Origin of the sequence: Pseudoalteromonas sp. APC 3495 (assembly GCF_030407645.1) — a bacterium.
Lineage (GTDB): Bacteria > Pseudomonadota > Gammaproteobacteria > Enterobacterales > Alteromonadaceae > Pseudoalteromonas > Pseudoalteromonas tetraodonis.
The window spans coordinates 57,672-115,342 of record NZ_JASDDA010000004.1 but is presented as its reverse complement, the minus strand read 5'-3'; the positions used below and the strand labels follow the sequence as shown (position 1 = coordinate 115,342).

Genomic DNA, 57,671 nt, shown 5'->3' with positions numbered 1-57,671 from the left:
ATCAAGGTGGAATATCAGCTAAGAAGTAAAGTTGGCGAATGGTTAAGGTTAAAGAGTCAAGGCAAAAAACATCGCCATTGAAAGACGTACAATAGGCCATTTTATCACTTTTGATGAACGGGAATTGGATGTGCCCGGGATAGAACCGATTGTTGCAAAGTACTGCGCTTAAAGCTGAACAATTGGAAAAATGATCCATTACTCAATACCTAGTTATGAGCGTAGGGTTTTTATTTCTTTTAATGGTGCTCATGCTTGGCTTCAATCTCATGAGTATAAATTAGACACCCCTTTTATACTTGTGAAGTTAAAGCTGTTTAAAAAAGTAAAAAGTAAAAAGTAAAAAGTAAAAAGTAAAAAGTAAAAAGTTTAGGTTTTAGTTCAAAGGTTGATCAAGATCATAAAATTATTTTTATAAAGTGGCTAATATTGTAAGTGATAAATAAGGAATTAAAATGTTTGGACTTTTCAAGTGGTTTAAAATAGTGGTAATTACTCTGTTGCTTACGCAGCATGGCTTTGCTATTGCTAAACCAATGAATTGTGAAGAACATCAAAATGGATCTTCCGACACGCATATTATACAACCAAGCAAAAATATGCATCATCAATCAATGAATGACAATAGTCACTATCACACTGAAAATTCGCAAGATTCTAAAAACCGTCATGGTGATGAAGACTGTGAAAAATGTAAAGCTGGTGATTGTGTTTGTTGTGAAGGCGGTTTTTGTACAAGCTTTCATTTAAATGCCTATCTTGTGGAAGCGCAAGACGAAGGTATTTGCAATATTCATTCTGAGCTAATTCTACAGCGTATACCCCTACCAAAATCTGGTATCCATCTCTTACTTTATCGTCCACCAATTATTGGCTAATCACGGGATCAGTGCGCCTTTTTTTCGCCAGTCCCATCAAAAATAAAACGATTTACTGATTGGTTTAAATTACCAACCGTTTTGAACAATTAGCACAATATTTTTTGGAGGCATGATGAACATGCTCAAACTATTGCTATTTACAGTACTTAATGCTGTCGATTTTGACCGAGATTTCTCTTTTACCAAAAAATTAGTTTTTAGCTTATTCACTAGAATTAGTACTTGACCTGTGTCTTAGACACAGGTCTAAGCTGAAGATGAGAGTACAAACTTAGCTAAAAAACTGAGGAGTGAATATGAAAGTTGCGGAGCTGGCAAAAAGCCTTGGAACGACTGCTGATACGGTGCGCTATTACACCAGATTAGGATTGTTAAAACCTGCTAAGTCAGTGAACGGCTACAAGTCATACTCGAATAAAGAAGTATCGAGACTTAAATTCATTTTAAGTGCCAGAAACCTTGGTTTTTCCGTTGCAGATATCAAGGAAATTATTAATGAATCTGAAGATGGTAAAAGTGCGTGCCCATTAGTCAGAAGCCTGATCAAAGAGCGGCTTGAAGAAACAGAAAAGCAGTTTCAAGCAATGTTGGCACTTCGAGGAAAAATGTCTTCTGCGCTTTCTCGATGGGAAGAAATGGAAGACAAAGCACCGACTGCAAACATGGTTTGTCATCTCATCGAAAACTTTGAGCAAATTAAAAAAGCATAGGAGGAAAAAGGGTGGCTACTAACACAAATATAAAAACTGAATCAGGCTGTTGCTGTCAGGCAAAAGCTCAATCCTCTTCGTGTAAAAGTAAGGAGAATACGTTGGAGAAAGTATCACATAACCAACAGCTTATCATTGAAGGTGCTGGGTGTGCTAGCTGTGTAGGCAAAATTGAAGGGGCGTTGAAGGCAACTCTTGGAGTCGTCAGTGCGGAAATGAATTTTGCTGATAGGACAGTAACAGTTTATGGGACAGCTAAAACAAAAGAGTTGATCAAAGCTGTTGAGTCAGTGGGGTATAACGCGAAGCCAATTGATGATAGCTCAGCAACAGATGCGCTTGATGAGAAAGAGGCTGCGGATTTTGCATATTACAAAAAGCTAATGCGCGATACGTTTATTGCCCTTTCACTCGGCGTTCCTTTGATGATCTACAGCATTGTAGTTGGAGAAATGACGGTTGAAACAAACCTTGAACGAATTTCTTGGTTGGTTGTAGGCATTTTAACTTTTGGTGTTATGTATTTTTCAGGCAAGCATTTCTATGTAGGAGCATGGAAGAGCTTCAAAAATCATTCAGCCAATATGGACACCCTAATTGCTTTAGGAACAGGCACGGCTTGGTTGTATTCGATGGTTGTCGTGTTTGCACCTGACGCTGTTCCATTGATGGCACGGCATGTTTATTTTGAAGCTACCGCCATGATCATTGGCTTAATTGATTTAGGTTTAGCATTAGAAATCAAAGCCAGAGGTAAAACCTCTGAGGCCATTAAACGTCTTATCGGCTTGCAAGCCAAAACAGCAACCGTGGTTCGTGACAACAAAGAAGTTCAGATAGGTATTGAGCAGGTTTTATTTAACGATATTGTGAAGGTAAAACCGGGTGAAAAAATTCCCGTCGATGGCGTGGTATTGGAAGGACACACCTCTATTGATGAGTCCATGCTGACAGGCGAACCTATGCCTGCTGAAAAAGCTGAAGAAGATGAGGTTGTCGCAGGTACTTTGAACAAATCAGGCATGATTTTATTTAGAGCCACACGCGTTGGTAAAGACACGGCGCTTGCACAGATCATCAATATGGTGAAACGAGCACAAAATTCGAAACCGCCGATTGGCCGTTTGGCCGATGTTATTTCAGCTTTTTTCGTACCTGTCGTGATGATCACCTCTGTGTTAAGTGCGCTAGCATGGCTTAACTTTGGACCTGAGCCAGCCATTGCTTTTGCCATCGTTTCAGCAACTACTGTGCTTATTATTGCCTGCCCGTGTGCTTTAGGCTTGGCAACACCCATGTCTGTCATGGTGGGAGTAGGAAAAGCAGCAGAAGCCGGAGTGCTTATTCGCAACGGTGAGGCACTGCAAACCGCCTCTAAAATCACTGCCATGATTTTAGATAAAACGGGCACTATTACTGAAGGGGCACCTAAGGTAACCGATATTATTTTAGCAAAAGCTACTGACGAAAAAGACGTACTACAGCTTGCAGCAAGTTTAGAAAGCGGCTCAGAGCATCCTTTAGCGCAAGCGATTGTTGAAAGTGCGTTAGATCAGGATATTGAGTTACTAAAAATTGAAGCCTTTAACGCCATTACGGGTTTTGGTGTAGAAGCAAGCTGCAACAACAAAGCCCTGCTTTTCGGAAACGATAAACTAATGAAGTTAAAAGGCATAGACCTCACAGGCTTTGTTGAACAAGCACAGTCTTTAGCCAAAGAAGCCAAAACACCTATGTACTTTGCTGTAGATGGTGAACTTGCAGCAATCATTGCTGTTGCAGATCCTATCAAGTCAGACTCAATCTCTGCTATCAAACGGCTTCATGCTAATGGTATACGCGTCATCATGTTAACGGGTGATAACAAGGAAACCGCTGCCGCCGTAGCTAAAAAAGTGGGTATTAGTGAGTTTCTTGCTGAAGTGCTGCCAGAAGATAAAGCCAACAAGGTGAAAGAGCTACAAGAAGGCGGCGAAATTGTTGGTATGACAGGAGATGGCATCAACGATGCTCCTGCGCTAGCGTTAGCCGATGTTGGCTTCGCCATAGGCACAGGGACTGATGTAGCTATCGAAAGTGCTGACATTACCCTAATGCGTGGTTCACTTCATGGCCTTGCTGATGCCATAGCGGTAAGCAAAGCTACTTTACGAAATATCAAACAAAACTTGTTTGGCGCGTTTGTCTATAACGTAGCCGGGATTCCTTTTGCTGCGGGGGTTCTATATCCCTTCTTTGGCATTCTGCTTAGCCCTGTAATTGCAGGTGCTGCAATGGCGTTTTCGTCATTGACTGTAGTGTCAAATGCAAATCGACTTCGCTTTTTTAAAGCAAAAGAGCATTAAGGAGAATCACAATGATGGTTATTAACTTATTAGGCTTAATGTTAATCGCGCTGATTGTTTGGTGGTTTTGGCTATATAAACCCAATAAAACAATCGTTCAAGGTAATGAAGTACTCATTGAAGTGAGGGATGGTGTGTATTCCCCATCCTCAATTCAGGTGTCTGCTAGCCAACCTGTCACTCTGAAGTTTATGCGCAAAGATCAATCCCCCTGCGCTGAAACAATGCTTATTCCTTCATTGGATATAAGCGAACAGCTTAAATTAAATGAAATTACTCAAATTACCCTATTGAACTTATCACCGGGAGAGCATGAGTTTCACTGTCAGATGCAAATGTATCGCGGTGTCTTAAAAGTCGTTTAGGAGGGCAATATGAAAAATCAACACCCTAATTTTTGGTCAACACCTACAGGCTGGGCTGCACTGGCACTTATTGCCGCAGTGACCTACTTCTTAGTGCTTGAGCATGGTCAACATATGCTGCAATTTCTTCCCTACTTGATTTTATTGCTATGCCCCTTGATGCACGTATTTATGCATGGCAGTCATGGTAAACATGGTCACGATCATTCACATGCGCCTGATGAAAAAAAGGAAGAGAGCTTTCAAGAACTCACGGATAAAAATGCAGCCTATCGCGATGGCTACATACAAGGGTTAGAAAAGGCACGTAAGGAATCACATAAAAAGGAGAGCAGTGATGAATGAAACATATGATTATGACTTATGGTCAATGGTGATACTGAACTCAGCAATTTTTATCTTTTTTGCCTTTAGTTTTGTCAAACCAAAAACATCAACTGATTGGAGAAGTCTAAGCGCGTTCTCTGCCTTTATTGTTGCCCTATTTACTGAAATGTATGGCTTTCCTTTAACTATCTATTTTCTGTCGGGGTGGCTGACGGAGACCTATCCAGAAGTAAATTTCTTTGCGCATGAAAATGGGCATTTATTACATACTTTCTTTGGATTTCAAGGTGATGCCCATTGGGACCCATTTCATATAGTGAGTATGGTGTTAATTGTTGCAGGTTTCTTTATGTTGTCTTCAGCATGGAATGTATTGCATCACGCGCAAAAACATCATCAATTGGCTACAACTGGATGGTATGCAAGGTGTCGCCACCCACAGTATGTAGCTTTCATTCTAATCATGTTCGGCTTTTTATTGCAGTGGCCGACAATCCCAACACTTGCGATGTTTCCGATCTTAGTCGTTGTTTACGTCAAGCTAGCGAAACGCGAAGAAGCACAAGCGATTGCTGAGTTTGGTTCGGAGTACCACAGGTATATGGAATCGACACCAAGTTGGATCCCAAATTTTAATAAAAGTGTAGAAGGTAAAAATCATGAAAACGTTAACTAAATCAATTTTATTTATTAGTTCACTACTTATAACCACTAGCTCATTTGCCCAAAACAATGAGCATAAGCATGAAGGTGCGAACAAAGCTGATATGCATCAAGGCATGGCAATACCACATGAGAACATGGGAGAAATGCACAAAAAGATGATGGAAATGAAAAAGGAAGTCCATGCCATTAAAACTGAAAAAGATCCTGAAAAGCAACAGCAGATGATGGTTGAACATCACCGTTCAATGATGAAGATGATGCAATCCATGCACAAAAACATGGAAGAAATGCCAATGCATCAACAAATCAAGATGGCTGAACATCATTTAGAAATGATGGGGAACATGATGCCGCAGATGAACCGTAAAATGGAAGAAATGAAAGATAGCAATCAACAGCATTCACACAAACATTAGGAGAAAAATTATGAGCGATTTAAATCATAGAGTTGGCGTTAAAGAGCAAAATTTAGTTGTTCGAAACCTAAAGCTTAGCAATGTCACAGAAGAAAGCTGTGACGAGTTAGTAAAAGAAATAGATCAGCTTTTTGGTATAGATGAAGTTAGTTACAACATCAAAGAAGGTGAAATACACCTTGCCTATGATGCCGCAAACGTAAGCCTTGATGGGATTGAGGAGGTAATCCGTAAGTATGGCGCAGATGTTCATGATGATTGGTGGACACATACTAAAGAAAGTTACTATAAATTTGTTGATCAGAACATCAAAGATAACTCTGTTCATAAGCCTTGGAGTTGTCATCAAGCACCTTCGGGGGCTGGCCGGAAAAACAAATGAATTCATAAAAAAGTGTATAGATAATTAGTTAGTCAAATGAGGTAACAGTGATGAAAACACCCTATATAAAAGCTCTTTTATTGCTTACATTCGGTTTATATTTAGTGGGTTGTTCCAATACCACTTTTTATCATAAATACATGATGAGAGGTCAGGTAGTAGAAAGTTCTGATAATCGAACTCTAATCTGTATTGGTGCTAAGCATGGCGCAGAGGTTGGGCAAAAATACAGTGTTATTAGATTCCATGAAAGAATAGTATTGAGTGAAGGTGAAGATCCCTACACTATCGAAAAGGTAGGAACGGTACAAATTACTAAAATTGTGAATGATCATTTCGCAACTGTAAAGCTAGTGTCTGGTGACATTGCAGCGAAAGATATGGTGGAACTTGAAAACTAATAAAGTGGTGGCGAAAGCCACCACAAGAGCATAACAATAAAACTTAATGAAAAAACTTTAGTGTTATTTTGTACAACCTTTGAGATTGTTTGCTCAGTTCTGGTTATCTTGATGCCAGTACGACAGAAAAAATGTTACATATGAATTAGAAAGGTGTGGGCTGGCATCCTAGGTCTAATCTTAACAGTTAAGGGGCCGCCGAATAGAGCTATACCTTTACATCAGCAGCATAATCAATGCTCCCGCGATCATAAATAAGTTTTCAGATAGCGATACAAATCCAAGTGGCACACTGCTATCGCCGCCTACACAGGCACACTTTAACTGGCGTTTGTCGATGTAAACGGCTTTGAAAACTGAAATTGCTCCAACTGTGCCGATAAACAATGAAAATGGTGCCACTGCGAGAGGCTGTAGTTGGGCAACCATACCAATACCTGCATATGCTTCAATGAAGGGATAAATATAACCATATCTTATCCATCTCATCGCTAGTAAATCATAAGTAATAAACGAATTTGTGAAACTGTATAGGTCTTTCAGTTTTTGCACCGCTAAGAGCGTCATTGAAAAAGCTATAAATAGCATCAGTGTTCTGATGGAGATAAATGAGCCGGAAGCAAAATGTTGAGATGCGACAGCAAGAAGTGCAGCTATCGAGAAAATGGCTACAACGGGCGTGTAGGTTGTGCCAGTTTGACCTGCTTCATCTTTACCAAAATACTCTCTTAAGTCATCGTATCCTCCGACACGCTTTCCTTCAATAAAGGTTTGTGGCGTAGTTTTGACATCATGCTTAGCTTTGAAGTCATCAGCTTGTTGTCTTGACGTGAGCTTATGATCTTCTACATCATACCCTTGCCTCTCCAGCAAATCTTTCGACCTTAAACCATAGGGGCAGATATGTTCGTCAGTGACCATTCTGTACAGGGTAGCTGTCTTAGTCATCTTAGTCTCCTTTGTTCAGTGTGCCTTCAAACTTTGGGAGCGGTCGTTGCTCAGCCTGAGCTTGTGAGCTGACCTTTCCATTTTCAGAAATATCTTTAATCAGCCATTCCATTTCTTTTATTTCTTTTCGTTGGGCTTTAATAATACCATTTGCCAATTCACGCACGCGTACATCCTCCAAAGTTGAATGCTCACTAGTAAGAATAGCAATGGAGTGATGAGGAATCATCGCTTTCATGTAAGCAGTGTCAGAAATTGTGCTTTGAGAGCGAACAAGATAAAGACATATGGCAAACAGTATTGTCGCCAATAGAAAAATAGCCATGTTGAGCTTCTTGTTACTGTACATGCCAAGCATAAAGGCCAGCATGATCATTGCCATACCTGCTCCCATATACAACGCCATATAGATACGCGTTTCACTAAACCATATATGTGATACTGCGTAAGTGTTGAGATACATCATGACAAACATAGCAATGGTTGAGGTGATGATCATTGCAGCAAATCTTGAGTATTTCATAAGTAATCCTTACATTGATAGTGTAAATATTTCCCACTGTTAGCCTATTATTCTCTACATGTGGTCATGTTCTCGAAAAAGTGCAAGTAATGAGCCAGTATCAATAAGAGTATTTGTAATACGATTGACTCAATTTCAGCTTATATCTAAAGTTTAAGTTTTGAACTTATGATAGACACAGGCTAAATTGGCTTTAGTTAACAATCTAATGGGAGAACTCAAAGCACTACAAGCTGAGCTTCAACAAATGGCAAGCTCGTGTACAAGTGAAGCGTGTGAAATAATTAAGTCACTTTATAGTTAGAATTGTCATTCATTTTCTATCCGTAGTGTACGAATTTCTATTTTTTATTACGTTCATGTACGAAATTTATTTAATATACTTTCGTTCATTTAATTGTTAAGGTGTGCGAAAGTTACAGGTTTCGTATATATGAAAGTTGGTTTTGCAAGAGTTTCAACTAAAGAACAAGATTTAAATGTTCAACTGTCCAAGTTGGACGCTCAGGGCTGTGAAAAAATATTCCAAGGCAAACAGTCTGGTGCTTCGATTCGAAATGAAGAAAAGCTTTAGGAACTCATCGACTTTATCAGGGAAGGTGATGAAGTTATTGTTACTCGCCTCGACCGTTTGGGACGGTCGTTAAAATCTATTCTTGAGGCAATTGAAAGCATCCATAAGAAAGGTGCTTGTTTGAATATTATCGACGGCTCTCTCAATACCAAAAATGATAATCCGTTTGCCACTGCCATGATCAACCTATGTGGAGTATTTGTGACTGTGCATAATGATTGAGATTGATCTCATTTTAGACTGAAAGGTTTTAAAGGGATGCCGCCAATCTCTCTTTTTATGAAAGTATGATTTTTTAATCATAATATCTGAGACTCAATCAGTTATATTACGATAATTTGATGCTATTTGCTAACGGCAGCTCCTCCGACATTGCGGACATTAGCATCAATGAATACCTTATGACTTCACTTAGCCAAAAGCGGAAGTTAGCTTTTGAGTTATTAACGAAAATTCAGAGTGTAAAGCAGACGTTGAAGAGTCAATAATAAACTTCAATTTAAACACTCTAGTGCATTAACGGCTGCAACTAATTTTGTCGTTCTAGAATTGGCGGAATTTTGCTGTTCCATATGAGAAGTAAACACACCAGTCACCATTCAATAGTTTGGCAAAACCTTGTGTGACTCATACTTGTGATACCGCTGACATGAATTTGTCAGCATTTCTTCCGTTTTTATCTGTCCACATTTAGGACATGCAGTAGTCGATTAATGTTCTATATTCTGCCCGTATGCCTCTAACAGAGTTAACTATCTAGTGACTTAATGATCCCGCATGCTTCAATAGTATTGTTCGAACCACAAGCACTAGCCATCTGTTGTAATTCAGCTTTAAGCGCCCTTAATTCTTTCATGCGTTTATTCACTAGTGCAAGTTGCTGATCAATTAATGCATTAACGCTAGAGCAGCTTTCTTCTGGCTTATTTTTTAATTCGATAAGACGTTTAATATCATTGAGTGATATATCTAGGCTGCGACAATGTTTTACGAACTCCAATTGTTTAAGTGCTTTACTATCATACAGCCTGAAATTACCTTCTGAACGGTTTGGATTTAACAGTAATCCTTCTCTTTCATAATATCTAATTGTTTGTATAGAACAGCCCGATTTTTTAGACAATTCGCCTATTTTCATCAATTTCCCCCAGACATTTGATTCTATAGTTACTATAGAGTCTGTAGTATAAGTATGCAACGAAAAGGATATATAAAAAATGACCGAGAAATATTTAAACAATACGAATATCGTTAATTTTGAACACAAAGATATCCAATCCCTGATCGATCAGCGAGGATGGCAAAGCTTAGACGATTTCAACAAAATTGGAGCAGCATACCAATTTGTGAAAGATGAAATAATGTTTGGCTATAACAAGAGTGATGATATAGCAGCAAGCGATGTACTAGCAGATGGTTATGGGCAATGTAATACTAAGGGTAATCTGTTAATGGCGCTATTGCGTGGACTAGGTATCCAGTGTCGTTTCCATGGTTTTACCATTGATCAGCAATTACAAAAAGGGGCTATACCTAGCTATGTATTTTGGTTAGCACCTAAATACATCATTCATAGTTGGGTAGAAGTTTATTTCGATGGACGCTGGATAAACTTAGAGGGCTTTATATTGGATGAGCAATACTTAAGCTCACTACAGCAGAAATTTAGCCAAGCAAAAGATGACTTTTGTGTCTATGGTGTTGCAACAAAGTGTTTCTCTTCACCAAACACAAATTGGTGCGGCCAAGATACCTATATTCAAAAAGAAGGTATTCATGACGACTTTGGGCTTTATGATTCCCCTGATGAGTTTTATCTTGAAAAGGGTACTAATTTGTCGGGAGTAAAACGTTGGATGTATCAAGGTGTGATTCGCCATTTGATTAATATGAATGTATCAAAAATTAGAAATACAAAAGCACTGGAGGTACAAAATGCACAACCATAGTCACAGTCATCAGCATTCTAAAGATGATCGTATTGGTTGGGCATTTTTTCTGAATGTGACATTTACTATTATCGAATTTATAGGTGGTTGGCTCACTAACAGTACTGCGATAATGGCAGATGCAGTTCACGATCTTGGTGATAGTCTTTCAATAGGTTTTGCGTGGATTTTAAGTCGTTTTTCAGATAAAGAAGCATCAGATAGGTTTAGTTATGGTTATCGTAGACTTACTCTCTTTGGCGCATTGATAAACAGTATTGTTTTAATCATTGGCTCAATTTGGATTTTATTTGAAGCAATTCCAAGGCTGTCCAATCCTGAAATGCCTGTAGTCGAGGGGATGTTAGGGCTAGCGATACTCGGCGTTGCCGTTAACGGATATGCTGTATTAAAATTAAAAGCGGGTGAAACATTAAATGAGAAAGTGCTGACATGGCACCTTCTTGAAGATGTACTTGGATGGGTTGCCGTTCTTATAGTCTCTATCGTACTGTTGTTCGCTGAACTGCCGATATTAGATCCCCTTTTATCAATAGGGTTCACGCTGTTCATCTTGTTTAATGTTTTCAAAAACCTGAAATCAACACTCGTTTTATTTCTTCAAGCTGCACCCGATAAAGAGACTCAAAAGCGTATTAAACTATCACTAATGGAATTTCCTGAAGTTAATGGTATCCACCACATGCACTTTTGGTCACTAGATGGTGAAAGTCACGTTTTAACAGCGCACCTTGAGCTGAGTGACAACTTTGACGTTAAAGAATTAATTAGGCTTAAACAAGAAGTTGCAGCTAAATTATCTTCCTATCATTTATCGCATACAACGATAGAGTTTGAGTTTTTAAATGAAAATTGTCGGGATGAAGCGCAGTAAGCTTTATCAATAAAATGTTGGGCATACAATATAAAAAGCAGCTTAATTAGGCATAACCTAGTAATTAAGCTGCTTTTTTGTTTTTAAATTTCGTCAGATTGCTGTTTACTACTCTCAGCGCCATGCGCCCATTGATATAAAATAGGCAATACAAACAAAGTTAAAATTGTAGAAGATACAATACCGCCGATAACAACTGTTGCTAGTGGTCGTTGCACTTCTGCACCAATTCCAGTGTTTAACGCCATTGGAATAAAACCTAAACTTGCGACCAGTGCCGTCATTAAAATAGGTCTTAAACGAATGATGGCACCTTCAATGATCGCTACGTAAAGGTCGCCTTTTTCATGCCAAAGATCTCGAATAAAAGCCAACATAACCAAGCCATTTAATACGGCAACACCTGACAATGCTATGAAGCCGACACCTGCCGAAATAGATAAAGGCATGTCTCTTAAATAAAGAGAAATTACGCCCCCAGTTAATGCTAACGGTACACCACTGAAAATGATCAATGCATCTTTTAATGAACCAAATGCAATAACCAAAATACCTAAGATAACAATTAGTGTGATCGGCACAACTAAGCTTAATCTTTTACTCGCTGACTCTAGCTGTTCAAAGGTTCCGCCATAATCAAGCCAGTATCCTGCTGGAATTTCTCCTTCCTGATTAATTTTAGCTTTCACTTCTTTGACAAAACCGCCTAAATCTCTACCACGAACATTGACGGTAACCACAACTCTTCTTTTACCTCTCTCACGGCTAATTTGAGCAGGTAAAGACTCAGATTTAAGCTCTGCAACTTCTTCAAGTGGCACATAGTTACCATTCTCAAGTGGAAGCGGCAGATGCTTCAAGCTATCGATATCCGTTCTTATTTGCTCCGGTAGACGAACAACTAACTCAAATCGTCTGTCTCCTTCATAAATGATCCCCGCAGATTCACCGCCAATTGCAGTAGCAACCCAGTCTTGCAGTTCGGTAACGCTCAAACCATACCTACCAAGCGCTTCTCGTTTAGGAATTACTGATAAAGATGGAACACCTGTGACCTGTTCCATTCGGGCATCAGCAGCACCGTCCACGGTTTTCACTATATTTAGAATATCTTTTGCGGTGAGTAATAACCGATCCAAATCATCACCAAATATTTTGATGCCGACATCAGCTCTAACGCCAGAAATCAATTCATTGAAACGCATTTGAATAGGCTGAGTGAATTCATAGTTGTTGCCCGGAATGTTTTTCAGTACCTCTTCCATTTCTTCAACTAATTCACTCTTTGGCTTTGAAGGTTCGGCCCAATCTTTACGTGGTTTTAAAATAACAAAGATATCAGCAATACTCGGTGGCATTGGGTCAGTTGCTACTTCTGGTGTGCCGATGCGCGAGAATACTTTATCAACTTCAGGAAACGCTTTAATACGTTGCTCAAGTACTTCTTGCATTTCTACTGATTGCTCTAGGCCAGTCGATGGAATTCTTAATGCCTGTAGTGCAATATCACCTTCATTTAATTGAGGAACAAATTCTGTCCCAAGCGTAGTTGCTAACCAAAGGCTATACCCCATTAACAGCGTTGAGAATGAAACAATAATCCAACGAAATTTCATCGCCATTTTTAACAATGGTTCATAAATAGACTTGGTTGAACGAATAACTACACTTTCTTTTTCGCTGATTTTACCTTTCATAAACACAGCTACAGCAGCAGGAACCAGTGTAACTGAAAGGATCATTGCGGAAATTAACGCCATAACGACAGTTGCCGCCATAGGGTGGAACATTTTCCCTTCAACGCCAGTTAGCGTGAAAATGGGGATGTAAACAACAGTGATAATTGCCACACCAAACAAGCTTGGACGTATCACTTCTGAAGTGGCTTCAAAAACGGTATTTAGGCGTTCTCTTAAGTCTTGCCTATGACCGTTGTGTTGGGCCTGTGCTAACCTACGGACAGAGTTTTCAACGATGATTACAGCCCCGTCCACTATCAAGCCAAAGTCCAATGCGCCGAGACTCATTAAATTGGCAGATACTCCTGCTTGCACCATACCTGTGATTGTCATTAACATGGAAATAGGGATAACAGCAGCGGTAATGAGAGCTGCACGTAAATTTCCAAGTAGAATAAATAACACAACAATAACTAAAAGCGCACCTTCAACGAGGTTTTTGGTAACGGTTGCAATCGCTTTATCTACTAACGTTGTTCTGTCGTAAACAGGCTCTGCGGTAATGCCCTTTGGCAGAGATTTTTGTATTTCGCTGAGCTTATGTTCCACTTCTAAAGCAACGGTGCGAGAATTCTCACCAATCAGCATCATGGTTGTACCAAGCACTGTCTCAATGCCATTACGAGTAGCAGCCCCTGTTCTAAGTTCTTTGCCTATAGCAACATTGGCAACATCACTTATTTTTACAGGAATACCATCGTTCTTTTTGATGATGACATTGAGGATCTCATCTATTGTCGCTAGTTGCCCAATGGAGCGTACTAAAACTTGCTGTCCGTTTTGTTCGATATAACCTGCGCCACGGTTGTCATTGTTTTTACGTAATGCATCAGATATTTCTTCAAAGGTTACCTGATGAAAAAGTAATTTTTCGGGTTTAGGCGTTATGTGATATTGCTTGTTGTAGCCGCCGATACTGTTGACCTCAATGACGCCTTTAACTTGAGCCAATTGCGGTTTAATGATCCAGTCTTGTATTTCTCTTAAGGCAATAGCGGTATAAGGCTCTCCATTAGGCATTTTAGCGTCAGGAGAAGCTTGTACGGTATACATAAATATTTCGCCAAGCCCTGTCGAAATAGGACCCATTTCTGGCTCTAAGCCAGAGGGAATAACGCCTTTTATCGCAGCTAATCTTGCATTGATTAAGTTGCGAGCAAAATAAATATCGGTTCCCTCTTCAAAGATAACGGTTACTTGAGATAATCCATATCTTGACAGGGAGCGGGTGTGAGACAGCTTTGGCAATCCGGCTAAGGCGGTTTCTACAGGAAAGGTCACCCTTTGTTCCGCTTCCAAAGGTGAATAACCGGGGGCAGAAGTGTTTATTTGTACCTGCACGTTTGTTATATCTGGAACAGCATCAATGGGAAGTTTTTGATAACTCCACATGCCAACGCCGATGATTACCATCAGCAGACTTAATACTAAATAGCGTCTATTTATTGCAAGACGCAAAATTGATTCAATCATATTGCGTCTCCTAATCGTCGTCTTCTACTTCAGATTTCAAAATATCCGCTTTTATCAGATAACTGTTTTTGTTTACATATTCAGCGTCTTTACTGAGGCCATCAATGACCTCGATATAGTTTTTGTCTGAACGACCAAGGACAAGTGGTGCAAACTCGTACTCTTCATTTTCTTTTACAAAGACACCTAATTGTCCACCTAGCTCTTGTATGGCAACTTTCTCGACCGCTAAATCCACCTCAAATTGGTTTATCTTTACGTTGCCTTTTAATAATTGACCTGACGTTAGCTTTAACTCAGTGTTGTTTAATCGTACCCGTGCTAAAACATAAGGCTGATCTTTAGCTGGAATAATATTAGTGATGACTGAACTGAATGCGTGTTCACCTTGCTCAATATCAACATGCTGACCGACTTTGATTTGATTATATTGGCTGGTAAACACCTTAAATTCAGCCCACAAGGTGTCAAATTTGACGATTTCAAACAAGCTAGTGTTTTGCGTGATACCGCCAATATTTCCATTTCGCTGTAAAACAGTCCCAGAAACAGGCGATGTTATTTTATAGGTATTTAAGCTTTCATTAGATTCAATAACGGCTAATAGATCGCCTTTTTTTACCTTATCACCAACAGTGGAGTTAATTGTCTTTATAACGCCGTTATATCTAGCGCCAACTTGAAATAATTGTTCAGCGCCTATCGTCGTAGCGCCGTATACAGGGATAGTTTGGTTCAACGTTTTTGAAGCTAAATAGGCTGTTTCAACACCAACCTTTTTTGCCATGTTATTGTCGATTTTGCTTATGCCTTCTTCGCCTTCATGTTCATCTTCACTAGCGAAAACACTTTGAATGGGTGACAAATACCCAATAAAAATCAATAGTGCGAGTAAATAGTTTTTCATTTTGAATTCCTAAACGATTCAGTTAATAACTGAATCAATAAATTGTTATTAAACTTAAAGTGATGTTTATTTAGAGTGACAGCGCTTCGTTTGTTAGTTTTTCTATCTCTGCGCCATAAATTAGGGCAGCAGATGCCGCATCAATGAGGGTTCGCCGAGCATTTAACAGCTCTTGTCTAGCCGATACATAATCAAGATATCCATATCGACCTTTTTGATAGGCGTCTTGAGTATCTTCCAGTGCATCTTCAAGCATTGGGATAACCGACTGCTTTAATGAATTAGCTGTTAATATGGCTTGTTTTCTATTGGAGTATGCTCGTAGTAAGTGATTTCTAAATCTTAACTTAGTCGCCTCTTTCTCTATGGCAACTTGGTCACGCTCTGCTAGCGCACTAGCGATTGCGCCAGAATTTCGCTTTTCAGCAAACAAAGGTAAGCTAAAGCCAGCGACCAGTGCCGTATCATTGGCTTCTTGAGAGCGCCTAACACCAACAGACCATTTGATATTGGCCGTTGACTCTGTTTTAGCCAACTGTAACTCGGCCTCTTTTAGTCGCTGCTCACTTGCATAAACTTGAATAGCAGGGTTTTTCTCTAATTTCGCAAAGAGACTACTAAAATCACTATCATTGCCAAACTGAAACAGATCTCCAGTTACTCTAGAGAATGACACTGATGTTTCTCCCCAGTAAGCTGATAAAGAAAGCTTTAGATATTCCAAGCGCTTTTGTTCAGATTGAAGGGTGAGGTTAGCCTGAGCAATAACTGCTTTTGAGCGTTTCACTTCAGCCTCAGGAGTAGCACCTGCGCGGTTACGCTGAGATACAATCTCTAAGGTTTCTTGTGCTAAGCTCAATGCATTATCTGCCAATATCACTCTTTGTTGGGCTGCAAGTACTTCCACGTACTTCTCAGTGACTTGAGCCATTAAATTAAGCGCAGAGACTTCTTTCTCAGCATTGAGTAGTGCTCTTGATTTTGAAACAAGTCCAATCCGCGCTGAGCGTTTATCTCCCATTTCGATAACCGAAGATAGAGCGACTGTTAATTCAGCACTGTCGAATGCATTAAATTCACCTGAGCCTGCAAAGTTCTCAGCTTCAACTTCTAGTTCATAAGCAGGATTTAAACTTGCTGTTTGTTCTTGTCCTGTTAATGCGGTTTGTTTGAAATCAAATATTTTGAGTTCAGGATTTTGTTTAAGCGTCCACTGAATTGCCTCTTGAAGGTTTAACTGCTTCTCAAAGGCATAAACATTAAATGTAAAAAGTGACAAAGCGAGAAACGCGATATATTTAAGCCGAGGTGTTACACACCTTAAAATTGCTATCTTGCGATGCACACAGGTATTAAGTGCCATGTATACTTTCCTATAAATTTATATGTGATATTTAGGTCATTAACATTTGACCTTTCTTAATTTTCTATAAAATTTAGGCGTACTTAGGTGGGCGGAATGGCACCGAGATATAGCCTTTTAGCTCAGGGGAAACTAAGGCGTAGGTAGGGAAATATTCTATTGCTTGTAAAATATTACAAGAAGAATCTGTATTTAAAAATAACTGACAGCAGCAACAAAAATTACAATTATCAATTAAAGTTTGGCTATTACCCTCCTCAAATAAATTAGAGCTTTCAGGAGCTTTTAGCGGGGTAATAGACTCAGTTAGTGATATATTAAAAGAACTTTCAATTAAGTTTCCTTCAATCTCTTCTTGCGAAAAAAACACAGACTGCACCGCGATTAAAATCATTATCACGTATGATATATATGGTTTAAAATATGACGGGTGCATTCTTTTAACTACTTTCTACTTAAGACTTTAGCTGTAAGATGCGGCGAGCACCGTTTAAAACGACAACAGCAATAATCAAACCAATCACTAAATCTGGATAACGGCTGCTAGTTACTGTAACTAATAAGCCAGCTAAGATTACACCTACGTTTGCGATTACGTCATTTGCGGAAAAAATCCAACTCGCTTTCATATGAGCGCCGTCTTCTTTGTTGCCAAATATTAAAAACAGACAAGCAATGTTAGCGATTAGTGCTATTCCACCAAATATCATCATTAAAGAAGAGATAGGTTCACTACCGTAAATAAAGCGTCTTACGACTTCACTCAAAGCACCTAGCGCTAGAATAATTTGAAGTACACCAGATATATGTGCCGCTCTAAGTTTCATGCTTATGCTTTTACCGACAGCATATATAGCTAAACCATAAACAGCAGCATCAGCAAACATATCTAATGAGTCGGCAATAAGGCCAGCAGATTGCGCAATAATCCCAGCAATTACTTCTATAAAAAACATGACTCCATTAATGGCTAACAACCATTTTAGCGTTGATGCTTCTTTCATCTCATTTTTTTGGGCTAGATCTTTTGCTTTTGCAGCTTCGGTGCTGCAACTTTCTTTAGTTGATGCCAACTCTGCACCGAGATTGAGTTGTTGTAATTTTTTTGTTATCTCATCTAAATTTTCATCATGAAAAACCTTGACTAAACGGCTAGGAATATCAAATTGCAACCCAACTGAAGGCTCAATTGAGTCAAGTGCTAACCTAATCAATCTCTCTTCTGAAGGACAGTCCATTTGAGGTACTTTAAATGTACTGACAAACGCGCCACTATAGTTATCTAATTGTGTATCAATTTTTACATCTTCATTGGTAGAAGATGATTGACACTGACCACTACATTTTTCTGACATATTTAACATTCCGAAACAATATTAAAATAAGTATAAAATCTATAGTGGCTATAGAGTCAAATAAAAAGTTATTTAATTTGAAAAGATTGGGAAGTAACTCAAATAGCTATTCCAAGAAAATAATTGTTGGGGGGTAGTGACAGCAAACACTGCTAACATTATTTGGACTGCCCGTTTTATACCGATGTTTATCAAAGATAAAAAATAGAAGAGCTATCTAGATAGAATAAATTAACCGATGATCCTAATTCCACATTAAAGTCGCGTTGGTGTGTTACTAATTGTACAGAGGATCTAAAACAAGATTTAAATTTAAAAGTAAGAGCAACGACTATATTGTTGGAACACTTGTCATGAGATACGCTAAGCCTAATGTCCGGTTTCGTATCAAAGTGAATTTTAGCTGAAGTAATTTTGTACCATCGTTTACGACTGCTTCAGGCTCAAATCTGACGAAGATTTCCTAGTACTCACCCAATCTGGCTTGATGAGAAATAATCTCAAACATTATGCGTAGCCACATATTCGCTCAACTTGAGCGGGATCTTATAAAAGCCAGAACCACAGAAGGTCGTGAAGAGGCTAAAGCTAAAGGCAAACACATGGGCAGATTGCCTGCTTTATCAGACAAACAAGCGAAAGAATTATATAAAGATAAATTAAATGGTGAATCGATCTCTGCATTAGCGAAGAAATATTCTGTTAGCCGCCCCACGGTTCACCGAATTATTGAAAGAATGGAACAAAAGAAATAATAAATAAAAGGAGACGTTATGTGGTCTGATAAAGAATCAAAAATTGATTTCTTAAATTTTAATGAAACGGCTGAGTCAATAAAAGATCTTATAACAGAAAAGGAGTTAATGCCTATTAGTATAGGCGTTTTTGGTGATTGGGGCGCTGGAAAATCGACGATTCTTGAACTTACTAAGGCTTCTCTGGAAAGTGATGAACAAGAATATATCCAAGTACATTTCGATGCATGGACTTTCCAAGGGTATGATGACGCTAAAGCGGCGTTACTAGAAACAATTGCATCTACTTTAGTTAAAAAAGCAGCAGACGATAAAAATCTCAGTGCAAAAGCAAAAGAGTTTGCTGGACGAATAGATAAGATCAGACTGATGGGATTGCTAATGGATGGTGGTGCAGCATTAGCTGGTATACCAACTATGGGTGGTATACAGAAGATCATGGGACTATTCAGTGGTGGTGACGATGGTGAACTGGATGTTGATGATGTAAAAGGTGCTGTCGATGGCGCTAAGGATGTCGCGAAGAAAAACAAAGGTTTGATCAAAGATAATAAATCATTTTCACCTCCTAAAGAAATTAAAGAATTCCGAAAAGCATATTCTGATCTGTTAAAGGAGTTTGATAAGCCACTTATTGTCTATGTCGATAATTTAGATCGCTGCTCTCCATTTAATGCTATTTCGACCCTTGAGGCGATCAGGTTATTTCTATTTTTACCCAATACTGCATTTGTTATTGCCGCCGATGAGGACATGATCCGCTTGGCAGTGCCTGAGTATCACAAAGGTGCATCTCAACGACATCAAACTGATTATTTAGACAAGCTTATTCAAATTCCTGTGCATGTACCAAGACCCGGCGTTCTGGAGATAAGGGCATATTTAATGATGCTTACTGCTCAAGATCACGGCGTTACCGATGCGCAATTAGAAACGATAAGATGTGCCCTTGAAGAGTCATTAAGGCTGTCGTGGAAACAACCACAAATTACCGTTGACGAGCTACTTCAAGATCACGAGATTGAAAAGCATTCCGAACTCAGAAGTAAATTTGTGGTTGCTGAACAGTTAGCTCCACTATTAGCTGAATCCACAAACATTAACGGCAACCCTCGCATAGTTAAGCGATTACTCAATCAGGTTAAGATGAGAAAGAAAACCGCTCATCGCAGAGGAATGCAGCTTGATGAAAAAACTATCACTAAGCTGGTAATTTTTGAGAGGTGCTTAGGCACTCAGGCTACCAACAAGCTTTATGAATTAATTGATAAGGAAAACGGATATCCAAAAGTATTAGCGGATCTTGAAAATTCAGAAGTCGAATTTGACGAAATTAATTTACCTGAAGAGTGGAAACTCGACCTAGCTTTTATTGATAAATGGTCGAAATTACCTCCCATGTTCACTGAAATGGATTTGACACCAGCGGCATATCTGAGCAGAGAAAGCATTCCAATGGGGGCTGTTAATTCGGTAATGTCTGGAGCCGCTCAAAAACTCGTAGAAGAATTAATGAAGCAAAAGGTAAGGGTCAGTGGCGTTAACTCTACTGCGATTACCACAACTCCGAAGGAAGAATACATGTCAGTCATGGATGGTTTGATTGAAAACTTTAAGTTGATTGGTGATTGGACCGAAAGACCAACAGGCATTTATGGGGCTGTGTTACTTGCCAAGCAGGATGATAAATGTAGCTTAAGTCTTCTTACATTTTTAAAAAGCTTGCCCCGCCAAAGATGGCTTAATCCAATTTTAAAAGAACTAGAGGGAACTAAGTAATATGGGTACGTCCGCATCGTCAACAGGACCAAATAATAAGAGTCCACTTATTCCATCTTGGGCAGAGCAAGGAGATCCTGTCACAATAGAACCTGCATCAGGTACTGATGGGGATGAGCAAGCTGGCTCTGATAATAATCAAGCTGATGATCAGAATGACAATAGCAATGATATTGACAATGACAAGGTTCAACAAGAAATCGGTGGTTCACCTACAGCAACACCGCCTCCAAATAGGTTTGCCAGTGCCAGAAGAGCATTTGGTAAATATGCGCAAACAGGTGGCTCAACCTCAGATCTAAGGCGTTCATTAAAAAGTTACTCTAGAAAAGGCTCTGGCGGAGGTAAAAGCACAAGCAGGAGACTATCAAGCGGCATAACTGCTGGTTCTGGATTGCTTGGTGTCATGCGTGGCGACACCGTAACGGTTAATAATCAAAGCTTATCATTAGGTGATCTAACTGGGCTATCGACTGATCAAGCAATCGACAAAATTGCTAGCCATTTAGCGCCTGATAATGCCGATTCGGATGCTGTAAGAGTTGCGTTGGATTACGCACTAGAAGAAGCACTCCCCGATACAGAAGAATTTGACCCAAACAGTTTTACTGACGAAGTTATCCAAGAAGCCATAGGCTGTTATTTAACAGACCTTATTTTTCAGGATGTGGTTGAAGGCATGGGCAGAGCTTGGTTTCATGTTGAGCCAGCAAGCAAGCATCATCAAATGGAAGTTGAATTAAGGGAACTAATAAAAGTGATTACACAAGAGCAGTTAGACAAAGTAACTAATGGCAACCCCAGTACTATTAGCAAAGAAAATATTACTAAAATTCAAGCCGATGCTATTGCTATGACGGTTGATGAATGGGAGAGCTTTAATGACTAATTTTTACTTTAACCATGACCCTGCTAACTTGCCTGACTTTTCTGATGATTGTCATCCTGTCCAAATGTTTCATACGCATCAAAATGACATCACTAAGCACAGCTTGGTGTCAAAACAACTACTACAAACAGTTCGTGATTTAGGATTGAATGTAGATGCTGATTCAATAGATCTGATAACAATTGCTACCGCCGTTACCGCTGCTGATACATTTGAATTAAGGGATAATGCAGAAAATGCATGGGCTAGAAAAATGCATTTGCATGTTCCTGTAACTGATGAGGATATGTGGAATTTTGTAGAACCTGAACTGAGTTCTTTGCTCAACTTTCTTACAGGCGATCAATGGCTGTTTACTTTTGAAAAAACAACTATGCCGATGCCGACTCCTAAAACAAGTGAGCAAGCGAAAGCAAAAGCAAAATCATTAATTGGACTCAACTCTGTTTGCCTTTTTTCTGGTGGTCTTGATAGCGCAGTTGGTGCAATTGATATTTTGAACGGAGAATCAGATTTAAAGCCTCTCTTGGTTAGTCACGCTTATCGTGGTGATGGCGCTAAGCAAGAAGACATTAAGCAATTATTATCCCCGCCATTCGGCGAATTGTCCTATTCAATGTCTCCCCATATTATTAAGCACTTAGAAGGTAAAACTGACATTAGTATGAGGGGAAGAAGCTTTAACTTCCTAGCTATGGCGGTACTTGGTATATCAGCCTTAAGAAATGCTAATTGCGATAGCAGTATTGAAACTATTGTCGTCCCAGAGAATGGCTATATTTCTATAAATCCGCCGCTTACCAGAAGACGGATTGGTAGCCATAGCACTAGAACTACTCATCCTAATTTTCTAAGCAGGCTTGAATCTTTGCTTAGAGACACTGGGTTTCATGTCAAATTTGTAAACCCCTATCAATTCAAAACTAAAGGTGAAATGTTAGCGGAATGTGTTGATCAAGACGCAATTAGAAAAGCAGTTCCCCTAAGTGTTTCATGCAGTCATTGGCACAGAGAACATAAACAGTGTGGGCATTGTGTACCTTGCCTTATTCGAAGAGCGTCAGTTTTTCATGCTGGTTTTACACAAGATGCGCCATACAAGACAAAGCGGTTGAGAGATCTTATCAAAGAAAAAGATACTCGCGATGATCTCCAAGCGGTTCAAACTGCCATTATTAGATTGAAACAATCCGATAACTATCGTTCTTGGCTTCGAAGTTCAGGGCCAATACCACAAGAAAAAGATATACGAGAAAAATTAGAATCAACTATTAAGCGAGGATTGGCAGAGGTTGAATTATTTCTCCAAGCGGATAAATCGTCATGATGGATCTTCATTGCCACGTTGATTTATATCCAGATCATCAAGAGGTATTGAACGACATAAAAAGCAGTAATTATTACGTGCTATCAGTAACTACGGTGCCTTCAGCTTTTGAAGGTACTGTCCAGTTAACAAGTGGCATAAAACACTGTAAGACGGCCTTGGGGCTTCACCCTCAACTTGCTCATCTAAGAAAAAATGAATTAGCACTATTCGATAAGCTAGTTGATAGAACTAGATATATTGGAGAAATTGGACTGGATGGCTCAAAAGGTTACGCTGATTACTTTGATGATCAATTAGAGGTTTTCACGCATATTCTAAAAAAATGTGAAGGCTTTGATGACAAAATACTAACTATCCATAGTCTTAACGCGACTGGTGAAGTTCTTGAACAACTTAAGTTACATCCCAATGCTGGTACTTCTATTCTTCATTGGTTTTTAGGTACTAAGAAGCAAGTTCTAGAAGCCGTCGAGCTAGGCTGTTTCTTCTCTATTGGGCCAGCCATGCTAACTTCAGCCAGAGCTAAAAAAGTAATATCGTGGATACCTCAAGATAGAGTTCTACTCGAAACTGATGGACCTTTCGCCAAAGTGGCGGGGAATATTCTGTTTCCTTCAAGTGTTGGCACTGTTACTGAATATCTGGCTGAAATTTGGTGTAAAAATAAGGCTTTGATAATAGAAAAATTGTCAGTAAATCTTAGGTGTTTAACATCAATCAAGTAACTAATTATACGTCACGTAATCTTATAACAATTTTATTCAGGTTTAATCGGTTTGTTTGAAGTATTTGTATTAGCTATAGCACTCAGTATGGACGCGTTTGCAGTATCCATAGGCTTAGGTTCTAAAAAAGTAGTAAATGCTGAAAAGCTCTTTATTAAAGCCGCTGCTTATTTTGGTTTTTTCCAAGGCTTTATGCCTCTTTTAGGCTATTACAGCGGTAAAGGTTTATCATCTTGGATTGAAGATTATGCACCTTGGATAGCTTTTATTTTGCTAGTATTTATCGGTGGCAAAATGATTTATGAGTCCCAATCTGAAGGAATTGAAGAAGATATTGCTAATGTTACTCATCGTGTACTATTTGTTCTTGCTATTGCCACCAGTATTGATGCAATGGCGGCAGGTTATGCAATCACATTGCTTGAGGTAGATATAGCCGTAGCTTGCTTGATAATAGGCGTCACGACGTTTGCCTTTAGCTGGATTGGTGTGAATATCGGCGAAAGAAGTGGCGTATGGCTGGAATCTAAAGCTGAACTATTTGGTGGTTTAGTGTTAATCGCAATCGCATTTAAGATATTACTTGGTTGACACAGAACCACCGAATACTAGGCTACTTACCTGAGCAACATGCATTGCCTTCTTGAATAGGAGGACACTTAACTGTTCCATAAGAGCAATAAACGCAACAATCACCTTTTAACGGTTTAAGTAGTGCTTTACAGCTTTCGCATTCGTAATACCATTGGCAAGCGTTTGTAGGCATGGTTTCAACTTTGCTAAATCCACATTCAGGGCAAGTGATTTTAGATTCTAGTTCTATACCTTGCATACTGGTTCCTTAATGGGCTTAACAATATCTAAAATAGACATTACGACCATCCAAATGATCCCAAAGTAAAATAAGTAAGTGCTCCAGTCGTATTGCCATAAAGGATAAAGGGTCAGCAATACTGCAATTGGGCCAATGACACTTAAAACGCCTCTCAATGAATCTCGATGTTGATACCAATTATAGAAATTAACTAACAACGCTAGTGAAGCAAATAATGGCAATAAGGTGTTCACCGCTATCCCTTCAAAATGTGAAAGAAAACCTAACCCAAGAGCAGATGCCAATGAGCCGAGTGCAGGAAAACATGCTGTGCAGCTAAGGGCGGCTAGCCAAACGCCACCAGAACCTACTTTATCTAGAATTTTATTGATCATAACTATCTACCTCAATTTTTAAGGTAGTATAAACTCCGTACATAAGTACGGGGTCAATAGCTATTTAAGTGAATTTATTACCGGGCAGGATTGAGGGTCTTGATTGGCCTTGCAAGAATCTGTCATATCTTGAATTACTTTCTCTAATCGCTGTAAATCAGCAATTTTATTACGAATGAGATTAAGTTTTTGCAACCCCATCGACTCAATATCAGCGCAACTGTCACTTAGTGACATAAGCGATTCAATTTCTTTCAGCGTAAACCCTAATGCTTTAGCTTTCAGAATAAATTTGAGTTGACTGGTAAGGGCATCGCCATACATTCTGTAACCAGACTCTGGTTTTAAAGGTTGCTCTATCAGACCTTGGCGCTCATAGAAACGGATTGTTTCAACATTGATATCTAAATCTTTTGCCAGTTTTCCAATGGTTCTCATAAACATACTCTTTAGAAGCAGAAATATCATTATACAATTAATGCGGATTGCCTAAACTCAATTTTATTGCATGAACGGGGTCGCTAAGCGTCCTCTTTGTAGAATTAAGTTCACATATCCAGATCACTCTGACCGTCTCTTGTTCGCTCTTGCTGCCTGTCAGGTGAAGTCTAAGCCTAATCAACAAAACTGTAAGTTGAGATATGAGCTACTACATCTAATCTATTGTTTCGTTGAAACTAATTCAATAATTTCACCAGTAGACGTATCCACTCTTATTTCTGTATGTTGCCCTGAATGCTGAAGTTGATTTTGTAAATCGGCATTAATCAGTTTGAGCTTATCTATTTCTGCGTACATTTCACTCAACAACACTAATAACTTTGTATCTTTATTATCGATTTCCTTAGTGCCGATATTATTTTTTTGCTTTTCTTTAGCAAGCTTGCTTTTTAGTTCGGCTACCTTTGTTCTGAGTTGTTTTATTAAATTATCTTTATTTTTTTCTTCCCAAGTTAATTGAGCTTTTTCAATACTTTCTCGTAACTTTACCCATTTTTCTTCTTCTTTAGATAGATTCGCAATATTTCTTTTAGCTCTCGTTGCTACTGCATTTTTGGTTATCTTGCTGCCATCAGATTTCATCTCTTCAAAAGCACGTTTTATATCATCATATGCGCTACTCATGCTTGTTCTCCTTGGTTTGTATGCGCTTTGCCTTCATCTAATACATAGTCAGCTGCTGCTATATTATTTTTCCAGTGAATAGCAAATAGCTCGTAATCTTCTTGCTCTTCTGTGGTTGATGCTGCATATGCCTCTAGTTTCTGGGTCGCATCTTTTTTTATCACTTGCCAATTGACCTTGTGGCGTTTGGTAATGATTTTACTACCACAATACACACAGCCACTAGGGATTCCTGCTCCTTTTATCTTGCAAGCTTCTCCCGCAGTGCAGTACCCCGTAGGCAAGCCACGTATGTTTTTAATATTTTTGACGAGAAATTTTTTCAGTTCTTCAATTGAACTGAAATGGATCTGCTTAATCACAGTCGAATCTTTACTTTGACTATCAGTAATACCTATTATCAGATCTTTAGATGTTTTATTAATTTGCTCACCAGCACCACCTTTAAGTGATTGTGACTCGGCTTCATCTATTAACTCTTCTGCAACACGGTCAATTAAAATCTCATTAAACTCTTCAGTAGTTTTAATTAAAGTTGTTGAGGCCAAAAATGCTCTTCGAGTATAAACAAACGTCATTAGGCTGGTTAAATGTTTAAATTGATATCTAATATCATCAAGCTCACCTAATTTATTGGCAATGACAAAGTAGGCCAACGTATGTCGAAACATGTGAGCGGTTAATCTAAACGTATCGCCTTCTTCGTATGGGACACCTCTATTCTCTCCTCTAACTTCTTTGTAGTTAGATTCAAGGCGTTCAAGCTCTGCTATATCATCATCGTCTAGAGTTAAGTCAAAAAGCTCAATGTTTTCACTGTTTTTAACCTCAAATTTTGTGAATCGCCCAGCATCGCTAAAACTAACACTACAGCTACTATGTGAAACCCCGAAAAGACGGTTTCTTTCTAACCCTTCTTTCAAGTTGTGTGCTTGACTACTTGTTATATTGGCTCTGCATGAAGAAAGTACAGCTTTTGCCCTTTCTTGCATACCGAACACATATTTTTCGTAAATACCAACACACTCATGTACTTCAGCGTTTGAAAACCATTCCATCTCAACCTTACTGTTGTCGGTTTTGGTCATGATTGCCGTAATGTAATAAATATCATCTTTGTAATTGGCACAGCCAACCTTGCATGTAAGTACTTCGTTATATCTCATGCCTGTATAGGCCAAGATATTAATGTATGTGGCTAATTTTAAATCTTCTAATTCTTCGGATAATTGAATGAATTCCACTTCATCGGGTAAGTTTCTTACATGTTTTGCTATTAGCTCACCTGTACTAATTTTGGGCGGTGGTTCAACGGAGCCTTCATTTAAACTATCTATTAAGCGTGCATTTAATTCTAGCCATCGTTCTATCTTATCCTTAGAGTTTTCAACTATTTTTTCTGCAAACTTCAGAATTTTTTTCATTACTTTAGTAGGAATGACAGGGTGCGAATAAGTGACTGGTCTCGGATGGTGTAACTCGTTTAGTTGGTTAAGTACATCAATAAAAACACTACACACCTTAGGGCCAAAAAGACGAAAGCTGCGCTGCACGTCAAATAGTTTAGTAAATGAGTGTGATTGTCTGTAAATAGCTATTTTCCTGACTTCATATAAATAGTCTTTTATGAGATTCCTAATAACTAAGTCAGATTTGAACTCCAACTCATGAAATGAGTGATAACCTCTTTGTCTTAAGAAGGCTGCAAATAAATTTAGATACGTTACATCATTTTGAAGTGTAGAGATTTTTAGAGGTTTACCGCCTACAACATCACCATGTGTGAGTTTAATTAGTGAATAAATTCGAATTTGATATGCTAATTCATCAACACCTTTAAAATTCACATTTCTTTGCGTTTCTTCATAGCTTATCCAAGTGTCATCGCCAAAGTGAATAGTGCCATGTTTAGCAATATTCAATGCTCTGTTTTCCCACAAAGCAATCGAATTAAAAGCGCTAGTATCATCAACTTTAAAATCTTCTAACACCTGAACCAAAGGTTTTATAGTGATTTGACCTGTATGTGTTTTTACAACAGCGATATCAAGTAGTTTTGTTTTAGTTATCTCTTTGGTCATAGCAAACCTGTGTTTTTCCAATGAGGATGAATACCCTCTGTTCTCAATAGTTCTTTTCCATCAGTCACAGCTTGAGCATTAAGCTTGGCAATATCAGCTAATATTTCGTTAACCCTATTTTTCAACTGCTCTATGTTTTCCAGTTGCTCTGTTATAGAGTCAAATGTTGCGGCTGAGTTTTCCATATCAGCAACAACAAAATCCCGGTATGACAAAAGTTTCCAAACATGCAATGCGTCAGCAACACAGCGATAGAACGGACACCACAAGCATGCGTTAAAGTCGGCACATGCATGCTCGTTTGTATCTCGCTGGTCTAATAATTTCCTGTTTTGTGATTCGAATGCCACTACTGCGGATTTATCTTTTGAGTTAATGCATGTGCCATTCGGGACTTTTTTACCGTCTTCTGGTGGAGTCTGCAAAATGATTACTTTGTCGGTAACATCGCGAACAAAATAGTCTGCCATTGTTTTTGTCGCTCTGTTGATTGTCATTGCAACATCTTTGTTATCTTGCATTAAATAATGACGCAAGAACGTTTCATAAGAGTGCTTGCCAGCTTTTTGATACCACTTAAATTCTTTGGCAACTTTTCGGTAAATGTAGTTAAGCCCTGATTTTCTGATCTTTTGCGAATTAAATACGATATTACACCCAAGCTCAGTCAATATCCTATCTATAGTGGTCTTGAAACGTGATGCTGTTAATAATTGAATCTTTACTTCTCCAATACTATTTACTTTGGGAAAAACAAAAATTCTTTTTGATAGGTTCTCAATAGAAGGGCGGTAAATAGACGTAAGTTTAGTCGCAGCCTTAATATCAAATATTACTGGTTCGACAACGTCGCCGTATAAGACGCCTTCTTTTTCTAGATCTTCGGCTTTAATTTCAAATTTATGCCATTGTGTTTGATAATTAGCTCGGCGTTTAAATAAACGAAGAGCAGGAGTTTTACTTGAATGTAATGGCGTGTTAAAGAAAAATAAGTCGTCAGTATCAAGCTCTAGCGTAGGAGTTGAATTCCAACCAGTTTTCAATATGACTTTTGCTGCATAAAGTGTAACTTTGTCTTTAATTGTGAGTAAGGTCTCAGAAAGCCCTTTTTCTATGTAATATGCTAATTCTACTACTTCTCTATATGAGTAGAGCTTATCTTGATTCTGAGAGAGTTGCTCTTGATGTTGTGCAGTTAATTCGGTGTTGACCGGAAAGCTTTTAATAGTATCTAGACCATAAAACGATAGTAATTTGTCGATAGCGCTCTGATATTGATTACCAACAAAAACCGACAAATCGCCTTGTTTTGATTTTAGTTGAATTGCCTCTCTTATAGCCTTTAGTATCTCACAGTTATTTTCAACAAAAGCATGAACCCCATGATTGGCAATAAGCTTCATTTGTTCATCTGTTAATGATGATGCATTTTCTTTCAATGCTCTAGCCATACTACCTATGTAACCTTTGAGAGTGACGATGCCTATGCTCTCGCCATCAATTCGCTTTGTAAAAACTTTATGGTATTCGACTAGGTTTTGATAAAATTTATAGGCATTGTCATATACCCACTCATGCTTCTGCCATTCGGTAGTGTCACTTTCTTTAAGGTAATAGCCCAATGAGTAGGGTAATAAACTTTCCTTTGCGATTTTTTCACCCGTAACAAAGTGGTAAAGGTCCAATGCAGCGTTTAGTAGCAGTAAAAACTGCTGGTTATTTTGAGTTTCTTCTTGGTAATGCTTATAAAGGTATTTAAATCCCTGAAGGCCATTTTCTGCAAACCCTTGAATTCCACGCTCACTAAGCAGCTTAATTATTGGTGATGCTACGCTACCAGCACTATTCAACCACCTTGGAAATGATAAAGTTGAGGATCTAACTCTTGTTGTATTAGCTTCCGAAGCGCTTGCTATCTGATTTTTCAAAAAAGCATCAACTTCATTGCCAAATTTGGATGATATGCTTTGTGCATACCCTATCACTTCGGCTTCAGTTTTAAATTGATTGACTCTAGCTTTACCCCACACATCGGGTAGTATAAATTTTAAAAAAGTACGGAAGTTGTGATTGCATATAAATGATGAAACGAATTCCCTATCCTTTAATGTTGCCAATAATGGCAGTTTGACGCGTTCAGTATTCTTAAAAGTATCATGTAGACAAATATTTATAATAGCAGTCGCAGTTTTGAGGATGTTGTCTCTAATAGAAGAATCTTTGAGGCTTAATTCTGGAAGGACGAGATAGTCCAGATATTTTTTTAGTAATTTACGAGTCTCTTTTACTTGATGGAATTCAAGTTCGAATAATTTAGTTATGTCGATTGAAGTAGCCCCATTTACTAGCCTAAAAGGAGCGTTGATAGCGTTATCATAAAAATGAAACTTAGCTATGTTTTCTAAAGCTTCTTCTATACGAGTAGCATAACTAGGTAGCTTGACATCATTTATTTCATTAATGCAAAAGTATTCCAGTTCTTGCCAAATTTCAAAGTCTGATAGAGCATTTAATCCCGAAGTTTGAATTGATGTCGCAGTATCTGCACTAACCTTATTAAGGGCTAGAGGAAGAATGTGCTGTAAACTGACACAAGCATTCCGCAAGCGACTCATTGAAATAGCAGTGTCGTCACCTGTGCTAATATTGCTTTCTTTGTCATATGCCCTGTTAAATAAAACGTCTAACTGTTCGGCTAGAACAATTGAATGAGGTTTAAATCTAGCAGGAATACGATTGGACTTCCGCGTTTTAACTTGCTGTAGCATCTTCAGCCTCACGCATAAGCAATTCGTTAACATCACCGTAGATATCTTTTACCCACTCTGACATCGCTCCGTATGCATCCACTGATACACTTTTGGCAAAGTCGATGTAACGTTTGGTTGTTTTAAAGCTTTCGTGACTCATCAAAGTCATTAGTGTTTGTCGGATGGAACTTTCTGATTCACCTTTGTCAATTAGGTATTTAGCGACATAAGTAGCAAAGGTAGCGCGTAAGTCATGGAATGTGCGTAATAGTATTTCTAATCCCTGCTTCCTTTGTTCTTTTCTAACTATGGAAATAGTATTCCCCGGTGTATCTTCGCTTATCCGCGATCCTGAACTATTCATAAACAAAGGAAGCGGATGTTCGCTATTGTCCATACCATTATTAGTCTCATGTTTGGTACGTCGCTTCATATTTTGAATTGTCAAAGTGTGATTGTACAAAAGCTTCATTAGAACTCGCGCTATTGTTAATCTCACTGGCTTATGTCCTTTTCGTACAATGTTCAATTTTGGAATACGTTTCTCGTTTTCTTTTTCATCAGGGTTAAAGAGGTCTTTCTGGTCGATGGCCGAAATTTCAAAAGATCGAAGTCCACCTAACAAGGCACACTGCAAATAAAGTTTATAAGTCTCTTTTTGAGCTGTATTCGTCTCCAGTAACTGTTTAAGTTCTTTTGGAGAATATGGTTGTAGACCTTTGTCTGGTGAGTCTTCTTTTTGTTTCAATGTATTTGGAATGCTCAAATTACTGACCCATTTCCATAAGCCCCCAGAACGATTGTTGCTGGTAGGTAATTGAAACAACGAACTGACACCTGATTTAGCTTTCGATTTAATACGTACCTGTTTGTATTCAAGTGAGAAGGGGAGGCTATCTATAGCTCCGCGCTTATGGCTCCATATATAGAATGCTTTAACAGCTCTAATTCGTTCTTGAGCGCTGTTAAAGCTTATGCGTTTAGACTTATCTTTGGTTTCGACTCTTTCACATAAATGTTTGTGATATCTCCACACAGGTAACCTAGAAATATCATCATCTACAGATTGTTTTGAAAGTGGTGCAGCTATTACTTCAAAATAGGATGCATCATCTTTATCCAACCAATCTAAGAAAGCTTTTAAGTGCTTAGCTATACTGCGAACAGACTTAACATCTAATGGCTTTCCCGGTTGGCTGGCATGATAAGCGTCACTAAAAGCCTCATTGTCTATTTGATTCTTTTTGAGACTGAAATGACCTTCAAAGCGGTGCATTAAAAATAAGTTCATTTCTTGGCATTCGGTGAAGCGAGTCGGGTGATATAGCACTGGAAAATTAGGTTCTATTTTATCGTGCCTATATGAGTGAGTTCTGATGCCTTTTTCAGTCTTAATAGGTTGCCCTGATTTATCGAGGTGAAAAGACATTCCTTTTCCAAAGTTGACTGATGTTTTAATTATTTTAGTTTTTGTTGTATTTCGAAGTATCATTTTCGTTCACCTTTGATTCTTAGCTAGAGTATGTGTGTAAAAACTTTTTTGTTCAAGTTTATTGAGGGTATGATAGTATTATATCAATTCGGGGGTGATTTTAGATGAAAGCCAAAACTTAACGGCTTCTCAGCTCAAAACCATAATTACCCGCTGTGGTGAAGGAACTAAACTTATTTGTACCGGAAATTTAGCACAAATAGACAGTAATTACTTAACCGCAGTTACCTCAGGGCTTACTTATATTGTAGAGCGATTTAAGCACTTTGAAGGTGGCGCTACTGTTAATCTTAATGGTGTGGTAAGAAGCCGACTAGCGTCGTTTGCCGAGGAGAATTTATAACTTGCGCTTAACACCTTGGCTCTATAGTCTACAGTTTGATTTTTGAGCTAATAATTAGGTAGGTCGTTGAATTTTTTACCGCTAAAACATTATCATCGCTCTGTTTTTGTGGCGTTAGCAATCCCTTTATTGGTGGCCTCTTTTTTGTGTTTGCATTTTTATAATATAAAAATGGACCGTGCAATAACAAAAAAGACCACCGATTTTAGTGCGTTATCGGCGCAGCTTGACCATGATATGCAAGCCATGGACGATTTACTTAATGCGATGTTTATTATGTATGACAAACACGCCCCACAACCAGCGAATCATGCCTTCACAAAAAACATTAATCAATACGAGCATTATTATTATAGCCAGATAGCACATTTTAATGGCGAAATAGTAGGAAAAGGCCAATTCAGCTATTCCGAACAGGCATTATCACGCTGGCAAAAAGTCATGTCGCTGGCTCCGTCTTTCAATACTGCTCTAGCGCTGCTTTCGTCGCTGCATTCTGTAGCCTATGTTGATGAGCGCGGCTTTGCTTTTTTAGCTCGGCGTAACAATACACAAAGTTATATTTTAACGCAGGTACTTAATGGCGACTTTAAACCTTTACCTTCAGCGAACACACTCACTTCAAGTGCCGTTATTAAAGTAGACAATAACGCATATTTTGCAGTTGGCCGACAGCGAGAGCTTAACTCCTCAGATTATATTGTTTTAATATATGACTTACAGGCTATTTCTAGTTGGTTGAAAAAAATAACCTCAAAGCAAGGCGAGTATGTTTTTATCAACCAAGAGAATGAAATTATTGCCAGTTCACAGCAGCCAATTAATCAAGCCATAAAGTTATCGACCTATTGGCCTAATATTAATAGCCCCTCACAAAAGAGTAATGCGCGAGCAGACTCATTATTTTTAATTCAGCCTTCAAAAAAGAACCCTATTCATCTGGCGTTTCTTGCTGACAAGCACACTCTCTCAAGCGGTATTGTGTATGAAGTATTGATAGAGTTTATTTCGTTAGCCTTATTTTTATGTTTGATGTTTTACATCTTTTTTTGGTTAAGCAAACGTATATTTATCAAACCTATGACCGAGTTGATGCGTTATTTAGAGCATCATAACGATGACAATAGCGGGTATTTAAATTATCAAATACCGTTAAACTGGCAACCTTGGTTTGCTCGGGTAAAAGCTATTTTTGCGAAAAATGAGCATTTAGTTATTTCTTTGCAAAATGCTAATCAAAAGTTAGATGATCAAGTACAGCAACAATCGCAAAAGCTAAAACATAGCGACCAAGCAAAAGAGCGTCATTTAGCGTTATTAAACACAGTACTTAATAGCGTGCCTGATTTTATTTATTTTAAAAATACAGAAAGCATTTTTTTAGGCTGTAATAAAGCGTTTGAGTTGTTTGTAGGAAAAACTCAAGGTGAACTCCTTGGGCAGCAAATACACAACATAAGTAACGAGTATGAACAAATTAGTTTTCTGGAATATCAAGTATTACAGCATAAAATGCAAATTCAGCAGCGCATAGATGTTGCTGAGCGAACTTATCAGTTAACCATTGCTCCCTTTTACAATGAACAGCAACAATTATTAGGAACTATGGGGGTTGGTCGTGATATTACAGAACAACAACATACTTTGTATGCATTAAAAGAGTCTGAATCTATATTTAGAAGCGCAATTGAATTTGCCGCAAATGGGGTGTTTTTACTCTCGCTTGAGTACGCTATTTTACAGGTAAACAAAGCCGCACGAAAATTATTTTCCAAGCATGATAAATTAACCGATACTCCTTTTTATGCGCTTTTTAATGATACGCAATGGCAGGAGCTTGAAGCATTACTACAGCAATTATTAAATAATAAAAAAAGGGTGTTTCACTTAACCTTGGCTCATACCCAATTAAATGCCTGGTTACAGTTGAGTATGTCGTTAATTTGGAATGAAAATAGTCAGCCGCTTTATTATGTTATTCATATTCAAGATGTTACAGAACTTACCAAAGCCAAAGATGATGCAGAGCGTGCCACGTTAGCTAAAAGCCGTTTTATTGCTAATTTAAGTCACGAAATACGCACCCCCCTCAATGCCGTGTTGGGATTATTGGATATGCTCGCAGAGCACGGGTTAACACAGCGGCAAATTCAACAAGCTAGCCAAGCAAAATATGCGGCCAATAATTTGTTGCAGATGCTAAATAGTATGCTTGATTTTGCCCGCGTTGAAAGTAAAGAAGCAACGCTGCAATTAGCGCCATTGTGCTTAGTTGATTTGATTGATACCTGCGAAAGTTTAATTTTACCTTTATGCCAAACAAAACAGATACAGCTAAAAATCGACATAGACTCGCAAATTTCTCCATTTTTAGTCGGCGATACAATTCGTTTGCAACAAGTATTAGGTAACTTACTTACCAATGCCGTTAAGTTTACCAATAAAGGCAGTGTGACATTAAAAATGACATTACAGCCGAGCCAGAGCCATACAGAGCAGCGTATTTGTTTTCAGGTTATCGATACGGGAGTGGGGATTGCTCAAGCGGATCAACGCCGTTTATTTGATGCCTTTACACAAGGTGATGAATCATCTACTCGCTTGCATCAAGGGGTTGGCTTAGGGCTGGCAATTGTAAAGCATAGTGTGGCATTAATGGGAGGTGAAATTGCAATCAGTAGTGATAAAGGCCATGGCTGTCATTTTTACTTCACGCTTGATTTAGCGACAGATACCGAGAAATCAGCAAGCTTTACAGATAGGCTATTACTGATCACCAGCGCGAAGAGTCAGTTGCTTAATCAGGTTATTACCGCGCATCCTTTTTTCAATAATCAAGCTCTTGAAATAGTCGTAACTGATCCTGATTGTTTGCAACAAGCGCATAGCATTGTAATCGATGCTGATGACGTACCTGCCTTTCTCACGTCAGCAATAAAAGCAGTATTAAACACTCGTACTACTTCACTCATCGTTATAGAGCACTCGCAACCGAATCAACTTTCAATAAATGACTCTTTTATTAGCCAGTATTTACCGCGCAGTGCATTGGCGCAGCGGTTACTTAGTTTAACCCCTGAAAAGTTAAAGAAAGTAACTCAATATAAAGCGGATAAACCACAAGAAGAAATAGCCGGAACCTTAGTATTAGCCATAGATGATAACCCGCTCAATCTCGACATTATTAGCAGTATATTGTGTAAAGCCGAAGTGAATGTTGTGACTGCTAGTGATGCTAAACAGGGAGTTGAATGGGTGAATATATTACGCCCCGATTTAGTTTTAATGGATATTCAAATGCCGGGTATTGATGGCTATCAAGCAACCCAAATAATACGCCAACAGTTTGACGCCCAGCAATTGCCTATTTTTGCATTAACTGCACATTGTGAGCCTGCCGATATTGCACGTTCATTGAATAGTGGTATGAATAAACATTTAACTAAGCCCGTGGTTGCGCCTATTTTATTTGCATCGATAGCTGATTTAGGCATATCTAAGCCTTGCTTTTTTGATAAAACCTTCGCTTTGACACAGTTCAATGATGATGAGAAGCTATTGCAAAGCATGCTTACTAAGTTAGCGGTGTTAAGTGAGTCATATTCAGCTGAGCTTCAAAAAGACATACCTACTATTGAAATGGTACGCTTAGTGCATAGTCTAAAAGGGATAGCAGGAAACTTAGGGTTTAACCGATTGTTATTATGTGCTCAACATACTGAGCAATTATTAAAAGTGGGCGACAAGAGCGCCAATGCTGCAATTAAAGAGCTGATAATACAGTTAAAACAAGTTCATATTTATATAAAAATTTTAGATGTAAGCAATGATAAATAAAGCAAAAATATTAATTGTAGATGACGATGCGCTTAACCGAATCATTTTAGAAAAAACCTTAAGTGATGAGCATGATGTTTACTTAGTGACAAGCGGCGAAGACGCGCTGGCGTTTGTTAAACACACACAAGTAGACTTAATCATTTTAGATATCATGATGCCTGGTATGAATGGTTATGAAGTACTCGTACAGCTAAAAGAGAACAGTATAAGTCAGGCTATTCCTATTATTTTTATCTCTGCAAACAACCGTCATGAAGATGAGGCAAAGGGGCTAGAGCTCGGCGCAATGGATTATATTGGTAAGCCATTTAGTGCCGCTATTGTGAAAGTTAGAGTGCGGAACCAGTTATTAATTAAGCAAAAAAATGATTTGCTAGAAATGCTTGCCTCTATTGATGGCTTAACAGAAATACCCAATAGACGTTATTTAGATGAGAACTTAGAAAGAGAGTGGCGTAGAAGTAAGCGTAACTACTCTCCTTTGTGCGTTTTACTCATAGATATTGATCATTTTAAACGTTATAACGACTACTATGGCCACCGAGCTGGAGACGAATGTTTAAAAACAGTGGCAAAAACGTTAGCCGCGCAATGTGAGCGTGGCAGTGATTTTGTTGCGCGTTACGGCGGTGAAGAATTTGTGGCCGTATTACCAGAAACCAATCAGCAAGGTGCAATCGCTTTTGCCAACAAGTTACGTAACGCCGTTAATGATTTGAATATTGAACATAATGCGTCTTTAAACGCTACACACGTCACCATTAGCATCGGTATTGCTTCTAGTGAGAGTAGCCAAGCTTACACTGAAAAAGCATTGTTAGAAGAAGCTGATTCCGGTTTGTATAATGCGAAAAAGTTAGGGCGCAATCAAATTAGCGCCCAATAAATGCTGTAGTTACTTAGTTTGTCAGCATTTGCAGTGCTGAGGCACCAATACCAACTAATTTATCATTTTTAAATACCAACGGTGTGCATTCATCTTTAGTCATTTTACCATCTGAATGGATGCTGTGCGTTGCATAAAATAAGACTTGGTAAACATCCTCTTCTTTTTTGAGTAATTCGGTGAAGTCAGGTGTTTTTAGGGTTTTTAATACCGACTGATAAGAGCTATCCATTGCCAAGCCTGAAATAATTTCACGATTATTCTTATGTGTTGCTTGCCAGCTAGAAGAACTATTACCAGCCCAATGACCTTCCGCTTCGCCATCGGATACAGCAATAACACAGCCAGTTAAAAAAGGAGCGGTGAGGGCGGCGATTAAAAGTGTTTTTTTCATTTTTTATTATCCTAGATGATTAATTACAGACTTTAGAGCAAAGATTAGGCCATTTTTTTAATCCTTAAAAATCAATTGCTTATTTTTAAAGTGATTTTTGAGTTAGTGGCTTTTTTAAGAAATAAAATTAAAAAGCCACTTTTTAGTTATTTTGACTAACTTAATTTAACGGCATTAAACCAAGCGATTACGCGACTCTTGTTGACTAAATGCAGCGATATTTAAACTCACTTCTTTAACCAAGCGCACAATAGATTCGGTACTGGCCCACGCTATATGTGGGGTTAGTAGTAAGTTATCTCCCGTGTAATTGGCCAGTGGATTGTTGTGCTCAGCAGGCTCTTTGGTTAGTACGTCAACACCTGCACCAGCAATCACATTGGTTTTTAAGGCTTGTGCTAAGTCGGCTTCGTTAATGATCCCCCCGCGCGCGGTGTTAATAATAAGCGCAGTTGGTTTCATCATTTTTAATTCATTAAGCGTAATTAAGTCACGCGTTTCATCATTAAGTGGGCAATGTACGCTGATAATATCCGCTGTTTTTATTGCGGTTTCAAAAGGCGTGCGTCCTTGGCGACACTCAGCACCTTTGCGCTCTGCAACAATGACATGAGCACCAAAGGCTTCAGCCACTTTAGATACAGCATTGCCCAGAGTTCCCCCACCAATAATGGCTAATGTTTTACCCTGAATGTCATTAAAGCTGTAATCAAGGCGACAAAACATTTCACTTTTTTGCCATGCGCCTTGTTGGCAGTCCGCTTGGTAGCGATGAGTATTGCCTAATAAGTTAGTAATTAACGAAAAGGTATGCTGCACAACCGAGGGGGTTGAATAACCAGCAACATTGGTTACCGCAATGCCTAAATCTTTCGCGGCATTTAAATCAACATTATTGGTGCCGGTGGCACTAACACAAATAAGTTTGAGTGATGTTAATTGTGCCATGGTGTCACGATTAATCACTACTTTATTGGTGATTAACACCTTTGCATTTTGGCTATGTGCTAGCACTTGCTCTGGGCTAGTTAGCTGATGCACGGTAAGCTTTCCCAGTGCTGAGATACAATCAAGTGAGGTGTTTGCCAGTGTAGCGTTATCAAGAATTGTTATGTTCACGGTGTGTCCTAATAGTGTATGTGTTAAGGGAATAATAACCCCTGTACGCAAAATGCTTGTGATAAAAAGAGTATCATCTATTTGAATGTTATTGGGTTTATCATATTGCGTTTACATTAGCAGTTGTAGAGCCATATTTAAATGTGGTCTGCCCACTGACGGTTAACTTGCATGTTATTATGATCAACTGCCTTGCTAAGTTAACTTGAACAAAGTGCTGTTAGTAGGGTCTACCCATTTAAATTAATAATTAATAGCCATAGTTTATACGTATGCGTTGTTAGCAAGACAGCTTGGCTCGGCGTTAAACTATAACGCTATGAAAACTCAGTAAATCGAACTTTAGTATTGCTAGTTTCGTATTTTTGATTGAGTTATAATCAAAATCAGACACAGCGGGGCGTTTTAACGCGCCGTTTTTAACTTTGTAGATGCAGTAAATGATTGAATTAGAAGATAAGTACGCAGATATAAGACCTTACAATGACGATGAAGTTGCCGCCTCATTAACGCGATTAATTAATGATAATGCGTTCATTGATGTAATTGCAAAATACAATTTGCCACGCTTTATATCCGCAGTTGGGTTTTTAGCACGCGCTATAATAAAGCATCAGTTGCGCAAAAAGTGGGGCAAAGTTAAAACGGTTGAAGATGTACAAAATGAAGTGGCACATTACTTAAATAAACTAATAAAACGTACCACCTCAAAAGTCACTTTTTCTGGCTTAGAAGACTTAGACCCTAATCAAGCCTATCTTTTTGTTTCAAACCACAGAGATATTGTACTTGACCCTGCACTGGTTAATTGGGGCTTATTTCAGCATAAAATGAAAACAGTGAGAATTGCGATTGGCGATAACTTGCTGCAAATTCCTTACATTACTGAGCTTATGCGCTTAAATAAAAGTTTTATTGTGAAACGCTCAGCAAAAGCCCCAAAAGAGATGTTAAAAGCGCTGACTCAGTTATCGGCTTATATTTATGATTCACTCAGTAGCGGGCACTCAATTTGGATTGCACAAAAAGAAGGGCGCGCTAAAGATGGGGTTGATCAAACTGATCCTGCGCTTTTAAAAATGTTGCAACTTAATGGCCGTAAACAAAAGAAAGAATTTGGCGAATACATTAAAGAGCTCAAAGTGGTGCCGGTTGCAATCTCTTACCAATACGAACCATGTGCAATTGCCAAGGCAAAAGAGCTATATCATAAACAACATCATGGCAAGTATGTTAAATCGGCGGGTGAAGATATTGCCAGCATTGTTGAAGGGTTTAGTTCAGCCAAAGGGCATGTGCATTTATCGTTTGGTCAGCCCATTGAGTCAGGTTGTGACAGTGCCGATGAACTGGCAAAAACCATTGATAAGCAAATTATTGATTCGTTTTACTTACACCCAGGCAACTTTATTGCTGCTGGCTACACTGAGGCGGTGATCAATAAAAATGACGCAGCACAGTTTGAAGAACGTTTGGCCAAGGTGCCAGAAGAGTTAAGGGCTTTGGTTTTAGCTATGTATGCCAAGCCATTTCATCGAAAAACACAAGTAGATGAACAAAGCTGTTAGCAGTAATTAACAGTTTAAGCTAACAACAAAGCAGCAATTTATTTGCTGCTTTTTTTTTGCACAAAAATAGCGCTATACTCAGGCTATGCTTTTAATACCGGAGGGTAAAATGCAACAAATTGAAATATTTGATATTCCTAGCCCTTGTAAAGGTATTTGCTTAGTTAATAATCGCGGTTATTGCAAAGGCTGCTATCGCAGTCGCGATGAACGTTTTTCTTGGAATTCGTTAACGAATTCCCAAAAGAAAAAAGTATTGAGTTTATGCCAGCAGCGCTATAAACGTTACTTACAGCAAAAAAATAAAGTGGCACAATCATCACCGCAAGCAGATCAACAAGGTTTTGATTTTTAAAACTGTAGGTTGTATTTTGACCTGAGTTTTGCAACTGTGCCGTTATTGTGTAACTTATCCAGTGTTGCTTCTAGCTGGGAAACAATATCCGCATGACTGTTATGTAAATAATGATAAAGCGGGTAGGTTGCAACTACTTGTTTTTCATAGCAGCCTAAAGAGGGGGGAATGGTTTTATTTGCCATCGCAAAATCAATAAGTAACGCTCCTTGTACTTTTTGCTGGATCAGTAAGTTAAGCTGCGTATTATTATTTTTAACTTCAATTACCTTACCTTGAAAATCAATACTGTCTAAATATCGCTGTTGCACAGGGTAACTGGAAATAATGGCAACGCTATCTATGGTTTTAGTGGAGCTGGGCTCACAGCGTTTATAAAGCTCAAGGTTAAATTTAAAGAGTGGATAGTTAACTCGAATTAAATTTTTATAGGCACGTTCAATACTGATATCGCGAGCAAGCTGCCCATCTAACATGCCATTATCTGCTGCAAATAATGCATTTTGACGATTAAAATCGACAATATTTAGTTTAAAGCCCATATCTGCATAGGCCAATTGTAATAGCTCAATGGTATAGTTTGCTTGTTGAGTGTTTTGCGGGCGATTAAATGTGTAGCTATAACTGTGCGCAAAAGACATATTACTAAAAACTAAGCACAGTAATACCAGCAATCCGTTAAAGCGTTTAAGCACGTCAGTATTTCCAATTAATTGCGGCAAGATAATAAGCAGCCATAGTAACAAATTGTCTGTCTTTTGCACAGTTTGCATTAGTAATCTTGCAAAAGTTACCACCAACAATTATTGATTACGTTGAATTATTTACAGTCGCTTATTTTTATTAGTTATAGAGTTAGTTTTTTATAAGTTTAAACGTATAATCTACGTTTTATTGAGCGAGGGGCTGTTGACCTTTGCGGATGAAAATTTGTTCAAGCTAGGGGCGCTCGGCGCGACTTGTTTAACCTAGTGGGCTAGTAAAAGCCTCCGTGTGCTGCTCACGGCCCTTACCTGTATTCATGCAGGCAACAATAAGTTTATAGCCCCTAATAATTGGAGTGAATATGAGTTTTAATCTGTGTAACTTGCCGCGAGAGCAAAAGTATCAAATTCAGTTAGATTACGAGGCCTCATTTTGGGCTTATCAAATTAAGCGCGGTAAAAAAACGCGTGAGCAAGTGTACGACACTCTGCATAGTCGTCCTGTTGCAGAGCAAGGTGTTTTAAAACAAAAATTTGAGCAGTATTTGGCAATTATGCTTAGCTAGGGTTTGCCTACTATGCTTGTAATTAAACAATTAGAATCAATTAAAACGCCCTTAGTTAATAAGTTTTATACGTTACATCACGTCCGCGGCCGTGCTAACAAACAGGATCAAGTCTGGGTCGCTTACGATAATAATACGATTATTGCCGCCTGCCGGTTACAGAATAAGCCCACTTTTTTATTTTTATCAACGGTGTTCGTGGCTCCTTCTTATCGTTCAAAGGGGGTGGCAACCCAGTTATTAGTTGCCCTTTTAAATGCGCAAACAGAACCTGTTTACACCTTTGCTTATCAACGCCTTACTGATTTTTATCAAGCACTTGGTTTTAACCAAGTGTTAACATATACTCCTGCATTATTAACGCTATTTGATGCTTATAAGCACCGAAATATTACCGCATTGAAATATCAATAAAACATAAATTAGTAATAGGACAAGCATGGGTATGAGTATTAATGGGTTTATCACAGCCATATTTGTGCTGTTTATGCTCATAAGCGTTGAAGTAACAGCGCAAGTAAAACGATTATCCCCAAGCGAAGGCTTATCTCAAAGTTACGTTAATACCATGCTTATCGATAACAATGGGTATTTATGGCTCTCTACTGAGGGAGGCCTTAACCGATACGATGGCTATCAAGTTATTCCAATCAATGGCCCAAATGGTGAGTTAGAAGAGGCGATCATCGATCGCATATATCAAGACCAACAAGGGCATATCTGGATTGCCTCCTTATTAGCAGGCTTGTTTAGATACGATCCGAAAACGGATACCTACCAACAATACATAGAAAAACCTGTCACAGAAGAGCAAATACTACAGCAGTCCGTTTTTACTATGTTAGCCACCGATGATAAAACCTTATGGATTGGACAAGGCCGAGAGTTTGCAAAACTCGATATAGACAACGGCTCTATTACCTCCTTATTTACACTTCCTGAGCAATTTGAAAATGCGTTTGTGCGTACTTTGTTTCATTATAACGGTTATATTTTTATAGGTAGCACAGACGGCGCGTATGTTTTTAACATCGCAACACAGCAGGTAAGGCCACTCGATCACTTGAGCGAAACGGATGTACATATTTATCAAAATAATGTGAAATCATTTGCGCTAGGTAATAACAATCAGTTGCTTGTAGGTGCGGTTAAGGGCTTATACGCTGTTGATATTAGTAATTTAGAGGCAATGTTTAACAACCGCGAACAATCATTTACAAGCCAAAAATTACTGGCCGATTTGAATGTTTGGGATATTGATAATCAGCAAGGAGTGCTCGATTTAGCAACAGATAAAGGCCTGCTTTGTTTTAATTTAACTACTAAAAAAGTGGTAAAAAATAAACGTATCCAACAGAGTAAGTACACCCTCGCCGATAACAGTATTATTGATATGGTGAAAGATAAATCGGGCGGAATGTGGCTAGCCACTAAAACCGATGGTGCGTTTTATTTATCGGGCGACAATTACAAGTTTTATAATGTAGAGGGAAATGCACTGGTTGGGGATGGTTTATCACATCATTCGGTATGGTCAATTAAGGAGTTCCAAGAAAAGCTATGGTTAGGCACACACAATGGTTTAACTGCGGTTGATTTAAAAAGTAATCACTCAAAGGTGTATTTAAAAGATTATAAAGTCGATTTACTGACCACAGAGTTTACTATTTTCAAAATTATGCCTTACAAAGATAAACTCTGGTTGCACTCAAACCGAGGATTATTCATTTTTGACCCGCAAACTCAGCAACTTACCCAACCAAGAACTAACAGTCCTACCAATCAGATTTTTTTAAATGATTGGATGCATGGCCTGACATTGCTACCAAACGGGGATTTGTATTTTGTACACCCAGATCATGGTATGTTTAAATATAATATTGATAGCCGACAATTAGTTCACTTAAAAGGCGAATTAGCACAATTTGACCCTTTTTTAGCGCATGGCTTTTTACCCCCATTACCGCACCAACCCGAGAAGCCATTATTTTTTAGTGGTGGCGTTTTATATCAATTTAACCCCAATGATTTAAGTTTAAACACCATTTATAAAGTGCCAAAACACCATGAAAATGTAGCCGTTAGTATTCTTTCCTACGTGGTAGGTGGGCAAGGCATACTTTGGCTATCGTTATCTAATTTTGGGCTGATTGGTATAGATGCAACGACCTATGAGTTAGTGCACACAATTGATTTAGATAAAAATAAACTCGGCACCTTGTTGTACGATATGGTTCTTGATGAAGAGGGAATGATTTGGATGAGTAGCCATAAAGGCATATGGCGACTAAATCCTGAAACAATTCATTTTCAGCAATTTACAACATCAGATGGGGTGCTCTCTGCTGAGTTTAATAATGGCGCTATGGCTAAGTTAGCGGATGGTCGAATTGCCTTCGGTAGCCTCAAGGGTTTTACCTACTTTGACCCTAAAGACAATAAAAATAGCCAAGGTTTATTAGATCAGGTCAATATCACGCGCATCAACTTAATGTCTCGGGACTTGTCTATAAATTTACAGCAGCCATTAAAAAATATCACTTTAAACCATGATGATATCGGGCTTGAGATTGCATTTTCAGCGATGTCATTCAGCTTCCAAGAGCGCATTATTTATGAATATCAGCTCGATAAAGGTAAAAAAAGTTATACCCGAAATAATCGGGTGGTGTTTCCTAAATTAAACCCAGGCAGTTACCAGTTAAAAGTCTGGGCAAAAGATCCACTGACCGGCGACTATACTGCGCCAGCCACGTTAAATATTAAAGTGAAATATCCGCTATGGCGTGCTCCATACTTTTTAGCGCTTTATGCCATTTTATTGATCACCATAGTGACTGCATGGGTAATGAGGCGCAACAAAATACAGCGTATCTTATTGGCAGCACACAAAGAAAGCCAAGACAGTGAGGCGCGTTTAAAGCTTGCACTAGAGGGAAGTGAGTCCGGGGTATGGGATTGGCAGGCGAGCCAGTTAAATATTTATCAGCCTAGATTAGTCAACGAATTAGGCTACGAGGATGACTCGGTGAGTTTAGATGACTACCTAGAAAAAATTCACCCTCAAGAGCGTGCTATTTTTAGGTTGGAGTGGTTAGAATTTTTATCAACAGATAAAGGGTATTTTAATTGTACCTACCGATTACGCCACGCCAAAGGTCATTGGCGCTGGTACAAAGATTTTGGCAAGGTGGTTGAATGGGACAAAAAAACGCCGCAAAAAGTAGCCGGTACGTATACCAATATGACACGCGAAAGGGTGTTTGAAGAGCATGCGCGGTTATTTACCGCCGCGTTTGAACAAACCCGAGATTGGGTGTTTATCTTAGATAAAAACTTTAATATACGTGCCTCAAATAAATCGCTGCAAAGCGCTTTTGGCTTATCAGCAGAGCCTCGTTCAACCCGTGCGCTTAATTTGGGAATGTCCCGCAGTAGCTATTTTGATTATTTAAGAATTATGCAAAAGCTTGAAGTGGGCGAACATTTTTCATGTGAAGACACTGTCGTTCTGGCAAACAAAGAGCAACGCCATGTACTGGTTAAAATAAGCGCTGTAGCTGATGAAAGCCAAAGGCTGAGTAGTTTTGTGATTATTTTAACGGATATTCATGCACAAAAGTCAGCCGAGAGCGAACTGCATATACTAGCTAATTACGATTCACTTACTGGGCTGCCAAACAGAACCTTGTTTAACGACAGAGCTATACATGCCATCGATCAGGCGCGCCGCCATCAGTGTAAAGTGGCTTTGTTACACGTTAATATAAAACGGTTTAAGTATTTTAATGATTCATTTGGCACAGAAAACGCCGATGAGATAATAAAGCTGGTGGCAAACCGCTTGAAAACAGCATTACGTCCTTGTGATAGCGTCGCGCGTTTAGGCGGTGATGAATTTGTAATTCTAGTTGAAGATATTCAGCAAATAGAAGAAGTATTACTTATATGCACCAAACTAATGGATTGCGTGAGTAAAGACATTGTTATGAACCAGCAAAGCGTCAATGTGCACCTAAGTATTGGTGTGGCTATTTTCCCTGATGATGCCGCGCATTATAAAGCACTATTGAAAGCGTCAAATGTAGCGCTTTATTATGCTAAAGATGGCTTGGAAGGGTGTTATAAGTTTTACAAACAAGAAATGAATCAACGTGTTGAAAGAGCGATGCATTTAGAATCACAGTTGATCAAAGCTTATCATGAACATGAATTTTGTAATTATTATCAACCCATTATTAATGCGTCTACGCAAAAAACAGTGGGCTTTGAGGTGTTACTACGCTGGCCTGATAATCAGTTAGCGAGTACGCAAGAGTTTGCAAACGTAGCTGAAAATATAGGTTTAATCACTAAAATAATGCTACAAACATTTAAGCGTGCTTTGGTGCAGTTAGCTCGTTGGCGTAAAGTGTGTCCTGATCTATACCTATCAATTAACCTCTCAGCACTGGATTTTGAATTTATCGGACTCGTCCCTGAAATTCGCCAAGCACTAAACAATGCAGCACTGCCGCCCGAGGCTATTGTATTTGAAATAACAGAGTCTATTTTAATGCGAGACTCAGAACATGCGCTTAAAAATATGGACTTATTAAAGCAACTAGGCTGTAAGTTGTACATGGATGATTTTGGAACAGGGTATGCCTCGTTAACTTATTTGAAGCGCTTTCCGATTGATGTATTAAAAATAGATCGCAGCTTTGTGCAAGATATTGGTATTGATTCGGATAACGAAGCGATTATTCAATCTACACTAACTTTAGCAAGCAGTTTAGGTAAAGAGTGTATTGCTGAAGGGGTTGAAAGCGCACATCAGTTGGCTTTTTTAAAAGCGCAAGGTTGTAGCTACTTTCAAGGTTACTTGTTTAGTAAAGCGGTGCCTAAAGAGCAGGTGCTTGAGCTTATTGAGCACGATTGGCATCCTGTATTCTCACAAGCTTAAAGCGCCGCTTAATACATTATTTTATTAAGGACGCTTACCACAGTGACGGCAAAATAAGTGTGAGCTGCGTTTATTTAGCTCCGCTTTTATTGCTTTATTGGCCTCTAGTTTACTTAGCCCTAGTTTGTAGCGTAACTCCTCAAGGTGATGCATCTGCTCATCAGTGAGCTTACCATCGGTTATTTTCTCGTGGGTGGCATCTTCAAATAGCTGGCGACGTTTGCGTATTTGCTCTGAGAAACTCGACGCTAATAAACCGGTTGGTATGGCAACCATCCCCATACTCACCAAAGTGATTACGCCACCAAATAGTTTACCAATAGGCGTTATAGGCACAACATCGCCATAACCAACCGTGGTAAGGGTTGCCATTGCCCACCACATTGCTGCAGGAATAGAGCCGAACTTGTCTGGTTGAATGTCGTGCTCTAATAAATAAATACCGCAAGAGGCTAAAATAAGTACCACAGACATAATAAAAAATGCCGCCAGTAATGAACTCGACTCATCAATAAACGCCTGCAATAACAATTGCATTGCTCGAGAATAACGAGTGAGCTTAAATACTCGCAACAACCGCAGTACCCGTAAAAAACGCAAATCGATAGCAAAGAAAAACATTAATAAACTAGGCAAAATGGCAATTAAATCGATAATTGCCAGTGGTGATAAAATATATCGAATCCGTTTTTGTGAGTTTGAGCAATTCATGGAGGCGTACTTTACGCGATCGACACAGGTCCAAGCACGTATTAGGTATTCAGCACTAAATATAGCCACTGATACCAGCTCCAAGATTAAAAACTCGCTATAGTACTCGGTTGCGATGCTGTGCACCGACTCAAGCACAATCGCCACCACATTAATCATAATTATGCTGATCAGTATGACATCTAAAATGTGTCCCGCTCGCTGATACTTACCTGACGCTTCAAATACTTGGTTTATGGTTTGTCTTAGTTTACGCATAGTACCTATTACAATGTGAGCAGCATATTGATACTGCCTTCTTCAAAATCACGACTTATTTTAAACCCGAGTTTACGAGCCAACTCAATCATGCCGGTATTTTCTGGCAGGGTGATACCTTCAACCGTTTTCACGCCTTGGCGTCTGCAGTGAGAAATAGCCGCGTTCATTAAAATACGCCCTAACCCAAGTCCTTGGCAATCAGAACGTACCACAATGGCAAACTCTGCTTGTAAGTTATCGGGATCCATAATCACTCGCGAAACCCCTAATGTGTGCTGTTGCTCGTCTTGTGTTTGGGTAACAATAAACGCCATCTCGCGGTCGTAATCAATTTGCGTCATTTTAGCGAGTTGATCATGGTTAAATTGTGGCAATTCACCAAAAAAGCGCTTGTATCTATCTTCTTTGCTTAAGGAGCGGTCAAACTCTTGATGTGCCTGCTCATCTTCTGGTTTGATTGGTCTGAGCGTTGCTAAGGTCTTATTTTTTAGGGTCACCGTTTCAACCAACTCAATAGGATAAGGGCGGATTGATAAACGTTTTCGGTGCGCCTGAACCTGATACTGATTTAAGTTCATGGTGGCATCAAGGACTAAAAACTGCCCATTACTGGCTAAAATAGGATTTAGCTCTAATGAGGTGATATCGGGTTGATCAACAACGAGTTGAGAAATTCGGGTCAGTAGCGCACATAAACGATATTTATCTACTTTTTCTGGCAGAATGCGATCTTTAAGGACTCCCTTATCATGGGCGGCGGCAATTAAATATTTAGCTAGGTTCATATTCAGTGGTGGCAAGGCCACCGCCGCTTGAGCGTACTCAAGCCCTGTACCAGCTTCACCTAATAAAATAACTGGCCCAAAATTAGGCTCTGTTTTAATGGCTATGCGCAGCTCATTGGCACCTGCTCTAGGCGCCATTTTTTGTAACGAAAAGCCATCAATAATAGCATCAGGGTAGGTGTTTTTTATTCTTAACAGCATGGCAAATGCCGTTTGTTCTACCTCTTGCGCATCATTGAGGTTGAGTACTACGCCACCGACTTCAGACTTAGAGGGAATGCTGGGGCTCATCAACTTTAATGCGACCGGAAAACCTAGCTCTATTGCTTGCTCTTTTGCCTCAGTAGGGGTGTAGGCTACTTCAGTTTGGATACAGTCTATACCGTAGCTACTTAAAATTTGACTCGCTTGATGGGTTGATAAGTAATGTTGCTCATCATTTAAAAACTCTTTAATAGCTGCTTTCGCTGCTACTTTATTAATAGTCGCATCATCGGTGTTTGATTCTGGCGTTTGGGTTAAATGTTTTTGGTTACGACGATAGCTTACTAAGTGCATAAAGGCACCTACTGCGCCTTCTGGGGTACGATAGGTCGGAATGGCGTTATTTGCGCAGATGCGTCTGGCTGCGAAGGCGGCATCTTCTCCCATGAAATTAGTGATCACATACGGGCGTGCCATTTTTGGTAATTTGTTCAGTGCCTCAACAATAACCTGAGCGTAATTTTCACTCGGAGCCAATGCCGATGGAGTATGAATGATCAGTAAGTTTTTAACTTCTTTAGCATTAAGCAGTATTTCTAATGCGTGTTTGTAACGCACTGGCGCAGAATCGCCAAATATATCGACAGGGTTTGATGTTGTGTCTGAATGTGGGATCACTTTATTGAGTGCTTCGCGCGTTTCATCACTAAGCTGAGCAAGTTTACCTGAGCTTTGAATAAGTTCATCAACGGCCATCACTCCAGGGCCGCCGCCATTAGTTAATATAGTTAGCTGCTCTACTTGCAATAATTTGGGGTGCATTGCTAAGGTTTGAGTGGCGGCAAAGAGTTCACGCAAATCATTTACTCTCAACATCCCTGCACGTTGAAACATGGCATCATATACTGCATCTGAGCTTTGTTTTCCGCCGGTGTGTATTTCAGCGGCAAGAGCGCCTGCACTGGTTCTGCCCGTTTTAATGGCAATAACGGGCTTAGAAAATGCCGCCGCACGCGCGGCAGAAATAAAGCTGCGAATATCATTAATGTTATCTATGTAAAGTAGGATAGCTTTGGTTTTAGCATCGCGGCCTAAAAAGTCGAGTATTTCGTCAAACTCAATATCTAAACAATCTCCCATTGATACAAAGTATGAAAAGCCAATTTCTTTATTTTTAGCCCAATCAAGAATCGTTGAGCAAACAGCCGCTGATTGCGACACAAAAGCCAGTTTACCTGGCGTGGCAACAGTGTGCGAAAAACTCGCGTTTAAACCTATGTGCGGAATAAGTAACCCTAAGCAATTTGAGCCAAGCAGCGTCACTTTATGCTTTGCAGCGTTATCTTTAAGTTCTTGTTTTTGAGTACTTGTTAGACCATCAGCAATAATAATAGCGCTATGACACCCCAGCGTACCTAGCTGTTCAATAATTTTCATTAAGGTGTTTTTATTGGTACAGATAACGGCTAAATCAGGTACTTTGGGAAGGGCTTCAATACTTGGGTAAGCCAATACGCCATGCACTGCAGTATGATTGGGTGTAACAGGCATGATGGGCCCTTTAAAGCCCCCTTGTAATAAATTACGCATTACCACATTACCAGCCCGAGTAGGGGTGTTTGATGCCCCAATAACAGCGACTGAGCTTGGATTAAAAAACTGGCTAATACGTTTTAGACTCATTGCGTTTCCTTGGCTGATTAAGTTTTGCTATCTATACCTTCTCAATGTAACCTGTTTATAGTGTTTTTTCGAGCGTGAACGTGCTTATTATTGATATTAGGGTCTGTTGACCTTTCAAGGTTAAATTTGCAGCTGTCTGTTTGGTATTTAGGCAAGGCAGAGCCTATGTGGTGTGGTTATTCCCCATAAATAGGCGATAACGCAGCATCAATGCCAAACAGGCGCTGCCCGAAGGGTTCTGCCTAGGGGCGATTTACTCTTTGTTGCTCGGTTTTTACTTAGCCCACTAGGTTACAAACCTCGCGCCGCGATTAAACCGCCCCTAGTTTGAACAAATTTTAATCCGCAAAGGTCAACAGACCCTAATCAAGGAGACTAAGGTGAATAAAATATCGAATGTAACCGTTGTTATGGCAGCGGCGTGTTTAAGCATTGGCCTAATTGCATTGGGTTTTATTATAAAAGGGGCTGCGCTTGATATTAAAGGGATGGAGCGCACGGTGCAGGTAAAAGGATTAGCTGAACGTGAAGTTGTGGCTGATACCGTTATTTGGCCTTTGCAGTTTAACGATGCCGACAACAATCTTGAAAAGCTTGTTGAGCGAGTTGAGCAAAAAAACGATGCGGTGATTGCCTTTTTAAAGTTACACGGCTTTGATGATCAAGAAATATCGAAAGGCACTCAATCTATTATAGATAAGCAAGCCCGTGAATACGCGAATGATAATCAAAAGTTTAGGTATGTTATTAGCTCAAATATTATTGTTTACTCCAATGCTCCTGATAAAGTTAAAAACGCACTGAGCAAAGTGAGTCAGCTAGCTAAACAAAATATAGCTATTGTGCAAGACAACTATCAAACCCGTATTGAGTATATTTTTACTGGGCTTAACGATATAAAACCAGCCATGGTGCAAGAAGCCACAGAAAAAGCCCGAGAAGTGGCAGATAAGTTTGCTAAAGATTCAAATTCACGCTTAGGTAAAATTAAAACCGCTCGCCAAGGGCAGTTTAGCATTAGCGATCGGGATTCAAACACGCCGCAAATTAAAAACGTACGTGTTGTTACCAGCGTAGAATATTACTTATCAGATTAGAGCCGCCACTTGTTCAGTAGAGCGCTGTAAATAAGCGGCGCTCAGTAGCAAGGTTATCTCGCTTGGGGGATTATTTTTTAATGCCTCAAGTATTTGTAATTTTGCTGCAGGATTTTGTTTTTGCTCAATTTCCATTAATGCGAGCAAGGCCGAAAATTCATGTTTTACCGGAATGTTTGGCTTATGTGCATAGGCAATATAACTGGCAACCGGAGTGAGCCCTTGCTTATTTGTATGTGCTAACGCATGTAGTAACTCTTCGTTAGATTCAAATAACATTAACGAGCGAACATAGTTAAAAGGCAGTTGTGTGGGCATTGCTTGCTTAAATACATTATGCAGGGCGTTATTGCCAGTGTCGTCTGTACTAATAAACCCCTTATTTAATTTAAGTGCAGGCGTAAAAAAACTCAGCGCATCTAAACTGGTTAGTTTTTCAATAAACGGCGCTGGTGGCGTATTAGTGGTTAAAATACGCACGGCGATGTTTTGCATAAAATCGTATTTAATACTCATGCGTAGCGCACTTTCAAACAGGTAATTAAGCTGTATTACTTGCTGTGCCTCAGTGAGCTTTTTAAAATCGTTATCTAGCTCATCAAACTGCTGTTGTTTAATACGCGCATTGAGTAGCTGTATGCTTAGATCCATTCTGTTCTCCTTGAATTCCAACTTTATCCTAGCTTAATTTTTTGCTTTATAAAACAAAAGGCCGCAATTGCGACCTTTTATACCTTTAAGTAAATACTTAAAAATTAAGCTTGTTTGCTGGCAATCCACTCATTAACGAAGTTTTCTAGTACGTTTAATGGTACAGGGCCATTTTTAAGAACTACATCGTGGAATTGGCGGATATCAAACTTATCGCCAAGTTGCATTTTAGCATCTTCACGTAGTTCTAAAATTTTCAGCATACCTACTTTGTAAGCCGTTGCTTGAGATGGCATTACAATGTGACGCTCAACCATTTTCACACCGTCAGAAGTGGCGTTAGGGGTGTTGTTAACGTAGTAATCAATACCTTCTTGACGAGTCCACTTCATTGCGTGAATACCGGTATCTACCACTAAACGACATGCACGCCATAATTCCATGGCTAAGCGACCAAAATCTGAATACGGGTCTTCGTAAAGGCCCATTTCTTTTGGTAGTAATTCTGAGTATAACCCCCAGCCTTCAATGTAGGCTGTGTAACCACCAAATTTACGGAACTTAGGTACACCTTCAAGTTCTTGTGAAATGGCAATTTGCATATGGTGACCCGGAATCCCCTCATGATAAGCCAAGGCTTCCATTTGGTAAGTAGGCATTGCTTCCATGTCGTATAGGTTGGCGTAGTAAATACCTGGGCGAGAACCATCTGGCGCAGGTTGTTGATAAAACGCTTTACCTGCCGCTTTTTCACGGAATGCTTCAACACGTTTTACAATCATGTCGGCTTTTGGTTTTACAATAAACAGCTCATCTAAGCGTGTTTTCATGTTATCAATTAAGCCTTTAGCTTCACTTAGGTACTGTGCTTTACCAGCTTCAGTGTTAGCTAAATAAAATTGCTTGTCGGTTTTCATAAACTGCATAAAGGCGTTTAAGTCGCCCTCAAAACCGACTTTATCTTTAATGGCACGCATTTCATCATGAATACGTGATACTTCAGCAAGGCCAATGGCATGAATCTCTTTTGCTGTAAGGTCTGTGGTGGTGGTGCGTTTCAGTGCGTTATTGTAAAACGCTTCGCCATCAGGGAATTTCCAAGCACCGTCACGGTCATCAGCACGTTTTTCTAGCTGTGCAATGTAGTTAATTAACTTAGAGTAAGCAGGTTTAACCGCTGTTTTTAATGCTTCAGTCGCTTTACTAATAAGTGCATCTTTTTCAGCTTGGTCTATTTCTAAGGCATTAACTTTGCGTTTAAAGTCAGCTAAAAGCGTAGAATCTTCACCTTGTTCAAACGGCGCACCTTTAATGATGTTTTTGCTTGAATCAATGACGTGTGGAAATACAAATTTAGGCGCGATGATGTTTTTATCGGCGCGAATTTCTAAGCCAGTAATAAGCTGATCAAATACACCCGGTACCCCATTTAAACGAGCAATGTAATCGTTAGCTTCTTTTACGTTGCTAATTTGATGCTGGTTGATTAAAAAAGCTGGCACCATAGAGTGCGTACCAAACATTTGGTTTACAGGGTAGTTATGGTAACGCCATTTGAAATCAGCAATGCTGGCTTCTAAATCTTGTTTTTTTAAATCATAACTTACTTGGGTTGCTGTATCTAATTGCGCACGATTAATGCTGTTGAGTGTGACCAAATCGGCTTTAGCTTGTGCCAAGTCTTTAAGGGCTTTTTCTTCGCTGTTGTCATCCCATTTATCGTAATCTTTTTTGATGCCCATGTAGGTTTGATAAACCGGGCTGCTCATTACATCACGATTAAAAGTGTCTTCAAAAAAAGCATTCGCTTTGTCAATTTCACTTTGAACAGGTTGAGCTTGAACCGCAGGTGCAGGCGTTGATTGTTGTGTTGCTTGTTGGCAACCTGCAAGCAGTGCCACACTAATGGTGGCAGCAATTAGAGTAAGTTTACGCATTCGTTTCCCTTTTGTTGTTAGAAACCTATTATTGTCACTAAACAAATAACGCAAGTAGATCATTTAAAAAACGTTGCCCTTGGAGTGTAACGTGCCAGTGGCTGTCTGTTTTTGTTAGTAAACCGGCATTAATGGCTTTATCTAGTGCATGCTGTTGGCTTTGCAGTGGTTGCTGCGTCAGCGCATTAAAATCATTTATAGGGCATGGCTCTATTAAACGAAAGCGATTCATAAAAAATTCAAACGCTAAGTCGTCTTGCTCTACTTGCCAGCTTTTGTACAAGTAGGGTTTAATAATATCCATATAGCCCCGAGGGTGTTTTACCTTTTCAGTGCGTGTTATCACCCCCGTTTTCGCATCAGTAACCTTACCATGAGCGCCGCAGCCAATGCCAAGATAATCGCCAAACCGCCAATAATTCAAGTTATGTTGGCATTGATAGCCAGGTTTTGCATACCCTGATATTTCATATTGCTGATAGCCAGCTTGTGCTAATAATGCTTGGCCTTGCTCTTGAATATCCCATAAGGTTTCATCTTTTGGCAAAGTCGGCGGTTTTGAAGCAAATTGCGTATTGGGCTCAATGGTGAGCTGATACCAAGAAATATGCGGTGGATTGAGCGCAATAATTTGTTTTAAATCACTCAGTGCATCATCAAGAGACTGCCCTGGTAAGCCATGCATTAAGTCAAGGTTAAAGCTATTTAACCCTGCTTCACTGGCTTGCTGTGCAGCATAACTGGCTTCATCGGCACCATGAATTCGACCTAGGGCTTTTAACTTATCGTCCTGCATGCTTTGCACGCCGATAGAGATACGGTTAATGCCTGCTTTTACATAATCTTTGAAACGGCCAGTTTCTACTGTGCCGGGATTTGCTTCAAGGGTTATTTCACAGTTATCGCTTAAGCCAATTAGGCTATCTACTTCCTTGAGTAAACGGGTGTATGCCGCGCCGGTTAATAGGCTTGGTGTGCCGCCACCTATAAAAATACTGTGAATCTTACGCCCTTGTACTAAGTGTAAATCAGCTTTTAAATCGTCGATTAAATGCTGCACATACTCAGCTTCAGGGATGTCACCTTTTTGTCCGTGGCTGTTAAAGTCGCAGTAAGGGCATTTTTGCACGCACCATGGCACATGCACATATAAACTCAGTGGAGGAAGGTTCACAGGCCGCCTTTGTGTTGTAGCTCTTGCAGTAACATTTTAAGTGCTTGCCCACGATGACTCAGTGCATTTTTTTGCGCTTTTGTCAGCTCTGCACTGGTACAATTTTCTGATGGCACAAAAAAGATAGGATCGTAGCCAAAGCCACCTTCACCGTGTTGGCTAAGGGTAATTTCGCCCTCCCAGCTAGCACTGCAAATAAGTGGGGTAGGGTCGTCCGCGTGACGCATCAGTACTAACACACACCAAAAACGAGCGCGTCGGTTAGGGTTATCGCCTAAATCAGCCAGTAATTTATCGATATTATCTTGATCACTTGCGCCTTTACCTGCAAAGCGAGCAGAGTAAACACCGGGTGCGCCATTTAAGCTATCAACTTCTAATCCCGAATCATCAGCAATAGCCGGTAATCCAGTTATTTTAGCTGCATGACGCGCCTTAATTATCGCGTTTTCTACAAACGTGGTGCCTGTTTCGGCCACGTCACTGACATTAAAGTCGCTTTGTGGTACTACATTAATATTAAGCGAGCTGAGCATGTTAGCCAGCTCATTTACTTTGCCGGGATTGCCGGTTGCAAGTACTAAGGTGTTGGTCATATTTAATCTACGTAAAATTTTTGCTGAAACTTTAATGTTTGGAACTGGTTACCTTGTTGGATTTCAATTTCAAAACGTAAAATTTCTTCGTTGGTGTAATCTACTTGTGCTAGGTAATAAACAGAATCGCCTTCAACGACTTCTTTAAAGTTGAGGCTTTGTTTATTGCCTAATAAATTTCTAGCGGTGCCTTGTAATGTCGCTTTTTGCGCTGTTTTATCAGTATCATTTTTTAAGATGGAAATATTAACAATACCTTTGTAGCCACTGCGTTCCAAGTCATATGTTTTGGCTATTTGTGGCTGAATAAACGTTGATGGAAAGGCTATATAATGAACTTGCCAAGGGCCTAGTTCTTTATATTGAGCGCCTTGTTCTTGTGCGCTGTGCGCATTAAATGCTAAAACGAGACAAGCAATAAAACAAAACTTTATTAAACGTTGCATAGTTAACTCCTGAGTATGTAAAAAAGAGGCACTAGGCCTCTTTTATATTACGTTATGCTTAAGCTAAAAGGTCCATTAGCAGCATTTGTAAAAACTGAATGCCGATGATTAGTACCAGTACCGATAAATCTAATCCCCCTAATGGCGGTAAAATTTTACGGATGGGCTTTAACATTGGCTCAGTAAGCTGATGGAATACCGCTTCAATTGGGTTATAGCCTTGGCTTACCCAGCTTAAAATAGCGCGGATGATTAATACCCAAAAGACTAAATTTAAACCTTCTTTTAAAACAGTTATTAGCGCCTGTATAAGCACAGGCTGAATAGCCCAAGAGCTATAAATAAGCCACATTAGGGTACTTATTTTTGCCGCAGCCACTATAAATGCCAGCAACAAAGAGGCAAAATCAAGCCCGCCTAGCCCTGGAATGATTTTTCGCAGCGGGTTAACTGCAAACGAAGTGGCTTTGACCACAAATTGGCTCATTGGGTTGTAAAAGTCGGCTTTTGCCCACTGTAGCCAAAAACGCAGTAGTACCACCATTAAAAATAGATCAAACAAGGTGCTAATTAAAAATTGCATGGCATTCATAGTATAACCTTCAATAAAAAATGGTTTTAAAGTTCTTGTTCCATTTGCACTGCACGCGCAATACACGCATCCATTGCATCGCCTACGGTTTTAGTTAAACCTTGTGCTTTTAAATGCTCAACGGCTGCATGCGTGGTACCGCCTTTTGATGTCACATTTGAACGTAATTGTGAAATGCTAATATCAGTTTGGCTAAGTGCCATTTCAGCTGCACCAAGGGCGGTTTGCTGCACTAAGCGGCGTGCGTCTTCATCACTAAACCCAAGCGCTTTGGCTTTTTCTTCAATGGCTTCCATAAATAAGAAAAAGTAAGCCGGTGAAGAGCCGGTAACAGCAATCACGTCGTTTATTTGCGACTCTTTTTCAACCCATACAACGATGCCTGTACATTCAAATACTTGCTGTACAAAATCATGCTCGCTTTGGGTTTCGCCTGCACCATATAAGCCAGATACACCACGGCCAAGTAATGATGGCGTAT

The 57,671-nt window shown here is 39.3% G+C and carries 52 protein-coding genes and 2 pseudogenes (1 of these 54 only partly in view); 27 read left to right on the top strand and 27 right to left on the bottom strand.

The genetic code is table 11. The annotated features are described in order from the left end of the window. The first annotated feature begins 455 nt into the window (after window positions 1–455). The 9 genes from QL984_RS02880 (at window position 456) to QL984_RS02840 (ending at window position 6,493) form a co-directional block, all read left to right on the top strand. Window positions 456–878, top strand: a complete 423-nt coding sequence (locus QL984_RS02880; protein ID WP_010558026.1) for a hypothetical protein — start codon at window positions 456–458, stop codon at window positions 876–878. A gap of 299 nt (window positions 879–1,177) precedes the next feature. Continuing rightward, window positions 1,178–1,591: a MerR family transcriptional regulator gene (locus QL984_RS02875; RefSeq protein ID WP_008467855.1), complete on the top strand. Its 414-nt coding sequence runs from the start codon at window positions 1,178–1,180 to the stop codon at window positions 1,589–1,591. A gap of 101 nt (window positions 1,592–1,692) precedes the next feature. Continuing rightward, window positions 1,693–3,936 carry a heavy metal translocating P-type ATPase gene (locus QL984_RS02870; RefSeq protein WP_058155250.1) on the top strand — a complete coding sequence of 748 codons (2,244 nt, stop codon included), beginning with the start codon at window positions 1,693–1,695 and terminating at the stop codon, window positions 3,934–3,936. Between the two features lie 11 nt (window positions 3,937–3,947). After that, the gene (locus QL984_RS02865; RefSeq protein WP_004589267.1) at window positions 3,948–4,301 is read left to right on the top strand and encodes a cupredoxin domain-containing protein; all 354 of its coding nucleotides are present in this window, start codon (window positions 3,948–3,950) and stop codon (window positions 4,299–4,301) included. A gap of 9 nt (window positions 4,302–4,310) precedes the next feature. Continuing rightward, window positions 4,311–4,646 carry a DUF2933 domain-containing protein gene (locus tag QL984_RS02860; RefSeq protein WP_008467859.1) on the top strand — a complete coding sequence of 112 codons (336 nt, stop codon included), beginning with the start codon at window positions 4,311–4,313 and terminating at the stop codon, window positions 4,644–4,646. Continuing rightward, a complete protein-coding gene (locus QL984_RS02855; protein WP_010558024.1) occupies window positions 4,639–5,304 on the top strand; it encodes an isoprenylcysteine carboxylmethyltransferase family protein in 666 nt (221 codons plus the stop codon). Before QL984_RS02860 ends, QL984_RS02855 begins: the two co-directional genes overlap by 8 nt. Continuing rightward, the gene (locus QL984_RS02850) at window positions 5,288–5,710 is read left to right on the top strand and encodes a hypothetical protein (protein ID WP_008467863.1); all 423 of its coding nucleotides are present in this window, start codon (window positions 5,288–5,290) and stop codon (window positions 5,708–5,710) included. The genes QL984_RS02855 and QL984_RS02850 overlap by 17 nt, the downstream gene beginning before the upstream one ends. A gap of 10 nt (window positions 5,711–5,720) precedes the next feature. Next, the gene (locus QL984_RS02845) at window positions 5,721–6,092 is read left to right on the top strand and encodes a hypothetical protein (protein WP_008467865.1); all 372 of its coding nucleotides are present in this window, start codon (window positions 5,721–5,723) and stop codon (window positions 6,090–6,092) included. 50 nt (window positions 6,093–6,142) lie between these two features. Next, window positions 6,143–6,493 (top strand): hypothetical protein, encoded by a 351-nt coding sequence (locus QL984_RS02840; RefSeq protein ID WP_004589646.1) that lies wholly within the window; start codon window positions 6,143–6,145, stop codon window positions 6,491–6,493. Window positions 6,494–6,709: 216 nt separating this feature from the next. On the opposite strand, the gene QL984_RS02835 is transcribed toward QL984_RS02840, so the two are convergent. Beyond that, a complete protein-coding gene (locus QL984_RS02835; RefSeq protein ID WP_008109669.1) occupies window positions 6,710–7,441 on the bottom strand; it encodes a glutaredoxin in 732 nt (243 codons plus the stop codon). A gap of 1 nt (window position 7,442) precedes the next feature. Next, the gene (locus QL984_RS02830; RefSeq protein ID WP_008109672.1) at window positions 7,443–7,964 is read right to left on the bottom strand and encodes a DUF305 domain-containing protein; all 522 of its coding nucleotides are present in this window, start codon (window positions 7,962–7,964) and stop codon (window positions 7,443–7,445) included. A 433-nt stretch (window positions 7,965–8,397) separates the two neighbouring features. Here QL984_RS02830 and QL984_RS02825 point away from each other — a divergent pair. Further along, a pseudogene (locus QL984_RS02825) lies at window positions 8,398–8,760 on the top strand (recombinase family protein). Window positions 8,761–9,286: 526 nt separating this feature from the next. Here the strand turns inward: QL984_RS02825 and cadR are convergent. Continuing rightward, complete coding sequence (cadR, locus tag QL984_RS02820; RefSeq protein ID WP_008109677.1) at window positions 9,287–9,676, bottom strand: Cd(II)/Pb(II)-responsive transcriptional regulator; 390 nt, start codon at window positions 9,674–9,676, stop codon at window positions 9,287–9,289. A 79-nt stretch (window positions 9,677–9,755) separates the two neighbouring features. Between cadR and QL984_RS02815 the strand changes: the two genes are divergently transcribed. Beyond that, window positions 9,756–10,487 carry a transglutaminase family protein gene (locus QL984_RS02815; RefSeq protein WP_008464145.1) on the top strand — a complete coding sequence of 244 codons (732 nt, stop codon included), beginning with the start codon at window positions 9,756–9,758 and terminating at the stop codon, window positions 10,485–10,487. Beyond that, complete coding sequence (locus QL984_RS02810; RefSeq protein WP_290171955.1) at window positions 10,474–11,361, top strand: cation diffusion facilitator family transporter; 888 nt, start codon at window positions 10,474–10,476, stop codon at window positions 11,359–11,361. The genes QL984_RS02815 and QL984_RS02810 overlap by 14 nt, the downstream gene beginning before the upstream one ends. A gap of 83 nt (window positions 11,362–11,444) precedes the next feature. On the opposite strand, the gene QL984_RS02805 is transcribed toward QL984_RS02810, so the two are convergent. The 5 genes from QL984_RS02805 to QL984_RS02785 all read right to left on the bottom strand — a co-directional run bounded on the left by QL984_RS02805 (window position 11,445) and on the right by QL984_RS02785 (window position 18,198). After that, window positions 11,445–14,573, bottom strand: a complete 3,129-nt coding sequence (locus QL984_RS02805; RefSeq protein WP_024602003.1) for a CusA/CzcA family heavy metal efflux RND transporter — start codon at window positions 14,571–14,573, stop codon at window positions 11,445–11,447. Window positions 14,574–14,583: 10 nt separating this feature from the next. Continuing rightward, window positions 14,584–15,480 (bottom strand): efflux RND transporter periplasmic adaptor subunit, encoded by an 897-nt coding sequence (locus tag QL984_RS02800; protein WP_290171954.1) that lies wholly within the window; start codon window positions 15,478–15,480, stop codon window positions 14,584–14,586. 70 nt (window positions 15,481–15,550) lie between these two features. Continuing rightward, a complete protein-coding gene (locus QL984_RS02795) occupies window positions 15,551–16,843 on the bottom strand; it encodes a TolC family protein (protein ID WP_290171953.1) in 1,293 nt (430 codons plus the stop codon). Window positions 16,844–16,916: 73 nt separating this feature from the next. Beyond that, window positions 16,917–17,213, bottom strand: a complete 297-nt coding sequence (locus QL984_RS02790) for a hypothetical protein (RefSeq protein WP_232007049.1) — start codon at window positions 17,211–17,213, stop codon at window positions 16,917–16,919. 85 nt (window positions 17,214–17,298) lie between these two features. After that, window positions 17,299–18,198: a cation diffusion facilitator family transporter gene (locus tag QL984_RS02785; protein ID WP_002962256.1), complete on the bottom strand. Its 900-nt coding sequence runs from the start codon at window positions 18,196–18,198 to the stop codon at window positions 17,299–17,301. Between the two features lie 509 nt (window positions 18,199–18,707). On the opposite strand from QL984_RS02785, the gene QL984_RS02780 reads away from it, so the two are divergent. The 6 genes from QL984_RS02780 to QL984_RS02755 are packed head-to-tail and all read left to right on the top strand — an operon-like array spanning window position 18,708 to window position 24,267. Further along, entirely contained in the window at window positions 18,708–18,953 is a 246-nt protein-coding gene (locus tag QL984_RS02780; RefSeq protein ID WP_016899212.1) for a helix-turn-helix domain-containing protein, read from the top strand. A gap of 18 nt (window positions 18,954–18,971) precedes the next feature. Further along, entirely contained in the window at window positions 18,972–20,732 is a 1,761-nt protein-coding gene (locus tag QL984_RS02775; RefSeq protein WP_024596196.1) for a P-loop NTPase fold protein, read from the top strand. 1 nt (window position 20,733) lies between these two features. Further along, complete coding sequence (locus tag QL984_RS02770) at window positions 20,734–21,621, top strand: hypothetical protein (RefSeq protein ID WP_008109702.1); 888 nt, start codon at window positions 20,734–20,736, stop codon at window positions 21,619–21,621. Further along, window positions 21,614–22,948 carry a Qat anti-phage system QueC-like protein QatC gene (gene qatC / locus QL984_RS02765; RefSeq protein ID WP_008109704.1) on the top strand — a complete coding sequence of 445 codons (1,335 nt, stop codon included), beginning with the start codon at window positions 21,614–21,616 and terminating at the stop codon, window positions 22,946–22,948. Before QL984_RS02770 ends, qatC begins: the two co-directional genes overlap by 8 nt. Further along, entirely contained in the window at window positions 22,945–23,676 is a 732-nt protein-coding gene (gene qatD, locus QL984_RS02760) for a Qat anti-phage system TatD family nuclease QatD (protein ID WP_128583154.1), read from the top strand. Before qatC ends, qatD begins: the two co-directional genes overlap by 4 nt. A gap of 51 nt (window positions 23,677–23,727) precedes the next feature. Beyond that, complete coding sequence (locus tag QL984_RS02755; protein ID WP_008109708.1) at window positions 23,728–24,267, top strand: manganese efflux pump MntP family protein; 540 nt, start codon at window positions 23,728–23,730, stop codon at window positions 24,265–24,267. 22 nt (window positions 24,268–24,289) lie between these two features. Here QL984_RS02755 and QL984_RS02750 read toward each other — a convergent pair whose 3' ends face one another. From QL984_RS02750 to QL984_RS02720, 7 genes are all read right to left on the bottom strand, one after another. Continuing rightward, window positions 24,290–24,508, bottom strand: a complete 219-nt coding sequence (locus QL984_RS02750) for a GDCCVxC domain-containing (seleno)protein (protein ID WP_008109710.1) — start codon at window positions 24,506–24,508, stop codon at window positions 24,290–24,292. After that, complete coding sequence (merC, locus tag QL984_RS02745) at window positions 24,496–24,885, bottom strand: organomercurial transporter MerC (RefSeq protein ID WP_008109712.1); 390 nt, start codon at window positions 24,883–24,885, stop codon at window positions 24,496–24,498. The genes QL984_RS02750 and merC overlap by 13 nt, the downstream gene beginning before the upstream one ends. Window positions 24,886–24,945: 60 nt before the next feature. Continuing rightward, window positions 24,946–25,323, bottom strand: a complete 378-nt coding sequence (locus QL984_RS02740; RefSeq protein ID WP_008464133.1) for a MerR family transcriptional regulator — start codon at window positions 25,321–25,323, stop codon at window positions 24,946–24,948. Window positions 25,324–25,545: 222 nt separating this feature from the next. Further along, window positions 25,546–26,010 (bottom strand): hypothetical protein, encoded by a 465-nt coding sequence (locus QL984_RS02735; RefSeq protein ID WP_008113385.1) that lies wholly within the window; start codon window positions 26,008–26,010, stop codon window positions 25,546–25,548. After that, the gene (locus tag QL984_RS02730; RefSeq protein ID WP_008113384.1) at window positions 26,007–28,091 is read right to left on the bottom strand and encodes a hypothetical protein; all 2,085 of its coding nucleotides are present in this window, start codon (window positions 28,089–28,091) and stop codon (window positions 26,007–26,009) included. The genes QL984_RS02735 and QL984_RS02730 overlap by 4 nt, the downstream gene beginning before the upstream one ends. After that, the gene (locus QL984_RS02725; protein WP_138764231.1) at window positions 28,088–30,859 is read right to left on the bottom strand and encodes a hypothetical protein; all 2,772 of its coding nucleotides are present in this window, start codon (window positions 30,857–30,859) and stop codon (window positions 28,088–28,090) included. The genes QL984_RS02730 and QL984_RS02725 overlap by 4 nt, the downstream gene beginning before the upstream one ends. Then, window positions 30,843–32,333, bottom strand: a complete 1,491-nt coding sequence (locus tag QL984_RS02720; protein WP_138764230.1) for a site-specific integrase — start codon at window positions 32,331–32,333, stop codon at window positions 30,843–30,845. The genes QL984_RS02725 and QL984_RS02720 overlap by 17 nt, the downstream gene beginning before the upstream one ends. Window positions 32,334–32,418: 85 nt before the next feature. Between QL984_RS02720 and QL984_RS02715 the strand changes: the two are divergent. From QL984_RS02715 to QL984_RS02705, 3 genes and pseudogenes are all read left to right on the top strand, one after another. Next, window positions 32,419–32,676 (top strand): annotated as a pseudogene (locus tag QL984_RS02715) (PhoH family protein); the annotation flags it as partial. 66 nt (window positions 32,677–32,742) lie between these two features. Then, window positions 32,743–36,513 (top strand): PAS domain-containing hybrid sensor histidine kinase/response regulator, encoded by a 3,771-nt coding sequence (locus QL984_RS02710; RefSeq protein WP_128583155.1) that lies wholly within the window; start codon window positions 32,743–32,745, stop codon window positions 36,511–36,513. Beyond that, window positions 36,503–37,402: a diguanylate cyclase gene (locus tag QL984_RS02705; protein WP_016900589.1), complete on the top strand. Its 900-nt coding sequence runs from the start codon at window positions 36,503–36,505 to the stop codon at window positions 37,400–37,402. Before QL984_RS02710 ends, QL984_RS02705 begins: the two co-directional genes overlap by 11 nt. 13 nt (window positions 37,403–37,415) lie before the next feature. Here the strand turns inward: QL984_RS02705 and QL984_RS02700 are convergent, their stop codons facing one another. Then, on the bottom strand, window positions 37,416–37,796 hold the full coding sequence (locus tag QL984_RS02700; protein WP_013465869.1) for a DUF3192 domain-containing protein: 381 nt from the start codon (window positions 37,794–37,796) through the stop codon (window positions 37,416–37,418). A 174-nt stretch (window positions 37,797–37,970) separates the two neighbouring features. After that, on the bottom strand, window positions 37,971–38,915 hold the full coding sequence (locus QL984_RS02695; protein ID WP_138764229.1) for a D-2-hydroxyacid dehydrogenase: 945 nt from the start codon (window positions 38,913–38,915) through the stop codon (window positions 37,971–37,973). A gap of 440 nt (window positions 38,916–39,355) precedes the next feature. On the opposite strand from QL984_RS02695, the gene QL984_RS02690 reads away from it, so the two are divergent. Together QL984_RS02690 and QL984_RS02685 are read left to right on the top strand one after the other, a co-directional pair. Next, window positions 39,356–40,483: a 1-acyl-sn-glycerol-3-phosphate acyltransferase gene (locus QL984_RS02690; RefSeq protein WP_138764228.1), complete on the top strand. Its 1,128-nt coding sequence runs from the start codon at window positions 39,356–39,358 to the stop codon at window positions 40,481–40,483. Between the two features lie 109 nt (window positions 40,484–40,592). Continuing rightward, window positions 40,593–40,838: a DUF1289 domain-containing protein gene (locus tag QL984_RS02685; protein WP_013465866.1), complete on the top strand. Its 246-nt coding sequence runs from the start codon at window positions 40,593–40,595 to the stop codon at window positions 40,836–40,838. Here the strand turns inward: QL984_RS02685 and QL984_RS02680 are convergent. Continuing rightward, complete coding sequence (locus QL984_RS02680) at window positions 40,835–41,479, bottom strand: transporter substrate-binding domain-containing protein (protein WP_138764232.1); 645 nt, start codon at window positions 41,477–41,479, stop codon at window positions 40,835–40,837. The genes QL984_RS02685 and QL984_RS02680 overlap by 4 nt on opposite strands. A gap of 425 nt (window positions 41,480–41,904) precedes the next feature. Here QL984_RS02680 and QL984_RS02675 point away from each other — a divergent pair, with 425 nt between their 5' ends. Genes QL984_RS02675 through QL984_RS02665 form a run of 3 tightly spaced genes read left to right on the top strand, consistent with a single transcriptional unit; the run spans window position 41,905 to window position 47,053 of the window. Continuing rightward, window positions 41,905–42,108 carry a DUF3283 family protein gene (locus tag QL984_RS02675; RefSeq protein ID WP_013465864.1) on the top strand — a complete coding sequence of 68 codons (204 nt, stop codon included), beginning with the start codon at window positions 41,905–41,907 and terminating at the stop codon, window positions 42,106–42,108. Window positions 42,109–42,120: 12 nt separating this feature from the next. Continuing rightward, window positions 42,121–42,522 carry a GNAT family N-acetyltransferase gene (locus QL984_RS02670; RefSeq protein ID WP_064663420.1) on the top strand — a complete coding sequence of 134 codons (402 nt, stop codon included), beginning with the start codon at window positions 42,121–42,123 and terminating at the stop codon, window positions 42,520–42,522. Between the two features lie 25 nt (window positions 42,523–42,547). After that, complete coding sequence (locus QL984_RS02665; RefSeq protein ID WP_138764227.1) at window positions 42,548–47,053, top strand: EAL domain-containing protein; 4,506 nt, start codon at window positions 42,548–42,550, stop codon at window positions 47,051–47,053. A 24-nt stretch (window positions 47,054–47,077) separates the two neighbouring features. Here QL984_RS02665 and QL984_RS02660 read toward each other — a convergent pair whose 3' ends face one another. Together QL984_RS02660 and QL984_RS02655 are read right to left on the bottom strand one after the other, a co-directional pair. Beyond that, a complete protein-coding gene (locus QL984_RS02660; RefSeq protein ID WP_138764226.1) occupies window positions 47,078–48,022 on the bottom strand; it encodes an ion transporter in 945 nt (314 codons plus the stop codon). 8 nt (window positions 48,023–48,030) lie between these two features. Further along, complete coding sequence (locus QL984_RS02655; RefSeq protein ID WP_028835638.1) at window positions 48,031–50,697, bottom strand: bifunctional acetate--CoA ligase family protein/GNAT family N-acetyltransferase; 2,667 nt, start codon at window positions 50,695–50,697, stop codon at window positions 48,031–48,033. A gap of 380 nt (window positions 50,698–51,077) precedes the next feature. Between QL984_RS02655 and QL984_RS02645 the strand changes: the two genes are divergently transcribed. Further along, window positions 51,078–51,794, top strand: coding sequence for an SIMPL domain-containing protein (locus QL984_RS02645; RefSeq protein WP_033102537.1), 717 nt, complete (start codon window positions 51,078–51,080; stop codon window positions 51,792–51,794). Here QL984_RS02645 and QL984_RS02640 read toward each other — a convergent pair. The 7 genes from QL984_RS02640 to proC all read right to left on the bottom strand — a co-directional run. Further along, the gene (locus tag QL984_RS02640; RefSeq protein WP_058155240.1) at window positions 51,786–52,445 is read right to left on the bottom strand and encodes a hypothetical protein; all 660 of its coding nucleotides are present in this window, start codon (window positions 52,443–52,445) and stop codon (window positions 51,786–51,788) included. The genes QL984_RS02645 and QL984_RS02640 overlap by 9 nt on opposite strands. A gap of 104 nt (window positions 52,446–52,549) precedes the next feature. Beyond that, window positions 52,550–54,382 carry a DUF885 domain-containing protein gene (locus tag QL984_RS02635; protein ID WP_033102538.1) on the bottom strand — a complete coding sequence of 611 codons (1,833 nt, stop codon included), beginning with the start codon at window positions 54,380–54,382 and terminating at the stop codon, window positions 52,550–52,552. Between the two features lie 37 nt (window positions 54,383–54,419). Continuing rightward, window positions 54,420–55,556 carry a radical SAM family heme chaperone HemW gene (gene hemW, locus QL984_RS02630; RefSeq protein ID WP_128583158.1) on the bottom strand — a complete coding sequence of 379 codons (1,137 nt, stop codon included), beginning with the start codon at window positions 55,554–55,556 and terminating at the stop codon, window positions 54,420–54,422. Further along, complete coding sequence (locus QL984_RS02625) at window positions 55,553–56,152, bottom strand: XTP/dITP diphosphatase (RefSeq protein ID WP_069439858.1); 600 nt, start codon at window positions 56,150–56,152, stop codon at window positions 55,553–55,555. Before QL984_RS02625 ends, hemW begins: the two co-directional genes overlap by 4 nt. Before the next feature lie 2 nt (window positions 56,153–56,154). Further along, the gene (locus QL984_RS02620; protein WP_128583159.1) at window positions 56,155–56,598 is read right to left on the bottom strand and encodes a DUF4426 domain-containing protein; all 444 of its coding nucleotides are present in this window, start codon (window positions 56,596–56,598) and stop codon (window positions 56,155–56,157) included. A gap of 58 nt (window positions 56,599–56,656) precedes the next feature. Beyond that, the gene (locus tag QL984_RS02615) at window positions 56,657–57,190 is read right to left on the bottom strand and encodes a YggT family protein (RefSeq protein WP_138563999.1); all 534 of its coding nucleotides are present in this window, start codon (window positions 57,188–57,190) and stop codon (window positions 56,657–56,659) included. A gap of 26 nt (window positions 57,191–57,216) precedes the next feature. Continuing rightward, window positions 57,217–57,671: the 3' portion of a pyrroline-5-carboxylate reductase gene (gene proC, locus QL984_RS02610; RefSeq protein WP_013465853.1), read on the bottom strand. It continues 367 nt past the right edge of the window; 455 of the gene's 822 nt are visible here — the last part of the coding sequence; its start codon lies beyond the right edge, outside the window; its stop codon occupies window positions 57,217–57,219.

Bases quoted from the DNA above. Each gene is read 5' to 3' on its own strand.
- QL984_RS02880 (WP_010558026.1), top strand. From the start codon at position 456: ATGTTTGGACTTTTCAAGTGGTTTAAAATAGTGGTAATTACTCTGTTG.
- QL984_RS02875 (WP_008467855.1), top strand. From the start codon at position 1,178: ATGAAAGTTGCGGAGCTGGCAAAAAGCCTTGGAACGACTGCTGATACG.
- QL984_RS02865 (WP_004589267.1), top strand. From the start codon at position 3,948: ATGATGGTTATTAACTTATTAGGCTTAATGTTAATCGCGCTGATTGTT.
- QL984_RS02860 (WP_008467859.1), top strand. From the start codon at position 4,311: ATGAAAAATCAACACCCTAATTTTTGGTCAACACCTACAGGCTGGGCT.
- QL984_RS02855 (WP_010558024.1), top strand. From the start codon at position 4,639: ATGAATGAAACATATGATTATGACTTATGGTCAATGGTGATACTGAAC.
- QL984_RS02850 (WP_008467863.1), top strand. From the start codon at position 5,288: ATGAAAACGTTAACTAAATCAATTTTATTTATTAGTTCACTACTTATA.
- QL984_RS02845 (WP_008467865.1), top strand. From the start codon at position 5,721: ATGAGCGATTTAAATCATAGAGTTGGCGTTAAAGAGCAAAATTTAGTT.
- QL984_RS02840 (WP_004589646.1), top strand. From the start codon at position 6,143: ATGAAAACACCCTATATAAAAGCTCTTTTATTGCTTACATTCGGTTTA.
- QL984_RS02835 (WP_008109669.1), bottom strand. From the start codon at position 7,441: ATGACTAAGACAGCTACCCTGTACAGAATGGTCACTGACGAACATATC.
- QL984_RS02830 (WP_008109672.1), bottom strand. From the start codon at position 7,964: ATGAAATACTCAAGATTTGCTGCAATGATCATCACCTCAACCATTGCT.
- cadR (WP_008109677.1), bottom strand. From the start codon at position 9,676: ATGAAAATAGGCGAATTGTCTAAAAAATCGGGCTGTTCTATACAAACA.
- QL984_RS02815 (WP_008464145.1), top strand. From the start codon at position 9,756: ATGACCGAGAAATATTTAAACAATACGAATATCGTTAATTTTGAACAC.
- QL984_RS02810 (WP_290171955.1), top strand. From the start codon at position 10,474: ATGCACAACCATAGTCACAGTCATCAGCATTCTAAAGATGATCGTATT.
- QL984_RS02805 (WP_024602003.1), bottom strand. From the start codon at position 14,573: ATGATTGAATCAATTTTGCGTCTTGCAATAAATAGACGCTATTTAGTA.
- QL984_RS02800 (WP_290171954.1), bottom strand. From the start codon at position 15,480: ATGAAAAACTATTTACTCGCACTATTGATTTTTATTGGGTATTTGTCA.
- QL984_RS02795 (WP_290171953.1), bottom strand. From the start codon at position 16,843: ATGGCACTTAATACCTGTGTGCATCGCAAGATAGCAATTTTAAGGTGT.
- QL984_RS02785 (WP_002962256.1), bottom strand. From the start codon at position 18,198: ATGTCAGAAAAATGTAGTGGTCAGTGTCAATCATCTTCTACCAATGAA.
- QL984_RS02780 (WP_016899212.1), top strand. From the start codon at position 18,708: ATGCGTAGCCACATATTCGCTCAACTTGAGCGGGATCTTATAAAAGCC.
- QL984_RS02775 (WP_024596196.1), top strand. From the start codon at position 18,972: ATGTGGTCTGATAAAGAATCAAAAATTGATTTCTTAAATTTTAATGAA.
- QL984_RS02770 (WP_008109702.1), top strand. From the start codon at position 20,734: ATGGGTACGTCCGCATCGTCAACAGGACCAAATAATAAGAGTCCACTT.
- qatC (WP_008109704.1), top strand. From the start codon at position 21,614: ATGACTAATTTTTACTTTAACCATGACCCTGCTAACTTGCCTGACTTT.
- qatD (WP_128583154.1), top strand. From the start codon at position 22,945: ATGATGGATCTTCATTGCCACGTTGATTTATATCCAGATCATCAAGAG.
- QL984_RS02750 (WP_008109710.1), bottom strand. From the start codon at position 24,508: ATGCAAGGTATAGAACTAGAATCTAAAATCACTTGCCCTGAATGTGGA.
- merC (WP_008109712.1), bottom strand. From the start codon at position 24,885: ATGATCAATAAAATTCTAGATAAAGTAGGTTCTGGTGGCGTTTGGCTA.
- QL984_RS02740 (WP_008464133.1), bottom strand. From the start codon at position 25,323: ATGAGAACCATTGGAAAACTGGCAAAAGATTTAGATATCAATGTTGAA.
- QL984_RS02735 (WP_008113385.1), bottom strand. From the start codon at position 26,010: ATGAGTAGCGCATATGATGATATAAAACGTGCTTTTGAAGAGATGAAA.
- QL984_RS02730 (WP_008113384.1), bottom strand. From the start codon at position 28,091: ATGACCAAAGAGATAACTAAAACAAAACTACTTGATATCGCTGTTGTA.
- QL984_RS02725 (WP_138764231.1), bottom strand. From the start codon at position 30,859: ATGCTACAGCAAGTTAAAACGCGGAAGTCCAATCGTATTCCTGCTAGA.
- QL984_RS02720 (WP_138764230.1), bottom strand. From the start codon at position 32,333: ATGATACTTCGAAATACAACAAAAACTAAAATAATTAAAACATCAGTC.
- QL984_RS02705 (WP_016900589.1), top strand. From the start codon at position 36,503: ATGATAAATAAAGCAAAAATATTAATTGTAGATGACGATGCGCTTAAC.
- QL984_RS02700 (WP_013465869.1), bottom strand. From the start codon at position 37,796: ATGAAAAAAACACTTTTAATCGCCGCCCTCACCGCTCCTTTTTTAACT.
- QL984_RS02690 (WP_138764228.1), top strand. From the start codon at position 39,356: ATGATTGAATTAGAAGATAAGTACGCAGATATAAGACCTTACAATGAC.
- QL984_RS02685 (WP_013465866.1), top strand. From the start codon at position 40,593: ATGCAACAAATTGAAATATTTGATATTCCTAGCCCTTGTAAAGGTATT.
- QL984_RS02680 (WP_138764232.1), bottom strand. From the start codon at position 41,479: ATGTCTTTTGCGCACAGTTATAGCTACACATTTAATCGCCCGCAAAAC.
- QL984_RS02675 (WP_013465864.1), top strand. From the start codon at position 41,905: ATGAGTTTTAATCTGTGTAACTTGCCGCGAGAGCAAAAGTATCAAATT.
- QL984_RS02670 (WP_064663420.1), top strand. From the start codon at position 42,121: ATGCTTGTAATTAAACAATTAGAATCAATTAAAACGCCCTTAGTTAAT.
- QL984_RS02665 (WP_138764227.1), top strand. From the start codon at position 42,548: ATGGGTATGAGTATTAATGGGTTTATCACAGCCATATTTGTGCTGTTT.
- QL984_RS02660 (WP_138764226.1), bottom strand. From the start codon at position 48,022: ATGCGTAAACTAAGACAAACCATAAACCAAGTATTTGAAGCGTCAGGT.
- QL984_RS02655 (WP_028835638.1), bottom strand. From the start codon at position 50,697: ATGAGTCTAAAACGTATTAGCCAGTTTTTTAATCCAAGCTCAGTCGCT.
- QL984_RS02640 (WP_058155240.1), bottom strand. From the start codon at position 52,445: ATGGATCTAAGCATACAGCTACTCAATGCGCGTATTAAACAACAGCAG.
- QL984_RS02635 (WP_033102538.1), bottom strand. From the start codon at position 54,382: ATGCGTAAACTTACTCTAATTGCTGCCACCATTAGTGTGGCACTGCTT.
- QL984_RS02625 (WP_069439858.1), bottom strand. From the start codon at position 56,152: ATGACCAACACCTTAGTACTTGCAACCGGCAATCCCGGCAAAGTAAAT.
- QL984_RS02620 (WP_128583159.1), bottom strand. From the start codon at position 56,598: ATGCAACGTTTAATAAAGTTTTGTTTTATTGCTTGTCTCGTTTTAGCA.
- QL984_RS02615 (WP_138563999.1), bottom strand. From the start codon at position 57,190: ATGAATGCCATGCAATTTTTAATTAGCACCTTGTTTGATCTATTTTTA.